52 protein-coding genes, 1 rRNA gene and 1 pseudogene are annotated in these 50,107 nt (G+C 54.4%); 43 read left to right on the forward strand and 11 right to left on the reverse strand.

The window, feature by feature from the left end:
• Positions 1–96 precede the first annotated feature (96 nt).
• The 6 genes and pseudogenes from rrf (at position 97) to nrdG (ending at position 5,961) form a co-directional block, all read left to right on the forward strand.
• Positions 97–213, forward strand: a 5S ribosomal RNA gene (gene rrf, locus OCV66_RS11485).
• Positions 214–342: 129 nt separating this feature from the next.
• Positions 343–1,875 carry a DUF1538 domain-containing protein gene (locus tag OCV66_RS11490; RefSeq protein ID WP_107631858.1) on the forward strand — a complete coding sequence of 511 codons (1,533 nt, stop codon included), beginning with the start codon at positions 343–345 and terminating at the stop codon, positions 1,873–1,875.
• On the forward strand, positions 1,868–2,566 hold the full coding sequence (locus OCV66_RS11495) for a P-II family nitrogen regulator (RefSeq protein ID WP_147574308.1): 699 nt from the start codon (positions 1,868–1,870) through the stop codon (positions 2,564–2,566). Before OCV66_RS11490 ends, OCV66_RS11495 begins: the two co-directional genes overlap by 8 nt.
• Before the next feature lie 348 nt (positions 2,567–2,914).
• Complete coding sequence (locus tag OCV66_RS11500; RefSeq protein WP_054327059.1) at positions 2,915–5,248, forward strand: anaerobic ribonucleoside triphosphate reductase; 2,334 nt, start codon at positions 2,915–2,917, stop codon at positions 5,246–5,248.
• 60 nt (positions 5,249–5,308) lie between these two features.
• Positions 5,309–5,452 (forward strand): annotated as a pseudogene (nrdD, locus tag OCV66_RS11505) (anaerobic ribonucleoside-triphosphate reductase); the annotation flags it as partial.
• Positions 5,452–5,961 (forward strand): anaerobic ribonucleoside-triphosphate reductase activating protein, encoded by a 510-nt coding sequence (gene nrdG / locus OCV66_RS11510; RefSeq protein WP_054327061.1) that lies wholly within the window; start codon positions 5,452–5,454, stop codon positions 5,959–5,961. The pseudogene nrdD and the gene nrdG, both read left to right, overlap by 1 nt.
• A gap of 41 nt (positions 5,962–6,002) precedes the next feature.
• Here nrdG and OCV66_RS11515 read toward each other — a convergent pair whose 3' ends face one another.
• From OCV66_RS11515 to tsaE, 4 genes are read right to left on the reverse strand one after another with little or no spacing between them, the layout of a single operon-like run.
• Positions 6,003–6,575 carry a GNAT family N-acetyltransferase gene (locus OCV66_RS11515; RefSeq protein ID WP_054327062.1) on the reverse strand — a complete coding sequence of 191 codons (573 nt, stop codon included), beginning with the start codon at positions 6,573–6,575 and terminating at the stop codon, positions 6,003–6,005.
• Positions 6,576–6,631: 56 nt separating this feature from the next.
• On the reverse strand, positions 6,632–7,261 hold the full coding sequence (gene upp, locus OCV66_RS11520) for a uracil phosphoribosyltransferase (RefSeq protein WP_147574309.1): 630 nt from the start codon (positions 7,259–7,261) through the stop codon (positions 6,632–6,634).
• Between the two features lie 26 nt (positions 7,262–7,287).
• Positions 7,288–7,989 carry a tRNA (adenosine(37)-N6)-threonylcarbamoyltransferase complex dimerization subunit type 1 TsaB gene (gene tsaB / locus OCV66_RS11525; protein ID WP_054327063.1) on the reverse strand — a complete coding sequence of 234 codons (702 nt, stop codon included), beginning with the start codon at positions 7,987–7,989 and terminating at the stop codon, positions 7,288–7,290.
• A complete protein-coding gene (gene tsaE, locus OCV66_RS11530; RefSeq protein ID WP_054327064.1) occupies positions 7,986–8,411 on the reverse strand; it encodes a tRNA (adenosine(37)-N6)-threonylcarbamoyltransferase complex ATPase subunit type 1 TsaE in 426 nt (141 codons plus the stop codon). The genes tsaB and tsaE overlap by 4 nt, the downstream gene beginning before the upstream one ends.
• Positions 8,412–8,573: 162 nt before the next feature.
• Here tsaE and OCV66_RS11535 point away from each other — a divergent pair, with 162 nt between their 5' ends.
• Positions 8,574–9,107, forward strand: a complete 534-nt coding sequence (locus tag OCV66_RS11535) for a zinc ribbon domain-containing protein (RefSeq protein WP_054327065.1) — start codon at positions 8,574–8,576, stop codon at positions 9,105–9,107.
• A gap of 4 nt (positions 9,108–9,111) precedes the next feature.
• On the opposite strand, the gene abc-f is transcribed toward OCV66_RS11535, so the two are convergent.
• Positions 9,112–10,587 carry a ribosomal protection-like ABC-F family protein gene (abc-f, locus tag OCV66_RS11540; RefSeq protein WP_147574310.1) on the reverse strand — a complete coding sequence of 492 codons (1,476 nt, stop codon included), beginning with the start codon at positions 10,585–10,587 and terminating at the stop codon, positions 9,112–9,114.
• Positions 10,588–10,864: 277 nt separating this feature from the next.
• Entirely contained in the window at positions 10,865–11,707 is an 843-nt protein-coding gene (locus OCV66_RS11545) for an aldo/keto reductase (RefSeq protein WP_307718894.1), read from the reverse strand.
• A gap of 169 nt (positions 11,708–11,876) precedes the next feature.
• Here OCV66_RS11545 and OCV66_RS11550 point away from each other — a divergent pair, with 169 nt between their 5' ends.
• The gene (locus OCV66_RS11550) at positions 11,877–12,395 is read left to right on the forward strand and encodes a sigma-70 family RNA polymerase sigma factor (RefSeq protein WP_242977945.1); all 519 of its coding nucleotides are present in this window, start codon (positions 11,877–11,879) and stop codon (positions 12,393–12,395) included.
• A 109-nt stretch (positions 12,396–12,504) separates the two neighbouring features.
• Positions 12,505–13,359 carry a hypothetical protein gene (locus tag OCV66_RS11555; RefSeq protein ID WP_262564533.1) on the forward strand — a complete coding sequence of 285 codons (855 nt, stop codon included), beginning with the start codon at positions 12,505–12,507 and terminating at the stop codon, positions 13,357–13,359.
• Between the two features lie 43 nt (positions 13,360–13,402).
• On the opposite strand, the gene OCV66_RS11560 is transcribed toward OCV66_RS11555, so the two are convergent.
• Both OCV66_RS11560 and OCV66_RS11565 read right to left on the reverse strand, forming a co-directional pair.
• Positions 13,403–14,335, reverse strand: coding sequence for an AEC family transporter (locus OCV66_RS11560; RefSeq protein ID WP_054327074.1), 933 nt, complete (start codon positions 14,333–14,335; stop codon positions 13,403–13,405).
• Positions 14,336–14,407: 72 nt separating this feature from the next.
• On the reverse strand, positions 14,408–16,078 hold the full coding sequence (locus OCV66_RS11565) for a formate--tetrahydrofolate ligase (RefSeq protein ID WP_147574312.1): 1,671 nt from the start codon (positions 16,076–16,078) through the stop codon (positions 14,408–14,410).
• Positions 16,079–16,246: 168 nt separating this feature from the next.
• On the opposite strand from OCV66_RS11565, the gene OCV66_RS11570 reads away from it, so the two are divergent.
• Together OCV66_RS11570 and OCV66_RS11575 are read left to right on the forward strand one after the other, a co-directional pair.
• A complete protein-coding gene (locus OCV66_RS11570) occupies positions 16,247–17,377 on the forward strand; it encodes an FtsW/RodA/SpoVE family cell cycle protein (protein ID WP_054327076.1) in 1,131 nt (376 codons plus the stop codon).
• 53 nt (positions 17,378–17,430) lie between these two features.
• Positions 17,431–18,006: an HDIG domain-containing metalloprotein gene (locus OCV66_RS11575; protein ID WP_054327077.1), complete on the forward strand. Its 576-nt coding sequence runs from the start codon at positions 17,431–17,433 to the stop codon at positions 18,004–18,006.
• A gap of 145 nt (positions 18,007–18,151) precedes the next feature.
• On the opposite strand, the gene OCV66_RS11580 is transcribed toward OCV66_RS11575, so the two are convergent.
• Positions 18,152–19,111: a hypothetical protein gene (locus OCV66_RS11580; protein WP_147574313.1), complete on the reverse strand. Its 960-nt coding sequence runs from the start codon at positions 19,109–19,111 to the stop codon at positions 18,152–18,154.
• A 261-nt stretch (positions 19,112–19,372) separates the two neighbouring features.
• On the opposite strand from OCV66_RS11580, the gene OCV66_RS11585 reads away from it, so the two are divergent.
• The 32 genes from OCV66_RS11585 to OCV66_RS11740 all read left to right on the forward strand — a co-directional run bounded on the left by OCV66_RS11585 (position 19,373) and on the right by OCV66_RS11740 (position 47,934).
• Entirely contained in the window at positions 19,373–21,631 is a 2,259-nt protein-coding gene (locus OCV66_RS11585; RefSeq protein ID WP_082397023.1) for an S-layer homology domain-containing protein, read from the forward strand.
• A 621-nt stretch (positions 21,632–22,252) separates the two neighbouring features.
• Positions 22,253–22,633: a flagellar basal body rod protein FlgB gene (gene flgB / locus OCV66_RS11590; protein ID WP_054327080.1), complete on the forward strand. Its 381-nt coding sequence runs from the start codon at positions 22,253–22,255 to the stop codon at positions 22,631–22,633.
• Positions 22,634–22,648: 15 nt separating this feature from the next.
• Entirely contained in the window at positions 22,649–23,116 is a 468-nt protein-coding gene (gene flgC / locus OCV66_RS11595) for a flagellar basal body rod protein FlgC (RefSeq protein WP_054327081.1), read from the forward strand.
• A gap of 18 nt (positions 23,117–23,134) precedes the next feature.
• Positions 23,135–23,446 carry a flagellar hook-basal body complex protein FliE gene (locus OCV66_RS11600; protein WP_082397025.1) on the forward strand — a complete coding sequence of 104 codons (312 nt, stop codon included), beginning with the start codon at positions 23,135–23,137 and terminating at the stop codon, positions 23,444–23,446.
• Positions 23,447–23,500: 54 nt separating this feature from the next.
• Entirely contained in the window at positions 23,501–25,111 is a 1,611-nt protein-coding gene (fliF, locus tag OCV66_RS11605; protein WP_054327082.1) for a flagellar basal-body MS-ring/collar protein FliF, read from the forward strand.
• Positions 25,104–26,111, forward strand: a complete 1,008-nt coding sequence (gene fliG, locus OCV66_RS11610; RefSeq protein WP_054327083.1) for a flagellar motor switch protein FliG — start codon at positions 25,104–25,106, stop codon at positions 26,109–26,111. The genes fliF and fliG overlap by 8 nt, the downstream gene beginning before the upstream one ends.
• Positions 26,104–26,955 (forward strand): FliH/SctL family protein, encoded by an 852-nt coding sequence (locus OCV66_RS11615; RefSeq protein WP_054327084.1) that lies wholly within the window; start codon positions 26,104–26,106, stop codon positions 26,953–26,955. The genes fliG and OCV66_RS11615 overlap by 8 nt, the downstream gene beginning before the upstream one ends.
• Before the next feature lie 31 nt (positions 26,956–26,986).
• Positions 26,987–28,288, forward strand: a complete 1,302-nt coding sequence (gene fliI, locus OCV66_RS11620) for a flagellar protein export ATPase FliI (RefSeq protein ID WP_107631872.1) — start codon at positions 26,987–26,989, stop codon at positions 28,286–28,288.
• A 25-nt stretch (positions 28,289–28,313) separates the two neighbouring features.
• Complete coding sequence (fliJ, locus tag OCV66_RS11625; protein ID WP_054327085.1) at positions 28,314–28,766, forward strand: flagellar export protein FliJ; 453 nt, start codon at positions 28,314–28,316, stop codon at positions 28,764–28,766.
• A 30-nt stretch (positions 28,767–28,796) separates the two neighbouring features.
• The gene (locus tag OCV66_RS11630) at positions 28,797–29,912 is read left to right on the forward strand and encodes a flagellar hook-length control protein FliK (RefSeq protein WP_147574314.1); all 1,116 of its coding nucleotides are present in this window, start codon (positions 28,797–28,799) and stop codon (positions 29,910–29,912) included.
• Between the two features lie 20 nt (positions 29,913–29,932).
• Positions 29,933–30,511, forward strand: a complete 579-nt coding sequence (locus OCV66_RS11635; protein ID WP_107631874.1) for a flagellar hook capping FlgD N-terminal domain-containing protein — start codon at positions 29,933–29,935, stop codon at positions 30,509–30,511.
• The gene (locus OCV66_RS11640; protein WP_054327088.1) at positions 30,508–30,891 is read left to right on the forward strand and encodes a TIGR02530 family flagellar biosynthesis protein; all 384 of its coding nucleotides are present in this window, start codon (positions 30,508–30,510) and stop codon (positions 30,889–30,891) included. Before OCV66_RS11635 ends, OCV66_RS11640 begins: the two co-directional genes overlap by 4 nt.
• Positions 30,892–30,991: 100 nt before the next feature.
• Entirely contained in the window at positions 30,992–32,149 is a 1,158-nt protein-coding gene (locus OCV66_RS11645; RefSeq protein WP_082397028.1) for a flagellar hook-basal body complex protein, read from the forward strand.
• Between the two features lie 85 nt (positions 32,150–32,234).
• Positions 32,235–32,465, forward strand: a complete 231-nt coding sequence (locus tag OCV66_RS11650) for a flagellar FlbD family protein (RefSeq protein WP_054327090.1) — start codon at positions 32,235–32,237, stop codon at positions 32,463–32,465.
• Between the two features lie 57 nt (positions 32,466–32,522).
• Positions 32,523–33,362 carry a motility protein A gene (locus OCV66_RS11655; RefSeq protein WP_147574315.1) on the forward strand — a complete coding sequence of 280 codons (840 nt, stop codon included), beginning with the start codon at positions 32,523–32,525 and terminating at the stop codon, positions 33,360–33,362.
• Between the two features lie 34 nt (positions 33,363–33,396).
• Complete coding sequence (locus OCV66_RS11660) at positions 33,397–34,146, forward strand: OmpA/MotB family protein (protein WP_107631876.1); 750 nt, start codon at positions 33,397–33,399, stop codon at positions 34,144–34,146.
• A 33-nt stretch (positions 34,147–34,179) separates the two neighbouring features.
• On the forward strand, positions 34,180–35,211 hold the full coding sequence (locus OCV66_RS11665; RefSeq protein WP_054327093.1) for a flagellar motor switch protein FliM: 1,032 nt from the start codon (positions 34,180–34,182) through the stop codon (positions 35,209–35,211).
• 2 nt (positions 35,212–35,213) lie between these two features.
• Complete coding sequence (gene fliY / locus OCV66_RS11670) at positions 35,214–36,455, forward strand: flagellar motor switch phosphatase FliY (RefSeq protein WP_054327094.1); 1,242 nt, start codon at positions 35,214–35,216, stop codon at positions 36,453–36,455.
• 24 nt (positions 36,456–36,479) lie between these two features.
• A complete protein-coding gene (locus OCV66_RS11675) occupies positions 36,480–36,845 on the forward strand; it encodes a response regulator (protein WP_054327095.1) in 366 nt (121 codons plus the stop codon).
• 1 nt (position 36,846) lies between these two features.
• Positions 36,847–37,221, forward strand: a complete 375-nt coding sequence (gene fliO / locus OCV66_RS11680; protein ID WP_054327096.1) for a flagellar biosynthetic protein FliO — start codon at positions 36,847–36,849, stop codon at positions 37,219–37,221.
• Between the two features lie 5 nt (positions 37,222–37,226).
• On the forward strand, positions 37,227–37,892 hold the full coding sequence (gene fliP, locus OCV66_RS11685; RefSeq protein WP_054327097.1) for a flagellar type III secretion system pore protein FliP: 666 nt from the start codon (positions 37,227–37,229) through the stop codon (positions 37,890–37,892).
• Positions 37,893–37,916: 24 nt separating this feature from the next.
• On the forward strand, positions 37,917–38,177 hold the full coding sequence (gene fliQ, locus OCV66_RS11690) for a flagellar biosynthesis protein FliQ (RefSeq protein ID WP_054327098.1): 261 nt from the start codon (positions 37,917–37,919) through the stop codon (positions 38,175–38,177).
• 19 nt (positions 38,178–38,196) lie between these two features.
• Positions 38,197–38,967: a flagellar biosynthetic protein FliR gene (locus tag OCV66_RS11695; RefSeq protein WP_107631879.1), complete on the forward strand. Its 771-nt coding sequence runs from the start codon at positions 38,197–38,199 to the stop codon at positions 38,965–38,967.
• A gap of 28 nt (positions 38,968–38,995) precedes the next feature.
• Entirely contained in the window at positions 38,996–40,066 is a 1,071-nt protein-coding gene (flhB, locus tag OCV66_RS11700; protein ID WP_147574316.1) for a flagellar biosynthesis protein FlhB, read from the forward strand.
• 26 nt (positions 40,067–40,092) lie between these two features.
• On the forward strand, positions 40,093–42,165 hold the full coding sequence (flhA, locus tag OCV66_RS11705) for a flagellar biosynthesis protein FlhA (protein WP_054327099.1): 2,073 nt from the start codon (positions 40,093–40,095) through the stop codon (positions 42,163–42,165).
• Positions 42,166–42,208: 43 nt separating this feature from the next.
• Complete coding sequence (locus OCV66_RS11710; protein WP_054327100.1) at positions 42,209–42,991, forward strand: sigma-70 family RNA polymerase sigma factor; 783 nt, start codon at positions 42,209–42,211, stop codon at positions 42,989–42,991.
• A gap of 17 nt (positions 42,992–43,008) precedes the next feature.
• On the forward strand, positions 43,009–43,764 hold the full coding sequence (locus OCV66_RS11715) for a flagellar hook-basal body protein (RefSeq protein ID WP_054327101.1): 756 nt from the start codon (positions 43,009–43,011) through the stop codon (positions 43,762–43,764).
• 24 nt (positions 43,765–43,788) lie between these two features.
• On the forward strand, positions 43,789–44,505 hold the full coding sequence (locus OCV66_RS11720; protein ID WP_054327102.1) for a flagellar hook-basal body complex protein: 717 nt from the start codon (positions 43,789–43,791) through the stop codon (positions 44,503–44,505).
• Between the two features lie 15 nt (positions 44,506–44,520).
• Entirely contained in the window at positions 44,521–45,144 is a 624-nt protein-coding gene (locus tag OCV66_RS11725) for a chemotaxis protein CheC (protein WP_174887850.1), read from the forward strand.
• A complete protein-coding gene (locus tag OCV66_RS11730; RefSeq protein ID WP_054327103.1) occupies positions 45,141–45,620 on the forward strand; it encodes a chemotaxis protein CheD in 480 nt (159 codons plus the stop codon). The genes OCV66_RS11725 and OCV66_RS11730 overlap by 4 nt, the downstream gene beginning before the upstream one ends.
• A gap of 28 nt (positions 45,621–45,648) precedes the next feature.
• Complete coding sequence (locus OCV66_RS11735) at positions 45,649–46,581, forward strand: chemotaxis protein (protein WP_107631883.1); 933 nt, start codon at positions 45,649–45,651, stop codon at positions 46,579–46,581.
• A gap of 24 nt (positions 46,582–46,605) precedes the next feature.
• Complete coding sequence (locus OCV66_RS11740; RefSeq protein ID WP_082397030.1) at positions 46,606–47,934, forward strand: EAL and HDOD domain-containing protein; 1,329 nt, start codon at positions 46,606–46,608, stop codon at positions 47,932–47,934.
• A 71-nt stretch (positions 47,935–48,005) separates the two neighbouring features.
• Here the strand turns inward: OCV66_RS11740 and OCV66_RS11745 are convergent, their stop codons facing one another.
• Both OCV66_RS11745 and OCV66_RS11750 read right to left on the reverse strand, forming a co-directional pair.
• Positions 48,006–48,188, reverse strand: a complete 183-nt coding sequence (locus tag OCV66_RS11745) for a YjfB family protein (RefSeq protein ID WP_054327104.1) — start codon at positions 48,186–48,188, stop codon at positions 48,006–48,008.
• Positions 48,189–48,295: 107 nt separating this feature from the next.
• Positions 48,296–49,780 (reverse strand): flagellin N-terminal helical domain-containing protein, encoded by a 1,485-nt coding sequence (locus OCV66_RS11750; RefSeq protein WP_147574436.1) that lies wholly within the window; start codon positions 49,778–49,780, stop codon positions 48,296–48,298.
• Positions 49,781–50,107: the final 327 nt, after the last annotated feature.

Raw genomic sequence — 50,107 nt, forward strand, 5'->3', positions numbered from 1 at the left:
TAGGCCGAGGGCTTGACCTCATATTAGAGGCAATCTCAGATTTTACTCTTTGTTTGCCATAGTTATTGTTCAGTTTTCAAGGTGTAATCTTGAACAGTGCGTGTTAATGGTGACGAGGGTACACCTGTTCCCATTCCGAACACAGTAGTTAAGCTCGTTTACGGTGACAATACTTGGCTGGCGACGGCCCGGGAAGATAACTCAACGCGCACATAAAAACGCCAATCCGTTAAGGGTTGGCGTTTTGTTTTTGTTAAGATTGGCTCTGACCGCTGGTACAGAACGCATTTTTCTGGTATGATAATATTAAGATTGTATTAAGATGGTGCTGGAGGAATGTGAATGAACAAAATCCTGAAAGAAAAATTGATGGAGTCGCTGTCTTCGGTACTCCCAATTACAGTGATCGTTTTACTGCTTAGCGTTACAGTGGCGCCTATGCCTGTCGGAACGTTGACTCTCTTTTTGACAGGTGCGGTGCTTTTGATTATTGGAATGGCCTTTTTTTCGCTCGGTACGGATGTCTCTATGACGCCTATGGGCGAAGGTATCGGCGCGCAGCTGCCGAAAACGAAAAATCTGGCGATTGTTATCGGTATTACGCTGCTGATTGGTATTTTGATCACGATTGCAGAGCCGGACCTGCAGGTTTTGGCGGAGCAGGTACCATCCATCCCTAATGCCATGCTGATCTGGACAGTAGCGGCTGGCGTCGGCCTGTTCTTCGTGATTGCCATGCTGCGTACCCTGTTCAAGATCCGACTGGCGAATCTGTTGATTATGTTTTACATCGGCGTTTTCGTGCTTTCTATTTTTGTCCCCAACGAATTCGTTTCGGTGGCGTTCGATTCGGGCGGCGTGACGACCGGCCCGATTACGGTTCCGTTCATCATGGCGCTCGGCATCGGCCTGGCCTCCATCCGTGGTGACCGTGACGCGCAGGACGACAGCTTCGGTTTGGTTGCGCTGTGCAGCATTGGGCCGATTCTGGCCGTGCTACTACTGGGGATTTTCTATCGCGGCGGCGATCCCAGCTATACGCCGGTCACAGTGCCGGAGGTGCAGGACACGCAGCAGGTAGCGCTGGTATTCCTGCACGATCTGCCGGAGTATATTAAAGAGGTATGCTCCGCGCTTTTCCCGATTATCATTTTCTGCGCGATATTCCAGCTTGTTTTCCGGCGTTTCCGCCGGCTGCAGCTACAGAAAATCGGCGTCGGCTTTATTTATACTTTTGTTGGGCTGGCACTGTTTCTGACTGGTGTAAACGTCGGTTTTATGCCGGCCGGCCATTTCCTGGGACAACAGCTCGCCGGCGGGGGACATAGTTGGCTGCTGGTGCCGCTTGGCATGCTGATCGGCTATTTTCTAGTCACGGCCGAACCCGCAGTACATGTTCTGAACAAACAGGTAGAGATGATTACAAACGGCGCGGTATCCCAGCGCGCTATGATGCTGAGCCTTTCCATCGGCGTGGCGTGCTCGGTAGGCATGTCCATGCTGCGTGTGCTGACAGGGCTGTCGATTTACTGGATTTTGGTGCCGGGTTATACGGTCGCACTGGGGCTGACCTTTCTGGTACCCAAAATATTCACCGGTATCGCGTTCGACTCCGGCGGCGTGGCCTCCGGACCGATGACGACGACCTTTCTGCTGCCGTTTGCAATGGGCGCCTGTGAGGCGATGGGTGGCAATGTATTGACCGATGCGTTTGGAATTGTGGCGATGGTTGCAATGACCCCCTTGCTTACGATACAAATTCTTGGTATTCTATATAGGAAGAAGCAACGCCTTACCGAAGCGGAGGAGGAACTGCCCGCCGCAGAGGATGAGGATGAAATCATCGTATTACAGGAGGACACGCCGCATGAGTGAGTATCAGCCTCAGATGACGGTACACAGCGCAGTCGAGCTTGTTGTAGCGGTGGTCGATACGGCGCAGGCTGAGAGCGTGTTGCGTGTTTATCGGGAAAATCGCGCGCTGGTCAGCTTTGAGTGCATGGCGCGGGGGACTGCGCGCACGGAAATGCTTGACCTGCTCGGCCTGGGCGAAACATCGAAAGCGATCGTGATGTGTCTTGCTGGGCATCAACTGGCGCAGCATCTGCTGGAACGGCTCGGCTATGAGCTGAAAATGCGTTACCCAGGCCGCGGCATCGCCTTTTCGGTGCCGGTCACAGGAATCGGTGTGCGTTGGCACAAGCTGCTGACACAGGCAGAACAAACGGAGGTGTTGGATATGGACAGAGCGGAAAAGAAGGACGGCTTTGACGTGGTCGCGGTCGTCATGGAGCAGGGGTATACCAATCTGGTCATGGATGTCGCGCGGAAAGCGGGCGCCCGCGGCGGTACGGTGATCTCCGCCCGCGGTATCGCGGAGGATGAGGTTAAGCAGTTTTTCGGCATCGAGATACAGGCGGAAAAGGAGATTGTTTTCCTCGTGGTCAAGAGCGAGGAGAAGCAGGAGATCATGACCGCTATTATGAAAGCGGTCGGCATGAAAACCAAAAGCCACGGCATTGTCCTGTCGCTTCCGGTATCCAACGCGATCGGTTTGGCGGATTAAACCGAACAGAGCGCCTGCACTATATATTGTGTGATATATGGTGCGGGCGTTTTTGCGTCTTCCGGTAGCTTTCCACACTGCGGACACAGCTTTATCCACAGGAGGCAGGCTGTCCACAGGGGATTATTCACATGGTCCACAGGGGGAAAAAGAAAAGATTAGAAAATGCAACAAGAAAAAATGCGGATTTCTTGTGATTCTGCCAAAAAGCCGAAATGGGCTTGACATTGTATAGGGATAGGGGTAAAATATCAAATACAGGCACAATATATGGTGCAGAAAAATGAAAAACACTACGAAATTTAGTGAGCGCCGCAAACGGCGGCGAAAAGGAAAGGGACAGCGAATATGATCCAGCAGATCATCAAAAGGGACGGCCGCCGTGCGCCCTTTGAAATTGATAAGATTGCAAGCGCGATCTTCGGCGCGGCGCAGGCGTCGGGCGGCCAGGACTACGAAATGGCGCGCGATCTGGCCGGACAGGTGGAAAAAGCGCTGGAAGCCGCTGCTGGAGACGAGATCCCTACCGTTGAGCAGATACAAGATACGGTAGAGAAGGTGCTGATTAAAAACGGACATGCCCGCACGGCAAAAAAGTATATCCTCTACCGGAATGAGCGCACACGCGTGCGCGAGATGAACACCAAACTGATGAAAGTGTACGAGGATCTGACTTTCCAATCCTCGCTCGAAAACGATGTCAAGCGCGAAAACGCCAACATCGACGGCGATACCGCGATGGGTACTATGCTCAAGTATGGTTCAGAGGGCGCCAAACAGTTCTATGAGATGTTTATTCTCGACCCTGCGCATGCCAAGGCGCACCGCGAAGGCGATATCCATATTCACGACCTGGATTTTCTGACGCTGACAACAACCTGTTGCCAGATCGACCTATTGCAGTTGTTCTCCGGCGGTTTTTCGACGGGGCATGGATTCTTGCGCGAGCCGAACGATATCCGTTCATATTCCGCGCTGGCCTGTATCGCCATTCAGTCCAACCAGAATGACCAGCATGGCGGACAGTCCGTTCCCAACTTCGACTACTCGATGGCGCCGGGGGTGAAGAAGACCTTCCGCAAGCTGTTCCGCGACAATCTGGCGAAAGCGCTGGAAGTATATGGCGCAGATGAGAACAATGAGGTGGATGCCGCGGCGCTGACCGAACGGCTCGAACGCCAGACCGGCAAATGGGCCTGTCTGGCGGGGAGGAACGGCTATGACGAGGCCCTGACCGCCGCGCTGGGGGAGAACCTTGGCACGGAGGCGGCGGCCAAATGCGTGCGCTTCGCCCGCAAATACGCAGATAAGGAAACCCGTAAGGCCACCTATCAGGCCATGGAGGCGTTGGTACATAACCTCAATACCATGCATTCCCGCGCGGGCGCGCAGATCCCGTTTTCCTCGCTCAATTACGGCACGGATACCTCGCCCGAGGGGCGTCTGGCGACAGAGCAGCTTCTGCTGGCGACCGAGGCGGGACTGGGCAACGGCGAAACGCCGATCTTCCCGATCCATATCTTCAAGGTCAAGGAAGGGATCAATTACAACGAAACCGACCCAAACTACGACCTGTTCAAGTTGGCCTGCCGCGTGTCGGCCAAGCGAATGTTCCCGAACTTCTCGTTCCTGGACGCACCGTTCAACCGCAAATATTACAAGCCCGGCCATCCGGAAACCGAATGCGCTTACATGGGCTGCCGTACCCGCGTGATCGCCAACCGGTATGACCCCACGCGCGAGATTGTCACCGGCCGCGGCAACCTGTCGTTCACGTCGATCAACCTGCCGCGTATCGCGATCCGCAGCCACGGCGATATCGACTGGTTCTTTGAGGATCTCGACCGGAAGATCGATCTGGTATTCGATCAGCTGCTGGCCCGCTTCCGGATACAGGCGGCGAAAAAGGTGCGCAATTATCCGTTCCTCATGGGCGAGGGCGTATGGATCGACTCAGATAAGCTCGGACCGGATGATACGGTGGGCGAGGTGCTCAAGCACGGTACCCTGACGCTTGGCTTCATCGGCTTGGCGGAAACGCTCAAGGCACTGATCGGCAAGCATCACGGGGAAAGCGACGAAGCGCAGAACCTGGGTCTGGAGATCGTCAGCCACATGCGCGAGCGGGTGGATAAGGCGGGCGAAAAATACGGCCTGAACTTCTCCCTGATTGCGACGCCGGCAGAGGGGCTGTCCGGCCGCTTCGTCAAGATCGACCGCCAGAAGTACGGAAAGATCGAGGGCGTGACCGATCGGGATTACTATACGAATTCGTTCCATGTACCGGTATATTATCCGATCTCGGCGTTTGAAAAGATTGTGCGAGAGGCGCCCTACCACGAACTGACCAATGGCGGCCACATCAGCTATATCGAGCTGGACGGCGACCCGACGCAGAATTTGGAGGCGTTTGAGGCGGTAGTCCGCGCGATGAAAGAGGCGGGTATCGGCTATGGCGCCATCAACCATCCGATCGACCGCGACCCTGTGTGCGGCTATACCGGCATCATCGGTGAAACCTGCCCGCGTTGCGGCCGGCATGAGGGCGAGGGCGTGCCGCTTTCCAAGCTGCAGAAGCTCGGCCTTTACAAGAATTTGAACAGTATGACGCTCGGCTACCACGGCGATCCTGCGGAGGAAGCCGACCGTCAGCCCAATACATTGAAAATCGTCAAGGATTGAGAAAGGAAGCGTACGATTATGGAAGAAAAGGTAATGCAGGAGCAGTTGATCGGCGAGGGTGTCGGCTTTGAGCGTATCCGCCGCATCACGGGCTATCTGGTCGGCACGCTCGATCGGTTCAATAACGCCAAGCGCGCGGAGGAGCATGACCGCGTAAAGCACACAGTAGCGTGCTGCTCGCTGGAAGAGGAGCATACGGCGTAATGGAAGGGTCCATACGCATTGCGGGTACGGTCGGGGAGTCGATTGTCGACGGCCCCGGCTTCCGCTATACTCTGTTCACGCAGGGTTGCCCACATCACTGCCCGGGCTGCCACAATCCGCAGACGCACGATTTTGCGGGCGGCAGGGATATGGAGCTAGAAGCCCTGCTGCGCGATATGTGCAAAAACCCGCTGGTAAAGGGCGTGACCTTTTCCGGAGGCGAACCGTTTTGTCAGCCCGAGCCACTGTACCGGCTGGCGGTTGAGCTGAAGAAGAAGGGGAAGCACCTGATGGCGTATTCCGGCTATACGTTCGAAGAGCTTCTGGGGCTGCCCGATCCCTCTGTGAAAAAGCTGCTTTCCCAGCTTGACCTGCTGGTAGACGGGCGGTTTATCGAGGCTGAACGCAATATCGAGCTGCGGTTCCGCGGCAGCGAAAACCAGCGCGTGCTGGATGTCCCCCGGTCGCTTGCAGAGCAAGCGCCGGTCTGGGCGGAGCAATACCGTTAATGAAGAAAACCCGCCTGAAAAGGCGGGTTTTGGTTTGACTTTCAGGCATCGGCGCTGTCCTCAGCCGTTGCTTGTCCCTGCGTCAGCGGCTGGTCGAGCGCACAGACGATATGCGGCATGTCCTTGCCGCGGTAATGCTTGCTGATCTGCTCGACGGCCTGCATCCCGCATTGGGCGGCGACACGCAGAGAGGGCAGGTTGTTGGGGCGGATGGTCGCGACCACACGCACCGCGCCGAGCACGCCGAACGCATAGCGGATGCAGGCACGGGCGCATTCCACGCCGTAGCCCTGCCCCCACAGCTCGCGCCGGACGATATAGCCGATCCCGATCTCAGCCCGCTCTTGGAGCTGCTCGACCAGAGGGCCGGCAAGCGCGACAAGCGCGCCGGTCTGCCGGCTTAGCGCAGCAAAATAACCGCAGCCGTCCTCTCGGTAACGGTGCAGCATGTCGGCGATCCAGTCGCAGACCTCCTCATAGGAAAACGCATGCTCCCAAGCATACATGGTCTGCACATCCTGCAGGATCGGGGCGACAAGGCCAAAATCATCCGCGCGCAGCCGCCGGAAGCGCAGGCGGTCGGACTCGATCTCATAATGCTGAATTTCTTCCATTTGAAAAGCTCCCATGAAAATGGTGCGGCGTTAGCCGCACCATCTTTTTGTTTTTTTTACTTGGTGCCGAAGATCCGGTCGCCCGCGTCCCCCAGGCCGGGTACGATATAGCCGTGGTCGTTGAGCTTGTCGTCGATGGCGGCAACAAAGATCTCGACGTCCGGATGCGCCTTCTGAACAGTTTCGACGCCTTCCGGCGCGGCGATCAGGTTCATCAGCTTGATGTGCTTAACGCCGCGGCGCTTGAGCCCGTCGATCGCGGCGACCGCGGAGCCGCCAGTGGCGAGCATGGGGTCGAGCAGGAGTACGTCGCGCTCCTCGATATCGTTCGGGAGCTTGCAGTAGTACTCGATCGGCTGCAGCGTCTCCGGATTACGGTACAGGCCGATGTGTCCGACCTTGGCAGCCGGAATCATCTCCAGCATACCCTCCACCATGCCGAGGCCGGCACGCAGGATGGGGACCAGCGCGATCTTCTTGCCGGAGATCACCTGTACGCGCGCCTCGGAAACCGGCGTTTCGATTGTGATTTCCTTGAGCGGCAGGTCGCGGGTGGCCTCATAGCACATCAGCATCGCGATCTCACGGGCCGCCTCGCGGAACTCCTTAACGCCGGTGGTCTTGTCCCGCATCAGGCTGAGCTTATGCTTGATCAGCGGATGATCCATTTCGTGAACGGTTGCCATAATCGTTGTCTCCTTTATTCTGAAATTCATTGTTGCCCGGAAAGCCGTTTGAGACGCTCCCGTTCGGCCTGCGGGCGGCGCAGGTAAAAGACATCAAGCGCCTGCGGCGGGCAGGTCTGGCCTGCTTTCAAAAGGGGCAGGGCGGCGGCCGCCACGCCGAAGCCTGTGGGGTACCGCAATTCGGGCGGCGCAAGACGCAGGCCGGGACATCGTTCCTTAAGGGTATTATAACATAGATCGGCCCCGTCTCCAACCAGAAAATACGGCGCTCCGCCGATTTCTTCGCCCAGATCGGCCAGCCGCAGCGCACGGTCGCTGCACAGACGGCGCGGCGCGCCGTTTTCGACCGTGAACAGGGCGTTGTATACCTGTCCGGCGCGGGCATCCATCACGCAGCAGAGCGGGCCACCCAGCACCCGCGCGCCCCAGGCCATCGCTTCCAGCGTGGATACGCCGACGCAGGGCTTGCCCGCGCCGAGCGCAAGCCCTTTGACCGTCGCCACGCCAATGCGTACGCCGGTGAACGAGCCGGGGCCGTGTGCAACCGCGATGGCGTCGATCTCGTCCAAGGATACACCGCAGTTGGCGAGCAGGTCCTCCGCCATGGGCAGCAGCGTGCGCGAGTGCGTCAGGCCGCAATTTTGGAAAGACTGTGCGACCAGCCGCTCATCCTCAATGAGCGCGACGGACGCGCTGACCGCTGAGGATTCGAATGCAAGTATCTTCAAGCGGATACCTCCCCAATCGTGACCGCTCGGTCGTTTTCAGCATTTCCGTACGAAATATGCACGGTTTTATAGGAATCCGGCAAAATATCGGCCGCGTTTTCGCTCCATTCGATCAGCACAATGCGATCCCCGCCCAAATATTCGTCAAAGCCGATCTCGATCAGCGCCTCGCTGTCTAGGATGCGGTACAGGTCGAAATGCGCCACACGCCCGGCGGGCGTGTCATATTCGTTGGCGATCGCAAAGGTCGGGCTGGTCACACGGCCCTTGTATCCCAGACCGCGCAGCACGCCGCGCGTGAACGCGGTCTTTCCCGCGCCCAAGTCGCCGGAAAACGCGACCACGTCGCCTAGGCGCAGCGACCGCGCATATTCCGCGCCGAGGGCTTCGGTCTCCTCGGGGGAGTGGGTGATATATTCCATCAAAACACCTTTTCTATACATTCTCTAACTATCATACCACGGCGGGACGCAAATGGCAAGGCGCAGGCCGGCGCGGCGCTTTGCCGGAATTTTATGCGCACCGCACTGCGGATTTAACACAGGGGTGCTATACTGGAAGCGAAAACAGGGGAGGGGAACGGCATGAGCTTCAAAAAGGCAGAAATCGCAGGAGTTAGCCTGCTCGCGGCGGCGTTGGCGGTGCTTCTGTATACCGCGGTTCGGCACGACTGGCCCGCATGGGAAACGCCGTGGACGATCGGGGGCGCCCTTCTGCTGGCGGTCGCGGGTACGGCGGTGCTGCTCGCCGGCTACCGCTGCCCGTACTGCGGCAAGGGGCTGAAGTTCGGCGCGCGATACTGCACGCATTGCGGCTCCTCGCTCGAGGACTGCGGCCGCATCCGGCGGGACCATGCGTCGCCCGCATCGGCAAAGCTGGCACGCGGCCATGTGTGGGCGGCACGCCTGCGCTGGGCGCTTTCCGTGTCGGTGTTTCTCGCGCTGGCGTGCAGCCCTTATGCTGCCTGGGAGCGGCCGGCGCTGGCCGTGCTGATCGGCAGCTATCTGCTGGCCGAAGTCGGCATCGCGTGCCTATGGATGAGATGCCCGCACTGCGGGAAGCCCCTGAACGGCGGGGAGGAACACTGCCCCCGCTGCGGGGGGCGGCTGGAGAGGTAAACGGTCACAGCCGCACGGTTTCGGTGGCGATCTTTTCGCAGAATGCGCGGTCGTGCTCGACGAACAGCAGTGTGGGCTGGTACGCGAGCAGGAGCTGCTCGATCTGCATGCGGGAAAATACGTCGATATAGTTGAGCGGCTCGTCCCACAGATACAGGTGCGCCTGCTCGCAGAGACTGCGGGCAAGCAGCACCTTTTTCTTTTGCCCGGCGCTGTAATCCGCCATATCCTTTTCAAACTGCACGCGGGCAAAGTCCAGCTTGCGCAGGATGGAGAGGAACAACGTGCGGTCCACGCTGCAGGCATCGGCATAGCCAGTCAGGCTGCCGGAGAGGAAGGACGCGTCCTGCGGCACATAGGACACGGTCAGCCCGCTGCCCAGCCGCACTGTGCCGGTGTGCGGGATATCCTGACCGGCGATCAGCTTGAGCAGGCTGGATTTGCCGCTGCCGTTTCGTCCGGTGAGTGCGATGCGCGCGCCGCGCGTCACCGCAAGGCGCACGTCCGCGACGACCGGCGCGCCGCCGTACTGCACGGCCACGTCGGTCAGCTCGGCAAGCGCCTGCGCGCGGTAGGAGAGCGGGTGGAGCTTTAAATCGTCCACGCGCTCGACGTTGTGCAGCAGCCCCGCCTTTTGCTCCACCGCATCCAGCCGCCGCGCTTCCAGCGACTTGGCGCGTTGCATCATCTTGGCTGCCTTGTGGCCGATATAGCCCCGATCGGGACGCAGGCCGCTGTTGCGCGCGTGCTTTTCGGACTCGGTCCGATCCGACCAGCGGGCGGCGCGCTTGGCCGCTTCATCCAGCCGCCGGATATCCGCGCGTAAGCGCTCGTTTTCAGCCAGCTCAAAAGCGTCTATTTGTTCTTTATTGGAGAACCAGGACGAAAAATTGCCTTTTTGCAGCGAAATATCCGATTTATTGATCGAAAGGATGTGATCGACACAGCCATCCAAAAACGCGCGGTCATGCGAGACGAGCAGGAAGCCGCGCTTGCTTTTCAGGTAATCCGCCACCAGCGCGCGGGCTTCCGTGTCCAGATGGTTGGTCGGCTCGTCGATCAGCAGGAAGCGGTTTTCGCGCGCAAACAGCAACGCGAGCAACAACCGCATCTGCTCGCCGCCGGACAGCGAGCGGAACGGCCGGTACAGGATCTCGTCCGAAAGCGCCAGCCGGTACAGCTCGCGCGCGAGCCGCCAGTATTCGTAGTCCGGCTGCACGTCCTCGACCACACCGATTGCGTCCTTGCACGGGTCGGGGATGGGAAAAGGGAAATAGTCGCACGGCACGGTGGAGCGGACCGCGCCGCCGCAGGGCAGCGCGCCTTGGAGCAGCCGCAGCAGCGTCGTTTTGCCGCGCCCGTTGCGGCCGACCAGACCGAGCCGCCAGTCGGTGTCCAGCCGGAGGGAAACGTTCTCAAAGATAGCGTCATAGCTGCCCTCATAGGCAAAGGTCAGATTGGAAATTTCGATGACAGACATAAAAATGCACCTCCTACGCATGAAAAACGGTGCAGGACGACGCAGACCGCTTCCCACGCGCAAAAAGGCGCAGAAAAAGGCGGCAAAGACAAAATAAGCGCTCCTGCAAGCGGGTGCGGCAAACCAAAGCGGTCTGCCAGCCCAATGAATCCTGCAAGAAGAGCTTATTTCATCCTTCCACCTCAAATCATTTATTAACGGGGTCAGTATACCGCATTCCGCGCGGCTTGTCAAGCAAAAATGCCAGCCGGCCGCTTGCGCGGCCGGCTGCGCCCGTTCAGGGCTGCTGCTTGGGAAAGTCCGGATGCAGGCCGGACCAGCCGAACTGCGGCAGGGTGAGGATGCGATCCATATCCGCGTCCGATATCGTAAAATCGAAAATGTCGAGATTGGCCGCCATACGTTCCGGCGCGGAGGACTTGGGCAGCGGCAGCACGCCGCGCTGTAGGGCAAAGCGGAGGCAGAGCTGCGCGACGGACTTCCCGTATCCGGCCGCCAGCTCGCGCAGGAACGGATCGTCCAGCACGCGCGTGCGGCCGAGCGGACTCCACGCCTCCGGCAGAATGCCGTGCGCCTTGCAGAATTCGACGTTCCAGGTCTGCGGGTAGCCCGGATGGAATTCGATCTGATTGACCATGGGCGCGACCTCCGCGGTTTCCATCAGGCTGCGCAGGTGGTGGGGCAGGAAGTTGCTCACGCCGATCGCGCGAACGCGGCCCGCATGGTATAACTCCTCCAGGGCGCGCCAGGTGCCGCGGTCAAGCTCGGCCCACTCCGCGGAGAGGTCGTCCGGACGCGGCCAGTGGATCAGGTATAGGTCGAGGTAGTCTGTGCCGAGCTTTTCCAGAGAACGCTCGAATGCGTCGAGCGCCTGCCGGTAGCCCAGCTCGGTCTTCCACAGCTTGGAGGTTAGAAAAAGCATGCCGCGCGCCGCGCCGCATTGTTGGAGGGCGCGCCCCAGCTCGGCCTCGTTGCCATAAAAAGAAGCGGTGTCAAAATGGCGGTAGCCCGCGCGCAGAGCATTTTCGACGACTGCGGCGCTGTCGCAGTCCGCAAGATAAGTGCCATATCCAACGGCGGGAATAGACACACCGTTGGATAACGTAAAGTTTTCCATCATTTACACATCCTTGTCAGCAGAGGGTGGGTATGCTACATTGTAACAGGTTCAGTATATCATATCCTGTGGCGGAAAAAAAGATTTTTACACTTTGGAAAGAAGCAGGAGAAAATGCATGCAATATTTTTTTCACTGCAGGGGTCTAATAGGCAGAAAGGAGGAGGGAACGATGAGGGAAATCACAGCCCCGCCCTCTATGAGGGAGGCATTCGACCTTGACCATGCTATGGTGGCTTATGGCACCGACCTGTTGCGCCTGTGTACCCTGTACCTTGGCGACCGCACGCTGGCTGAGGATGCAGTGCAGGACACTTTTTTCCGCGCGTGGCGGTCAGGCGGCTTTCGCGGCGAGAGCGGTGAAAAAACGTGGCTGACGCGCATTGCGATCAATGTGTGCAAAAGCTATCTCCTGTCGCCATGGCACAAGCGCCGCGCGGACGGCGAAGCGCTTGCCGCCCTGCTGGCCGATGCGTCTGACGGGGCGGATGACACGCTGATTCGTGCGGTGCTGTCGCTCGCACCCAAATACCGAGCAGTCGTCCTGCTGCACTATTATGAGGGCTACAAGGCGCGTGAGATCGCACAGCTTCTGCATGTGCGGACGAACACCGTAGTTAGCCGGCTCAAACGGGCCAGGGAACAGCTTAAACCCATGCTGAAGGAGTGGTATTATGAGGAAAATATTTAGAGAAGAATGCAATTCCGCCTTGCAAAACGTAACATTTGACAACCGTCAACAGAAGGCGGTGCGCATGCGCGTAGAACGGTGCCATAAGCCGCGGCGCAGAATGAGAGGGATGGTAGCGGTTGCAGTTGCGGCGGCGCTGACGTTTTCCGGGGCATTTGCAGTACAGGCTGTACGGGATAACATCCGGAATACCATGGCAAGTTGGGAGGATACGCATACGGGAACCGCGCTGGGGCTCAGTCAGTCGGACGCAGGCCTTACAGTTACGCTGGATGAAATATACGGGGACACATGGTATGTCTACCTTAAGGGGACGGTAGCCAGTGAAACAGAAAAGACGATGCGGGTGGATAACTGGACGAACCGTTCGGGAACGCAGTATGCCGATGCGGGTTTTTGTGACTGGGAGTTTACCATACCCGACCAGAAAACGCAGCTATCACATGGCAGCAATATAAGTTTCCTTAGCGTTAACGGGCAGGAGGATGCTCCGTTGGAGTTCCTGATTCGGCTGAGCGCAACGGATTTTGCGCTGACAGGCGAGGCGTCTGCTTTGTTTAACGGCTTTTGGTATGAGGCGGATGGCGAACTGCAAGAGTTGGACGGATGCTGGGAGTTTACTTTCCCAGTGGATCGCAACGATGATGGGGAGACATTGCTGGTCGGTAAATCCATTCAGACGGATGCTGGTACGGTGACCTTGGACTGCCTGCAATTTTCCGCGCTTGATATATCGGCTGAGTGGAGCGGCGCAAATGAAGCGCTGTTCGGCTGGGATCAGAGCAATACATATCTGCTGCTGAAATCAGGGGAACGAATCGGATGCCAATCGGCAGGTATTGAGGATGAGAATGGAGAAAAGACCCGAATGGAATTTGCACCATTTAATAATGGCCTCGGTCACATCTCTGCTGACGATGTGCAGGCAGTGGTGTTCGCCGGGCAGGAAATACCGGTTACATAACATAAAAGCCGCCCCATTCGGGCGGCTTTTTCCTGCCATATCCTCATATCAGCGCGTCGTATACGCCAATCATCACCGGCATAGTCACGATGGAAAGCAGCGTTGTCAGTACATACAGTGCGCTGGAATACGCGGCGTTGCGGTCGTAGAGCTGCGCGAGCGAGGTCACGGTCGCACAGGCGGGGGTGATACAGGCGAGATAGACGATCATCAGAATATTCTTTCCGTCCGCAATCCAGCCGGCCGCGCCGGCAGCCCGCAGCAGCAGCACGGTCACAAGCGGGAAGGCCAGCAGGCGGAGCAGCACGGGCAGATAATTGCGCGGCGTGGTGAACAGGCGCCGCAGCGGTGTGTCCGCGATGACCATGCCGGCCAGCAGCATGCCCAGCGGCCCGAACATATCGCCCAGCGTACCCAACGTGTCGTTGATAAGGGCGGGCAGCGGCACGCGCAGCAGGAACAACGCACAGCCAGCCACAATCGCGATAATATTGACGTTCAGGAAAAGCTTGCGCCATTCCATGCCGCGCGTGCCGCAGAGCAGGCTGCGGCAGTGCGTCCAGATCAGCACCTGCTGCACCACGATGAACGCGCAGGAATAAATGACGTATTCCGGACCGAGCAGCGCGTTCACAAGCGGGATGACCAGGATACCCGCGTTGGTGTAGATAACGGCGGTGCGTTCGATCACATCCAGATGCAGCGGACCGGCAAGCAGGCGGGTGAGCAACAGAAACAGGATGTGCGCCGCGATCGAAATGGCGAAGGAGAAGATAAGCCCGGCCATGACCTGCGGCGTGTATTCGACCTGGAAAGCGTTGATGATGACGCAGGGCGTGAGCAGGTATACCATGACGACCGATAGGCTGCGGCTGTCCTCCGGACGGAGCAGCTTTGCCCTTACGATGATGTAGCCCATCAGCAGGATGATGAACAGCTGGACGATCTCCCGCATCAGGATCAGGCTGATTTGCATGGGCGTTTTCCCTCCTTGTTGGGTTGGGGCAAGGCAAAGGCCGCCCCCAGGCGACCTTTGCGTCAGGAAGCGTTAGAACAGGCCGGTGATCCTGCCTTCCCGATCCACGTCGATATTTTCCGCAGCCGGTACCCTGGGCAGGCCGGGCATGGTCATGATCGCGCCGGTCTCGACGACGACAAAGCCCGCGCCTGCGGCCAGGCGCGCCGTGCGCACGTTGACCACAAATTCGGTTGGCCGGCCGAGCAGCGCCGGATCGTCGGACAGCGAATACTGCGTTTTCGCCACGCATACCGGCAGATGGCCGTAGCCCATTTCGGTGATGTTCGCCAGCTCCTTGTGCGCCGCCGGGGCGATGGTCACGCCCAGCGCGCCGTAGATCTCCTTGGCGATTCTGCGGATCTTATCCTCGAGCGGGAGGCTGTCCTCGTAGAGCATATGGAAGTCCGCTTTGCCCTCGTCCAGCACGGCGAGCACCTCGTTTGCAAGCGCCTTGCCGCCCTCGCCGCCCTTGGTGAACACCTCGGAGAGAGCCACGCGCACGCCGCGCTTTGCACAGTGCGCGCGGATGAAAGCGACCTCCTCCTCGGTATCGGTCGGGAACGAATTAATGGCCACAACCACCGGCACGCCGAACTTCTGCATGTTGTCCAGGTGCGCGTCCAGATTGCAGACGCCGCGTTCGAGCGCGGCCAGGTCGGGCGCGTTCAGCTCGGCCTTGGATACGCCGCCGTTGTATTTAAGCGCGCGCACGGTCGCTACGAGGACGATGCAGTCGGGCGAGAGGCCAGCCTTGCGGCACTTGATGTCCAAGAATTTTTCCGCGCCAAGGTCCGCGCCGAAGCCGGCCTCGGTGATGGCGATGTCCGCGAGCTTTAAGGCGAGCTTGGTCGCCTGCACGCTGTTGCAGCCGTGCGCGATATTGGCGAACGGACCGCCGTGCATCAGGCAGGGGGTGCCTTCGAGCGTCTGCACCAGGTTGGGCTTGATCGCGTCCTTCATCAGCGCGGTCATCGCGCCTTCCGCATGCAGGTCACGCGCGAAGATTGGCTTGCCTGCGTAGGAATAGGCGACCAGAATGTCACCGAAGCGCTTTTTCAGGTCGTCCAAGTCGGAGGCTAGGCACAGGATCGCCATGATCTCGGAGGCGACCGTGATCATAAAATGGTCTTCGCGCGGCACGCCGTTCATTTTACCGCCCAGGCCGATCGTAATATTGCGTAGGCTGCGGTCGTTCATGTCCATCACGCGGGTGAAGATCACGCGACGCGGGTCGATGCCGAGCGCGTTGCCCTGCTGCATGTGGTTGTCCAGCATGGCGCAGAGAAGGTTGTTCGCGGCGGTGATAGCGTGCATATCGCCAGTAAAATGCAGGTTGATGTCCTCCATCGGCACAACCTGCGCATAGCCGCCGCCGGCCGCGCCGCCCTTGATGCCGAATACAGGACCGAGGGATGGCTCGCGTAGCGCGATCACCGCATTCTTGCCAAGCTTGGCCATCGCTTGACCGAGGCCGACGGTCGTGGTGGTCTTACCCTCGCCCGCGGGGGTGGGGTTGATGGCGGTGACGAGCACCAGCTTGCCGTTTTCATGGCCCTCCAGCTTGGTCCACACGTCTGTGGACAGCTTGGCCTTGTACTTGCCGTACAGCTCCAGGTCGTCCGCATCCAGCCCGGCAGCCGCGGCGACTTCCGCGATCGGGCGCATCTGGCAGCTCTGCGCGATTTCGATATCGGATAACATAACATTTCCTCCCGTATAATTTACACAGTGTCAATATTATAACAATGTTCTGCACAGTTTTCCAGCGGTAGACGCGAAAAATTTGCTGAATTTGCGACTCGCAAACGGCGCTGCATTGTGGTATGATATAAAACAGGCGCAAATCCCATATAGAAAAGGAGGGGCGGCGTGGACGTTTTCAAAACCGTCAGACATTACCTGAAAAATACCGACCTTTATCTGCTTGTCCTCGCGCTTCTGTGCTCGGCGTATGGCATGGTGCTGATTTATTCGGCAACGCTCAATCCCGTGAGCGGGCTGGATGGCAGCACGCGCAACCTGTTCGTGCAGGCGGCGGCGATTATCATCGGCCTGGGCGCGTTTGTCGTGATGAGCCTGATTGACCTGGAAACCATGAGCGGCTGGTGGAAGATATTCGTGCTGCTCAATATCGGCCTGCAGATGCTGCTGTTCACCCCACTTGGGCAGGAGGTCAACGGCCAGCGCGCGTGGCTCAACCTGGGCGTGACCAGCCTGCAGCCGGGCGAGCTGGGCAAGCTGATTTTTATTTTTACGCTTGCTGCGCACATTTCCGAAATACGCGAGCACATCAGCGAATGGCGCGGCCTGTTCGTGATCGGCCTGCACACGCTCATCATGATGGGCGCGGTGGTCGTTGCCTCGGGCGATACTGGCATGGCGATCCAGTATTTTATGATCGCGCTGATTATGCTGTTTGCCGCGGGTCTGTCGATGAAGTGGATCGCCGTGGGCGCGGGGCTCGGGCTGGTCAGCATACCGTTCCTGTGGAATTTTGTCCTGGTGGGCTACCAGATCACGCGCATCCTGGTGCTGTTCGACCCGTCGATCGATCCGGATATCTCGCGCCAGGCGACCTACGGCAAGATCGCGATCGGCTCGGGGCAGCTCAGCGGGCAGGGCCTGACCAACGGCACGATGACGCAGATGCAGATTGTATCGGAAAACCAGACCGACTATATTTTTTCTGTCGCGGGCGAGGAGCTGGGCTTTATCGGCTGCATGCTCATCATCGGCCTGCTGACGCTGCTGATCCTGCGGCTGTTTTATGTTTCGTACCGCGCGTCAACGACGTTTTCGTCGCTGCTCGCCGTGGGGGTGTCGGGCATGTTCCTGTTCCAGACGTTTATGAATATCTTCATGAACGTCGGCCTGCTGCCTGTCATGGGATTGACGCTGCCGTTCTTCTCTTACGGCGGCACGTCGATCGTCACCATGTACGCAGCGCTGGGCATTGCCGCGGGCGTGCGTATGAGGGAAAAGCCGTCGTGGCTGCAGTAGCGCGCGGCCGGACGGAAAACGAAAACAGAAAAACGCGGAAAGGATGTTAGGCAATGGAAAGACAACAGGCATGGGAGCTTTTGTGCAGATATAACAGGGAACCGTTCCATCTGCGCCACGCGCTGACGGTCGAGGCCGTTATGCGGTATTTCGCGGAGCAGCGGGGCGAGGACGCGGATTTTTGGGGCGTAGCCGGTCTGCTGCATGATATTGATTTTGAACAATGGCCGGAGCAGCACTGCGTCAAGGCGCCCGAGCTGCTGCGCGAGGGCGGGGCGGACGAGGCGACTGTCCATGCGGTGTGCAGCCACGGCTGGGGGCTTTGCTCGGATGTGGAGCCGACGCACGAAATGGAAAAGCTGCTGTTTGCCTCGGATGAGCTGACCGGACTGATCGGCGCGGCCGCGCTCATGCGGCCCTCCAAAAGCGTGCAGGACATGGAGCTGAAAAGCCTGAAGAAAAAATATAAGGATAAAAAATTCGCTGCCGGCTGTTCGCGCGAGGTGATCGCGCGGGGGGCGGAGCTGTGCGGGCTTACACTGGACGAGCTGCTGCAGCTGACGCTGGACGCGATGCGGGTAAGCGAGGATGTGGTTAACGCACAAATGGAAAGCTTGCATAATAAATAACTTAAGAGCAACCGTTAGACAGGCTTTTATAACACAGGATATTATTGCAAAAAGGCGCTATCCAAGCTGGATAGCGCCTTTTTGCATATGGGAGGGGAGCGGTAGGGAGCGAATGCCCAAAAACGCCCTTCAATGAGTATGTGGCTTATTCAGTGGGTTCCCTATCCGAAGAGGCGGCCTGGGAAGTATGCCCTCCGGACAGCGTGATTTTCTCCACCTGATTCGGTTCGGTGCCGGTTTGACGGTACAGAGTAGACCCGTCGGAGGAGATAAAGTAGGTTTCGACAAGGGAATTCGTACCTGCCGCGTTTTTTTGATATACATAAATTGTCAGGCATGCAGTATGGTCCACCTCTACAAAGCCGGGACCGGGCTTCAGGCTGTATTCGGACATGGAAGAACCTGGCAGGCCGATTTCTTCGGGGGAGACGGTGTTCAGCAGGTCTTTCGCGGTGGAAAAGGAGAGGGCAGAGCCGGCTGTGAGCAGGGAGTTGCCGAAGTCCTGCCCGGCTACATGGTCGAGCGTAACCAGACAACTGGTCGGCGTCCAGTCAATGCGGACGCGGAATAGCAGTTCAGGGTCATGCGGGAGCGATGCATAGGACGTTGCTTCGCCGTCGCCAGTATTTTCCCCTTCGCTGTTTGCAGACGTAGCGCCGTCCATGACCGCCTGACGGGTGAGCAGAATGGAGCCGACAGGCTGGGTATAGACACTGTCGTCCGGCTTTTCCTCAGGCTGTAGGGCGATGGCCTCGCCAGTCAGAAGATCGACATAGGAGCGCACGACAGGACCGGTCTGATATTCAGTGAATTGCTGATAGTCGTAAGCGATGTAGGGGGAGGTCGCGTCGGCCTCGTTGCCCGCACTGTCTGTACGCTCTGCGTTGCCGTCGTCAGTACCTGCGTCATCACCCGCTGTGCTTTCGGGAGAAAGCACAGCGGTCAGGCGCCCGCCGGACTGTTCCGTCATCACCTGCTCCAGCGCGGGAATCGTATCCTCGCCGAAGCTGTAAGTGGATATGGTTTCGGAAGCAGAGCTGTCGCCGCTGCAAGCGGACAGCAGGCAAAATAGACAAACGGAAAAAGATATGAAAAAGCGTTTCATTATCCTGAGATCCCTTCTTTCATCAAAAATATCTGTATATATGATACCGTTCTGCCTGTGACAAAGGCAACGGAAATTGCGCACAAAACAAAGCGGGAACAGAGATTAAAATGAGCGAAAACGATGAAAAGCAAAAAGGCGTGAAATCATGGTTATTTTTCTGATGGATATGTCCGATAAATAATAAAAAGGTATTTACACGGCAGCGAAGACGCCAGCGAAAGCGGTGCCCGGCCGTGCGCAGGAAAGGACGCGGTGCGTATGAATGGGAAATGGACACAGGGATTGGCCGGTCTGCTGGCGGCAGTACTGCTTATGCCAACGCCCGCTGCTCTTGCGGCGGAGATTGGGAGTGTTGAAGATTCTCCAACAGGATCTGCATCTAATGCTGCAACGGTAGATATTGCAAACGGAAGCGGCAGCAAGGTCCAATTTGAGCCGAATGGTGAAGTGGAGCTGACTGACGGAAAAAGCGCCTCCTTTACCCTCGTAACGGAGGAGGGGTACCGGCTGGAAAATATAACCATAGAAATTAAACCAGAGGCAGGATCAACGGTTTCGCTTACATTGGAGCAGGATATGCTGAGCGGAGCGGATGTGAATAGTGGGATATCGGCGCAGGTGGATCAGTGGCCGAGCTATTCCAATACATGCAGGCTGACGGTTACAGCGGGGCAGCTGACAGCGGACGCGGATATCAGCATATCTGCCTACGCGCCCGTCACAGAGTATGATGCGGAAATTGACGAACCAGAAGATGGGAAAACAGGCGGGAGCGGTACATATGGAAACGGCGAAAGGACGACACTTTCTGTTACGCCGGATCAGGGGTATCAGCTGAAAAGCCTGTACCTGTCCTATACCGTAAATGGAAAAACGGAGACGAACACGGTGTCCTCTTCAGGTGATTGGAATGGGTTGAAAATTGCTTGGAGTGCCGCCGATCAGACGACGGTCAGTGGCCCGCTGTATGGCGATCTGAGGATCACGCCATCCATAGAAAAAATACCGGTTACGCACAAGGTACGCATTTATATGGATGACGGGCTGGAGCTTGACCGCCCCGGCAGTGAAACGACCACTGTGGATGAGGGGGATTCCCTTTCAGTTCGGGTTTCAACGGAGGAAGGCTACCTGATCGACCAGATGCTGGTGCAGGTTGGGAAAACCTATGCAACATGGACGCCGGAGCAGTCTTACTTCATGGTGAATTACGACCGCATTTCCGTGCGGGAATCAGATGACAGCGTATCCTTTGTGCTTCCGGAAATCACAGATGATGTCACGATTGAATTTGCCTCCACATACGATGAAAACAATATTCCCATCAAGCTGGAGGAGGGTTCCCGCATCAATATTGATTCAGATGTGGGGGATACGGTAGCCCGTGGTGAGGACGCCGCTTTTACGATCAGCACCACGTCGGATAGGTATTCCGTAAAGAGAATTACCGTTCGGATTGGGGAAAGCAAGGCTTCCGCCGATCCGGATGATGAGACAATCCGTGTAGGCAACCGTAATTATGAGATTCAGGACAACGGCAACGGGGAATATACGCTTTATATCGATAATATCAGGGAGCCTGTCACGGTAGGGGCGACCTCGAATAGCTCAAGCACGGTGTCCCGCCCCTCGCTTACGATCAACAGCTCCAGCAATATGAAGATTACCAAAAGCGTTTCCGGTAGCCGGATCGATGCGGGAGACAGCGTACGGTTTTACTTTACGCCCAATAAGAATTACCAGATCGATGAGATTACAGTGAAAATCGGGGGCAGTAGCCGCACTGTGGGGGCGGATAAGGCATACATCCGCGTCGGCGGGGAGAGCTATCAGATGAGCCGCAATGCGGACGGCGTAGTGACGCTGTATCTGGATGACATAGAAGAAAATGTTACGGTTTCTGGACGGGCTTATTATTCAAGGGATTCGGTAAAGCCAACGGGAACGGTAAAGCTCAATACTTCAAGCAGGATCGCGTTCCTCAACGGCTATGCCGACGGCACCTTTCGGCCGGAAGCCAATATGACACGGGCAGAGGCTGTCGTCATGCTGTACCGATTGTCCGATGTTGAGAACGTTTCCAACACAGGGGATATATTTATCGATGTACCCTACAACATGTGGTGCGCAGGTGAAATCAATGCCTTTGCAAATGCGGGTATTATTGATGTAACAAGCTACTTCCATCCGAACCAGTATATTACGCGGGCAGAGTTTGTAGAGATGCTTTACCGGCTGATGGGATCGCCGAGTTATTCGCGCGGTACGCTGCGGTTCAGCGATGTGACAGGTGCTACGAACGAGGATGCGATCTATTATGCGGTGTCCCGCGGGTGGGTCAATGGGTATGCGGATGGGACGTTCCGTCCGTTTAGCTATATCGCGCGAAGCGAAGTAGCGGCGCTGATGACGCGCCTGCTGAACAGGACCTCCGGCGGCAGTGGAGTGTCTTACAAAGATGTGCCATATACCTATTGGGCATACCGCTATATTCAATTAGCATCTTCTTATATATAAATTTTTGTTAAATTACATATGAGCATAGGACGCTGGAGAGCAGATGTCCGCATGCTTGGGGATAGTGGGCGCGGCTTTAGGCCGCGCCCACTAAAGCTTAGAGGCAGCGGCGTCTCTGTGAGGACAGCCGCGACAAGGAAACGGGAGGAGAGCCTTTATCAGGAAAGTGATGTTCATATAAATAAACGAATTTTATATTATGTATTGATGGAGAGACGCTGCAATAAAAAACGATTATGTAATGTCATTCCATAAAAATAACGCATGATTACGAGCACGTACATAGGAGCGGTTGAAATTATAGGAATTATTGGGAAAAGTATTATAAAAAATTGACTATTTAAACAAAAAAAGAAATAAGTGTGGAAAATAAGGCTGTAATGGTGAATTATTAGTACAAATAAGTGGTTTTTTTTTTTTTTTTCGGTGATAAAAGGGGTGGAGAGCATCTGAGTGATACGGATTTGTTGAAAATGTCTATAGATGTTGAAAACAAATATCGATTATTGTCGAAAAAACGTTGACCCTAATCAGGAGAAGATGTAAAATATAACAGAATGATTATTTCGTATATAATTCGGAAGAACTTGTAGGGTTCGACAGTTTGGAGATGAGGGAAAAATGGATGCGCTTACCAGTAATTCACTGTTGATGATGGAACGTTCCATGGATTTTCTGTGGACAAAGCAAACCGCGATCTTAGATAATTTGGCGAATGTTGAAACACCGAATTACAAAACCAAATATGTGACCTTTGAAGAAACGCTGCGTAGCCGTCTGCAAGCCGCTGTACCGTCGGGCGGCGGCTTGCGCGAGGCTATAGAGGGTGCAAGACCGGTTATTCATGTCGCGGAAAATGAAACGGCGCGCATGGATGGAAACGGTGTGGATGCAACGGAGCAGGGGATTGAGCTGGCGCGCAACGCGCTGCAGTTGCAGCATGTAATGAGCGCGGTTTCTGATGATCTCTCTTTGCTGCGCACTGCAATCCGCGGACAATAACAGGAGGGTAGCGGAATGGCTTTTCTCAGTTCAATGAACATTACGGGTTCGTCGTTGACCGCCCAGCAGCTGCGTTTGGATGTTATTTCGGAAAATGTAGCCAATATCAACACCACAAGAGTCGAAGGTGGAAACGGACCATACCGCAGAAAGCTGGTGGTCATGGAAGCGGAAAACGGAAGGGACTCGTTCCGCAATGTTTTGGCACAGGCCGCAGGAGGTGTACCGGCGGCTGCCGGCGGGCTGTCCCAGCAGGGGGGCGTGCGGGTGACGCAGATTATTGAAGACACAAGCCCGTTTAAGCTGTCGTATGATCCCACGCATCCGGATGCGAACGCGCAGGGATATGTTGAGCTGCCCAATATTGATCTGGTCAAGGAGATCAGCGATGCGATGGCAGCGACACAGGCATTTTCGGCAAATGTTACGGCATTTAATACGCTGAAAACAGTTGCGTCGCGCGCGCTGGAAATCGGTAAGTAAACAGGAGGGAGCGTAAGGATGGCAGTGATTTCCAATATACATCCCTTATGGGATGCCTTGCCCATTTCCGTGGGGAAAGAAGAGCGGGAGTACTCCGAACGGACGGCGCTTCCGGTTTTTGAGCAGATTTTCCAGGAAGCAATCGATAATGTAAGGCAGACCGATCAGGAAAAGAACAAAGCGGAGTATCTGATGGCGACAGGGCAACTGGATAACCCTGCTATTCGGACGATCGCAAGCACAAAGGCACAAATGTCGGTGGAGCTGCTGGTACAGCTTCGCAACAAAGCGCTCGATGCGTACAGTGAACTGTCCCGCATGAGCATATAACAGCTGTGGATACACAGCCGGAAGTATCGGTAGTTGGGGAACAGGGCGGAAGTAATGGTAAAAGAAAAACTGCAAAACAACCTCAACAAAGTGAAAAGCTTTTTTGAAGGAGAAAATAAAAAGAAAAGGATCGTTACTGCGGCAATTATTATTGTGGCGGTAATCATCGTATCTGTTATCGCTGCCGTGGTGCTGAACAATCGCCCTTACGAAACACTGTTTACAGGACTGACAACCGATGAGGCATCAGCTATTGTGGGAAAGCTGGAAGAGTACGGCGCTGCGGATTATAAGATCGAGGGAGATACGATTAAAGTGCCCGCAGCCCAGGAGCCGGACCTGAAAGCAAAGCTGCTGCTGGACGGCTATCCAAAATCAGGCTTCGGTTATGACACCTATTTCAACAATATCAGTATGATGGCAAGCGACTCGGATAGGGACACGGTGCGCAACTATGAACTGCAGGACCGGATGGCAGCGGTTATCCGCTGCTTTGAAGGCGTTAAGGACGCGGTGGTCAATATCTCCGAGGGCTCGGATCAGCGCTATGTTCTTGACAGTGAAAACGCGACGCCTGCGACCGCTGCTGTTTTTGTAACGATGCAGGATGGCGGCGCATTGCCGGAAAACTATGTTGATGCAATCGGAAACCTTGTTGCGCGCAGCGTAAAGGGGCTGGAGTTCGGCAGTATTACGGTTACGGATTCGGTCGGCAACAGCTATATGCCGGGCGCAGAAAACAGCACGACCTCCTCGGCGTCCGACCTGAAGCTGCGGCTGGAAAATCAGGTAAATAACCGTGTGCGCGGGGAAGTAATGCAGGCGCTGACGCCGATTTACGGGCCGGACAACGTGCGGGTCAGCGTGACCAGCACGGTGGATGTCAGCCGGCGTGTACAGGAGAATACGGTTTATTCCTCTCCGGAGGGGGCGCCTGAAGGCGAGGGGATCATTGGACAGCGGGAATATGACCAGGAGCTGACGCGGGGAAATGAAAATACCGCGGGCGGTGTAGTCGGTACGCAGTCCAATGCGGACATTGAAACTTACATGGAATCGCAGGACGCGGTCAATGGAGATGAAACCTGGATCAAAAACGCAGGAACCGAGGACTACAAGGTGAACTCCTCTACCGAGCAGAGCGAGCAGAATTCAGGGGTTGTTACCGATGTGATGATTGCGGTAACCATCAATCAGAATGCGGCGGGTAATGTTGCGGCGGCACAATTGACCAGCCATATCGCCCGCGCGGCAGGCATTGCACCTGAGGTACAGGCAGATAAGATTAATGTGCTGATCGCGCCGTTCTACACGGATACGCCGACTAATACAGACAGCTTGCCGATTGGCGGGCTGCAGCTGCCCAAATGGGCAATATATGCGATCGCGGGCGCGGTGGGGCTTCTGCTCATGCTGGTGATACTGTTGCTTATCATACAGCGCCGCCGCAAAAAGGCAAAAGCGGCTCTGGAAGAGCTGGAGCAGCAGGCGGCGCTTGCTGCTGCGGAACGCGCAGAGCGTGAGAAACGGGAAAACCTGCTGGATATCCAAAACGAAAAGAGCATGGAGCTGAAGCAGGATATCCGAAAGTTTACAGAGGAAAATCCAGAGATCGCAGCGCAGATGATACGGGTTTGGTTAAAAGGGGACGGTGTAAATGGCTGATCAGGAATTGACTCCGCAGCAAAGGGCCGCCACAGTGATCGTTGCGCTGGGGACAGATAAGGCATCGCGTATTTATCAATATATGGGACCGGATGAACTGGAGCAGCTGACGCTCGAGGTCGCCAAGCTGGGGCATGTCCCGACAGAACGCACGGAGCAGGTGCTGGAAGAATTTTACCAGATGTGCCTGACCAATAAGGCGGTTACAGAGGGCGGGATGGAGTATGCACGGTCGGTGCTGCAAAAAGCCTTTGGCGATCAGGCGGCCGATCAGCTGCTCAGTAAGGTGACGAAGGCGTTGACTAACCGTGCGTTCTCTTTCCTGGATAAAACAGACGCGAAAACGCTTCTTTCCACGCTACAGCATGAACGTGCGCAGACGATTGCGCTGGTGCTGTCCTATGTGGATCCGGATAAGGCTGCAGCAGTCATTGAGGAACTGCCGGCAAACAAAAAGCTGCGTGTTGTGGAGAATATCGCCCGCATGGAGAGCGCTTCGCCTGGCGCGGTAAAAATGCTGGAAGAAGAGCTGAAGAAGAAGTTTGCCAATATTATCGTTGCGGAAAAGGTACAGGTCGGCGGACTCGACCAGATTGCCGCTATTATGAACAATTTGGAGCGTTCCAGCGAAAAAGCAGTTTTCGATGGATTGGAAAAGCGGAACGGCAAACTGGCGGAAGAAATCCGCAAACGCATGTTCGTTTTCGAGGATATCGTCAAGATGGACGATCGTTCGGTGCAGCGTTTTGTGCGCGATTGCGATACACGGGATATCGTGCTGGCGCTCAAGGGGGCAAACAGGGAGGTGGCAGAAAAGCTGTTTGCCAACATGTCGTCGCGTATGCGGCAGAATATCGAGGAGGATCTCGAAATCACAACCAATGTGCGTATCCGCGACGTGGAAGAAGCGCAACAGCGTATTGTTGGTATTATTCGTGATTTGGAGGAACGGAATGAAATCATTATCCTGAAGGGTGGAAAGGATGAGATCATTGCCTAATATCCTCAAATATTTTATGAAGCCTCATGCGGAGGACTATCAGCTTCCAGATACCGAACAGATGGCAGATACGCTGGAGGAAATGGTCCGGCTGAAGGAAAGCGTCCCCTATGAGGGGGAGCCCCCGTCGCAGTCCGCCGAGCAGGACGAGGCGACGCAGCGCAGCGACATGGAACCGGAGGAAGTGCAGGAAAGCGTGCCACCGGTGCGCTCCCTGTCCTTTGCCCGTGCGGAAGCAGATGCATTGCTGCGGGACGCGCATACGCAGGCCGATGAGATTATCGCGGCGGCAAAGCAGGCAGCCGAGACTGAGGTGGCAAAGATACATCAGCAGGCGGCCGAAAAAGGATACAGCCAAGGCTATGCGGATGGTGCGGAAAAGGGACGGAAAGAGGCCGCCGCAGCAACAGAGGCCGCAGCGCAGCAGTCTGTCCAGGAAATGCAGCGCTTTTTGCAGCAGGCGGCTCAGATTCGGGATGATTCTATCGACCGGCTGCAGGAGGAGCTGTTGCAGGTTGCGATTACAGTCGCAGAAAAAGTAATCCATGTCAGTCTGCAAAGCAGCGAGGAAATTATCCGGAGGATGATTGTAGCGGCGACTGATAAGCTGAAACGGCGCGAGTGGGTGCAGATCTATGTGGCGGACTGTGATGTAAAAGGAGCCGCGCAGGCGGATCCGGCGCTGGCGTCTGCGCTGTCCGGTCTTTCAGGACATGTGAAGATCGTGCCGATGCACGATGCGGAGCCCGGGACCTGTATTGTCGAAATGCCGGATGAAATCATCGATGCGAGCGCATCAACACAACTGGATAATATCCGCGCAATCGTGCGGGAGAACGCATAGCCGGTATCGGCGGGAATAAGGAAGAAAAGCAATGCTTGAACGGGTCATCCAACAGATCAGAGACAGCGATACGCTGAGCCGTACTGGGAAAATAGAAAATATTATTGGCATGTCCATTGAGGCTTCCGGTGGGCGGGGGGCGATGGGAGACATATGCCGTATCTATTCTGCGGAGTCCAACAGCCAGGTGCTGGCTGAGGTGGTAGGCTTTAAAAACGAGCATATGCTGCTGATGCCTTACCAGAATATGAGTGGACTCGCCCCCGGAAGCTTTGTGCGCAATACAGGGCGGCGGCTTCGTCTGCGGGTGGGGGACTTCCTGCGCGGACGTATCATTAATGCCATGGGGCAGCCGATAGACGGAGGGACGGCTTTCCCAGAGGGGGAAAGCTACTATGTTGACAGTCCCTATATTAACCCGTTGACAAGACCGCCGATCCGCGAGCGGATCGAGTTTGGTATCCGTGCGATCGATGCGACGCTGACGATTGGGAAGGGACAGCGCATCGGTATTTTTGCAGGCTCCGGTGTGGGAAAATCAACGCTGATGGGTATGATTGCAAAAAATGTGAAAGCGGATATTAACGTGATTGCTCTGGTGGGCGAGCGCGGGCGAGAGGTGCTGGAATTTGTTCAGAAAGATCTGGGGGAAGAGGGGATGCGGCGCTCGATCCTTGTTGTTGCAACCTCGGACCAGCCGGCGATGCTCCGCATGAAATGCCCTTCTGTGGCAACTGCAATCGCGGAATATTTCCGTGACAAAGGGCTGGATGTCCTCCTGATGATGGATTCCCTGACGCGCTTTGCAATGGCGCAGCGCGAAATCGGACTGGCCGTGGGAGAACCACCGGTAGCGCGTGGTTACACACCGTCCATTTATGCGGAGTTACCCAAGCTGTTGGAGCGGAGCGGAAATTTTGAAAAAGGTTCGATCACCGGTGTGTATACGGTGCTTGTGGAAGGCGACGATACGAACGAGCCGATCGCAGATACAGTGCGCGGTATTTTGGATGGGCATATCGTCCTCTCGCGCAAGCTGGCAAACGCGAACCATTATCCGGCAATCGACGTATCGGCCAGTATTTCCCGCTTGATGGTTGAAATCGCACCGCAGGAGCATATCAGACTGGCGAGTGAACTGAGAAATATATTGAGCATTTATGAAAAAAATGAGGATTTGCTTGCAATTGGTGCTTACAAAGCAGGAACGAATCCCAAGCTTGACAATGCCATCGCTAAAATAAGCAAGATAAACGCATTCCTGATGCAGGGGATCAACGAATCCTTTACCTATGAGCAAAGCCTGCAGCAAATGCGGAAAATTCTCCAGTAAAGCGATGAAAAGACGGGGAGCTGCGATGAAAAAGTTTCATTTTTCAATGGAAATGGTGCTGCGTTATCAGGAGCAGCGGCTGGATGCGCTGCGTGCCGAGCATGCGGCTGCTATCGCAAGGACCAGAGAGCAGGAGACGGTTGTGGACCGCCTTACCCAAAGCTTCCGTTCTGTAAACGAGGAATATCGTGTCCGCAAGGCGCATGGAATGACTGTTGCGGATGCGATGGGCTATGACCTTATGCTACGGACACAGGAAAAGGAAATACAGGCTGCGGCAAAGGCTCTGGAAGAACTGCGCAGGGTAGAAGATCAGAAGCGGGAAGCGGTGATTGCAGCCAAAAGAGATAAGGCGACGATTGAAAAGCTGAAAGAAAAAAAGCTGGACGCCTATCATAAGCAGGAGCAGAAAAACGAGGAGCAGATGATTGATGAATTTGTGTCGGCTGCACGCGTTGTTTCCAGAATGGCGCATTGACAGCGGTGCGGTGAAAGGAGGTGAGGAAGAATGAATACGGAACAGATCGCGTTGCTCAAATCACTGTTGCAGTATTCTGCAAAGGGCAACGTAAGCACGGACGATCCGCCTAAAAACGATTTTCAGGATCTGCTTGCACGGAAAAAGAACGACGCCGCAGCCCCGCAGGAAATTGATGGGGAGATAGAGGTGCCGCAGGGCAGCGGAGAGCCACCAGAAAAATTGCAGGAGGCGAATGGGACCGAAGAAGCCGCGGCGGCGCAGCAGTTGATGGCGGCGCTGGCGGTGCAGCAGTTTATTGTGCCAGCGGCAATTGAAGAGCAGCCGGCTGGCGGCGGTGTTCCTGTGGTAGCAAACCTGCCGCAGCCAACAGTCGATCCAATGGTGACGGCAAAGGGGACGGGTGTGCAACAAGCGGCATCGGAAGTGCAGAACGTGCTGCAGCAGCCGGTAGAGGAAATCGCATCAGAGATACCCAGACAGGTACGGCAGCCAGAAGAAAGAGGGCAGACCGTCCAAACAGGTCAGTCGGTCATAAAGCAGAGCGAGCCTACGGTGTATCTTTCGACGGCTGTAAAGACAGATGGAGAAAATACGCCCGGGCAGAGTACTACTGAAGACGCACAAAAGCCGGTACAGGTTACCGTCGCACAGGCGGAACAGCCTGTGTTCCAGAATGTGGAAAATGTGCCGGTGAAGGTAGCGGACGCTGCACAAGCCGTGGATACGGCGTCGGCTGATATGGATGCCCGTATAGCGGATACCGTGCGTGCGGAACTGAAAAACACAGGCGATAAGGTGGAAATACAGCTCAAACCAGAGCACCTTGGAAAGATTACGATTGAGCTGACGCAGACCGCAGGAGGCATTGGTTTGTTGATCCATGCGGACAATGCAAAGACTGCATCCCTGCTTGCACAGCATGCGGGCAACCTGGGAGCACTGTTGGAGGACCGAACTGGACAGCATGTTCAGATACAGGTGCCACAGCAGGAGCATCAGCAGCCGCAGTATGATGGGCATAACCGGCAGCAGCAGGAACGGCACCAGAACCATCGGGCGCAGGAGCCGGCAATCAGCCAGGAAGAGCAGGACAGCTTTTTAGGCCAGCTCCGTCTGGGACTGTACCAGATGGAAAACGTATGACAAAAAGGAAGTGATACAGAATGAGCGATTTATTTGCCCCCACCGTGGCGCGGGCCTATGTGCCGGATACGCAGAGCTCCGGCTCAAAAAAGACGAAAGCAGCAAGCGATAATTCCGGTTATCTGGATAACGGAAGTTCAGATAATCTCGCCCTGACAATGGAAGACTTTCTGCAGCTGATGATCGTACAGTTTCAGAATCAGGATATTGAAAACCCTGCTTCAACAAGCGATATGATGAACCAGCTGATGCAGATGTCCACAATTCAGGCAATGGCCACTGTTACGGATGCGGCCACAATGTCCTATTCAGCCTCGCTGGTTGGAAAGACTGTGACTGTGGGCGAATATGTGAATGGCAAGCTGAACGAGGTCGTTGGAACCGTGACGGGAAGCGCACGCGAAAACGGCGAGCAGGTGATTTTCGTGGATGGCAAGAAGTATAAGCTGAACTCGATCATGGCAGTCGGGGAACTGCCGCCGGTAGATGAAGAGCCACCGGTGGAGGAAAAACCGGGCGACGGAACCGAGGAAAAACCGCCGGTGGAAGAAAAGCCTGAGACCGATCCGGACAGCGGTGCGGATGAAAAACGCCTATGATTGAACGTCTGAATGGTACGTTCCCAGCAGCGGGAACGGAGCGGCGTCAGACAGCACCAGAGACCGGTACGTTCGGTGACCTGCTGCGGCATCGCCTGGAAAGCATTGGCGTCGAAGCACAGGAGGGCGGTGTGGCGCTGTCCAAGCATGCACAGCAGCGTGCAGAGGAGCGCGGCATTGAAATAACGGGTGACCTGATGGCGCGGCTGAACGATTCGGTTGGACGCGCACAGGCGAAGGGCGCAAAAAATATCCTGGTGTTTGATGCGACACGGGCGTTTATCGTGAATGTACCGCAAAGCCGTGTGATCACAGCGATCTCACAGGAAGAAATGAAAGACAATGTATTTACCAATATTGACGGCGCTGTTCTTTTGTAAAGGATAAAGAAAGCAGGACCCCACAGGGGGAGGCTTTGGAAGCTCGTCCGTTTGACGGCTTCCGGCAGCGCGATGCTTGGAAGGAGCAATATCGTATCTTATGACAGGTTCTATGTATGCTGCGATTGCGGGCCTGCAGACCCACATGCAGAAGATGAATGTAATCGGAAACAACATTGCCAACGCCAATACATATGGCTTTAAGCCGGGCGTGACCTCTTTTACGGAATCCATGTACACTTCGAGCAAGGCAAGTACAGCGGGCGGCGCGCAGTACGGCGGCACCAACGCCGCGCAGATTGGCTATGGCTCCAAAATTGGCTCGATCGATCTGAACTTTGCACAGGGTACCTATGCGGCGACCGGTACAAACTCCCACCTGTATCTGGATGGCAACGGATTCTTTCTGGTAGGGCCAAAGCCGTCGAATATACAGGGAATCAATGACGACGGTACTACGGAAGAGATCACAGGCTATTACGAACCCGATCCCGATAACCTGACCCTGACCCGCGTGGGCAATTTCTGGCTGGACGGCGACGGGTATCTGGTGACTCCGGATGGCAACTGTGTATACGGCTTCATGCCGCAGGGTACAGATCAGATTACCGAAGGGGCGGGCAGCAATATCATGACGGATGCAGAGGGCAATGTCGTGTGGAACACCTGCCTGCAGCCGATCCGCCTGCCGCTCGCAGCACCCAAAGGAGACGGTACGGGTATTAAGGAGAACGGCGCGATGTATCCGGTCCTGGATGACCAGGGAGCAACAAACCAACTGGAATATCCCCAGAATGGTGGTGAGGATGTCAATATTAATAAGACGGTACCAGCGAGTGCGGTTAACCTGAGTGTTGGTCAAAACGGCGTAATCACTGCCGTTATTGACGGCGGCGATCCGATTACAGTCGGCGTCATCGCGGTAGGGAGTGTTATCAACCCGAACGGCCTGACCAAGCTTAGCAACGGCTATTACCAGGGTGGTAATAACGCGGGTGATATGACGGTCGGCACTTGCACCGGTGTTTTAGGCGATGCCTATCTGAACAATATGCCTGCCGATACGGCGACGTCGGATCTGGCGATCGGCAAGGGCGGCACGACCAAGATTATTGCAGGCGGCCTGGAATCGTCCAAGACCGACATTGCAGTTGAATTTGCCGACCTGATCACTGCACAGCGCGGTTTTCAGGCGAACACAAAAATCATTACTGTGACCGATGAAATGCTTTCCGATCTGGTAAGCATGAAGCGGTAAGGCAGGACGATAAGCAAAGGCTGGCAGGGCGGGCGCGTAAATTGCGCGCCCCGCACCCTGCATTGTATGGGAAAGGGGTAGTACAATGATCCGCTTGACAAAGCTGAACAGGGAACCATTCCTGTTGAACCATATGCAGATTGAAACCATTGAACTTATTCCGGAAACCAAAATCATTATGATGAACCATGACTATTACATCGTGCGGGAAACACCGGAGCGTGTCGTTGCCCTGATTGAGGAGTATACGGCCAAGGTGCGGGATATTTATCGGGAAATCACGATCTCTGATAAGCAAAACAGGGACTGGAAATAGATTGAAAGAAATATAGAAAAAATATAGAAAAACCCGGACAGGGGGACTGGCAGCAAAATGAATCTAACATTTATCATAGGCATTGTGTTTGGCTTTTTCATGATTGTCTATGGCATTATCATGGGCGACACCCCGACTGCGACTGACTTCACTCAGCTGGAACAATTTGTAGATATTCCCAGTATTTTAATTGTAGTTGGCGGCACGCTGGCAACGGTTATCGCGGGCAATCCCATGAAGACTCTGGTAAAGTTCCCCAAGCATTTGAGCATCATACTGAACCAGAAAAAGTTCAATCCGGCAGGCATTATTGATGAAGTGGTTGAATTTGCTCAGATCGCACGAAAAAATGGATTGCTGGCATTGGAAGAGCCGGCGAGTCAGCTGGAAGACCCGTTCTTTAAGAAAAGCATCATGCTGATTGTGGACGGTAACGACTCGGAAAAAGTGCGTGAGATGCTGACAAGTGACATCGACCAACTGAGTGCGCGGCATGACGACGTTGCTTCCATGTATGAAAAAGGATCCGCTGCGGCGCCGGCATTCGGTATGATCGGCACCCTGATTGGTCTGGTCAAGATGCTGGCTGGTATGGGAGAATCAAGCACGGGAGCAAGCGATATTGGACCGGCTATGGCCACGGCGTTGATTACTACGTTTTACGGCTGTATTTTGGCGCATCTGGTGTTCAACCCGATAGCGAACAACCTTCGTACACGAGATGAAGAGGAATGCCTGTGCCGCCAGCTGGTCGTAGAAGGCGTTATGGCGATCCAGTCTGGCGAAAACCCGAAATTTATCAGGGAAAAGCTGGAAGGTTACCTGGAGCAGCAAGCGACTGGCGGAGAAGCTGGGGAATCAGGGAAAAAGAAGAAGGGCTCCAGAAAAGAAAAATAATGATCTGCCTGCGGTATAGGAGGGGCGATACGGCATGAAACGAAAAAAGGGCGGTGGCGGTGGCGCAAACTGGATGGATACCTATGGCGATATGGTAACCCTGCTGCTTTGCTTTTTCATTATGCTGTACAGCATGTCGACAATTAATGAAGAGAAATGGCAGCAGTTTGTGCAGAGCTTCCAGCGGCAGCCTTCTTCGGAGGCTGTGGGAATGGGAGGACAGGATAAGGTAGAAACGACTGAACAGGATGTGCAGGAGGCTCTCACACAGATTGCGGCGGCACTGAATGAATACAGCGCAGAGAATAACCTGCAGCAGCAGATGACCGTCACCCAGGGGGCAGATTATGTGTTCATTACCTTCCAGAATGCGGTTTTCTTTGCGGGCGACAGTTGGGAGCTGCTTGACAGCGGAAAAAGGATGCTGGACGAGGTTGCCAAGGCAATACAACCGCAGAGCAAACTGATTGACGAACTGCGTGTGATGGGACATACCTCACAGGGTTCCCCTGATAAGGCAAACGACCCGACGGTGGACCGTTTCCTGGCCTCGAACCGTGCGGCGACAGTAACCGTATATCTGCAAAACAAAAACGTAGTTGATGCGGATAAGCTGGTGAGTGTGGGCTATGGGCAGTGGCGGCCGATCGATGGCTTTGACACCGAGGAAGAGCGGGCGCACAACCGGCGTGTGGAACTGATGGTCACGGGACTGGATCCCGGCAGCGCCGAAAACAGTGTGGAGAAATATTTCACCATGCGCGAGGGCGCGTTGGAGGAGTAATAACAGTACGCAGGTAAAAGGATTTGTTATAACATGTCTGAAGTTTTATCACAAAGCCAAATAGATATGCTCCTCAACGCGGCGAGAAATGGCAATATTGACGCGGGAGTGGGGAATACCGCACAGTCTGAAGAAAAGCGGTATCCGAAATATGACTTCTACAGCCCTAAGAAGTTTACACGCGACAGGCTCAAGATGGTGAGTAGTGTTTTTGAAAGCTATGTCAGGGTGTTGTCCTCCCGATTGAACGCAATGCTGCATCTGGCATGCGACCTTGAGGTCGAGTCCGTCGAGGAACAGCGGTACTACGAGTTTTCCAATGCCTTGAGCGAACGGGATGTGCTGGTGCTGGTGCAGGATACGCTGGAGGATACGGGGGAAAAGGAGCCGATCCTGCTCCATATCACGACAGGCATCATGGTGAGTATGATTGACCGCCTGCTGGGGGGAAGCGGCGACGTAGAGGGCGAGATCGGATCGGATTATGAGTATACGGATATAGAGCTGAGGCTGTACACAGACCTTATGCGGAGCATGGTGGACTGTTTGGACAGCGCTTGGAAAAATTATATTGATATCGGATTCCGGTTTAACCGCGTCGAGGTCAATCCGACGCTGGTTCAGTTGATCGGGCTGGATGAGGCCGTTGTTATCATTGGTATAACAGTAAAGACGGCTGTCAGCAGCGGACGCTTCAGTATATGCCTGCCAGGCACCATGCTGAGCGACGTGTTCAGCCAAATGAATCGGGAAACCAGCAGCATGCGCCAGCCCAATAAGCATGACAGCGATGAAATTATGGATTACCTGCGCGCCTCGGAGCTTCCCATTATTGCGGAACTGCAGCACACAACGCTGAGATTGTCAGATATTTACCATCTGCATGTTGGCGATGTGATAGATTTGGGACAGCCGAAGGATTCAAAGGTATTCCTGAATATAGGGGATAAGCGTTGGTTCGACGGCACCATGGGAGTGTTTCAGAAAAATAAAGCGGTTCGGATCGATAAGACCTATGTGCTGTCTGAAATGGGGCGCTTAGAAGATGAAGGAGAGAGGCAGTAAGAATGGCATCGAGTTTGTTTAGCCCAATGGCGATGGATGCAATTGGAGAGATTTTCAACATCAGTTTGGGCTCTTCTGCAACGGCTGTTTCCAATATGCTGGCGCGGCGTGTGGACATCACAACGCCCAAGGTATCGCTTGTATCCGCCGAAAATTTCACGCTTGGCGACCTACAGCCCGCAATCGGTGTAAAGATCGATTACATAGCCGGACTGACCGGAAGCAACATCATGCTGCTCAAACGGAGCGATGTGCGGGCGATCGCGGATATCCTGCTGGGAACGGAAACCAAAGACGAGGACTTCCAGATCAATGAGCTGAACATGAGTGCGATTTGTGAGGTCATGAATCAGATGATGGGGGCTGCATCCACCGCAATGTCTGATTTTCTCAATCGCATGGTGAATATCTCAACGCCGCAGGCGTTTGAGATACAGAGCTTGGATGAATTTGTGCGGGAATATTTCCCGTCAGGTGGAACGATGGTTGTCGTCCGCTTCCAGCTTAGCATTGAAAATGCAGTCGAAAGTGAATTTATGAGCGCGCTTAGCATGGATCTGGCGCGTGAACTGCTGGAGGGCTTTAACATTTCCGGTGCCGATGTCGGCCTGCCGGAGGAGCCGTCGCCACAGGCGGCGGCATCCCCAGCTCCATCGCCTGTGGCAGAGCAGGCAAGCGTCGGCGCGGCGTTGAGCCAGGATGAGATTGAAAAGCTGCTGGCACAGAATATGCCTTCCGCGGAAGTGTCGGCAGAGACACCGCAGCAGGCAGCCGTACAGTCGCCACAGGAAGCGGCACCTGCTCGTGCAGCTGAGATGCCGCAGCCTCAGATGCAGATGCCATATCCCCCGTATGGGATGCAGATGCCATACCCGCCCATGTATTACATGCCTCAGCCGCCGGCGGAGCCGAAAACAATCAAAACAAGCAGCCCTGTCATGCCGGAGCTGGACAGCAGGACGGCGCAGCTAACGCAAGAGCAGGAGGGCAATCTGGATTTGCTGATGTCCGTACCGGTGGACGTGTCAGTCGAAATCGGAAGGACGCGCCGGCGGGTAAAGGATATTTTGAATTATACAAAGGGCTCTCTTGTGGTGCTGGACCGATTGGCAGGGGATCGGGCGGATCTGTATGTCAATGGAAAATGCATTGCCAAAGGTGATATTGTGGTAGTTGACGATAACTTTGGCATCCGTATTGCCGAGATTATTGAACCGTTGGAACTGGAAGACCTAAGCAAGTAATTATAAAAAAGGATGGTTTTTACAATGGCGAAGATTTTACTGGTGGATGATGCGGCTTTTATGCGCATGATGGTCAAAAATACGCTGAATGAGAACGGCTATACCGACCTGTATGAGGCAAGTGACGGCGCGGAAGCAGTTACGAAATATGCAGAGCTGAAGCCCGATCTGGTGATTATGGATATTACCATGCCGAACATGGACGGTTTGGAAGCCCTGAAAGCGATTCGTAAAGCGGATCCAAACGCCTCGGTAGTGATGTGTTCTGCAATGGGGCAGGAGGCAATGGTAATCGAGGCGATCAAGTCAGGCGCCAAGGATTTCATCGTAAAACCCTTTAAGCCGGACCGTATTATTAAAACCGTAAGCTCGATCGTGGGCCAGGCCTGATATGCCGCCCTTGCTTTCACTGGCAGGGATGCTGCTGTGTACAGCGGTTATATTGTTCCTAGCCTACTGGGTAACGCGGAAAATTGGGCTGAGCAGCGGCGTGGGGAATGCGGGCGTGGGCAGCCGGATGCGTGTTTTGGACAGGCTGCCAATAGGGACCGGCCAGTCCCTGCTGGTTGTTCAGCTTGGTGAGCAGTGCTTTGTTCTGGGAGTATCCAAGGAGCACATCAGCCTGATTGCCGAGTTGACGGAGGAGCAGGCGCAGTTATGGAAGAAATCGGCTGCGGTGCATAAGGCTGACACCGCTCCGGCGGCTTTTTTTGAGACGCTTTCCCGCAGGCTGCATGGAAGAGACGATCAGGATAAGGGGGGATAAGGGGCATGCCCGAAGGACTGATCAATGTAAATGGAGATAACGTCCAGACGCTGGAGGTATTGTTCCTTACCACAGTCATCGCGTTGCTTCCGTCCATCCTGGTTATGATGACCTCCTTTACCCGGATCATCATTTCTCTGTCTTTCCTGCGCAGTGCGATAGGGACACAGCAGAACCCGCCCAATATGGTGCTGATTGGGATTGCGCTGTTTTTAACACTGTTCATCATGAATCCGGTTTTAACGGAGATACAGCAAAACGCATATGAACCATATCGGCAACAGGCAATCACGCAGGAGCAGGCGATTGAACGCGCGGAGGTCCCGCTGAAGCGGTTCATGCTGCGGCAGACCGAGCAGTCCTCGCTGAATATGTTTTGTGATCTGGCACAGGTGGATGCGCCTGCGTCCGAGGAGGAGGCGATGGCGCTGTCCATGCGGGTGGTCGTTCCCTCCTATATGACGAGCGAGCTCAAGCGAGCGTTTGAGATCGGCTTCTTTCTGTATATCCCCTTTATGCTGATCGATATTGTGGTTTCTTCCACATTGATGAGCATGGGTATGATTATGCTCCCGCCGGCGATGATCTCCATGCCGTTCAAGCTGCTGTTGTTTGTCACGGTGGATGGATGGCAGCTGTTGTTTTCCACGCTGGCGCAGGGCTTCCGATAGCGGTTGAGAAAGGCGGGTGCCATAGTGGATCAAAATCAGGTGATGGATATTCTGCGGCAGGGGATGTGGGTTGCAGTCAAGATCGGCGGGCCAATGCTGATTGCAAGTATGGCGGTCGGCATACTGGTTGCTATTTTTCAGGCGGCGACACAGATCCATGAGCAGACGCTCTCGTTTGTACCAAAGCTGCTCCTGATCGCAGTATTCTGTATGGTGGGCGGTGGATGGATGCTGAATACCATGCAGGACTTTACAAGAATGATTTTTACACAAATGCTGGGATAGGCGCACAGGGAGCAAAAAGATGATAGATGAAGCGGGGCTGACATTGTTCCTGTATATCCTGATGCGGATGACAGGCTTTGTTGTTTTTAATCCGCTCTGGGGACGGATGAATGTGCCGGCTATGGTCAAGGCCGGAGTGAGCCTTGTTATGGCGGTCTTTGTCGGTGCGTTTGCCGTACAGAATGCTGTGGCTGTGCCGGCAACGGCAATAGAGCTTGCGCTGCGGCTTTTATTGGAGCTTGCGCTGGGTTATCTGGTTGCAGTGGTCATGCATTGCTTCTTTTATGTGCCGCTTCTGGCGGGACATATGATTGATGCGCAAATGGGGATGAATATGTCCGAAAACTACGATCCTGCTATGGGGACCAATGTATCCCTTACCTCTACCTTGCTGAATATCATGCTTGTCCTGCTTTTTTTCTCTGCGGGAGGGCATATCACACTACTGCGCATTTTACTCGATTCAGGCCGTATTATTCCATTTGGATCGGCTGTATTAGGGGAGCAGGCGGTTTCCAGCCTTCTGGAGCTGTTCGCTTCCTGTACAGTGCTGGCACTTAAGCTCAGCCTGCCTGTTTTGGCTGCAGAGCTTATCGGGCAGCTGGGAATGGGTATTCTGATGAAGGTAATACCGCAGATCAATGTATTTGCTATCAACTTTGAATTAAAGATCCTGCTGGGGTTGCTGTTGGTGACATTGCTCATGCCGCTGATGGGGGAATTCCTTTTGGGCATGGAAAAGCAAATGCTGGTGGCAATCGAGCAGATGATAAAAACGACAATATTATAGTATTGCAGCCGGAAAGGGGGGAGCGGGCATGGCGGCTGGAGAAAAGACCGAAAAAGCGACACCAAAACGGCGCCGTGACGAACGAAAAAAGGGTAATGTTTTGATGAGCCGCGACGTGGTCGCAGTGGCAACCCTGTTTGCCAGTTATGTGACGCTTCGCATTGGCTTGCCTTTGATGGCAGAGGCTATGGCCGCGCTGGTACGCTTTTGCATCGGGCTGGTGGGAAGCCTGCCGACCGGCGGCGCGAGCGCCATAGGGACTGAACTGAAGGCACAGTCTATGATGGCGTTGGCGCGGTCCGTCGCGCTCCCTCTTCTTATCACTATATTGGCAGCGGTTGCCGCAACATTTGCACAGACAAGGCTTCTGGTGTCATTTGAGGCGCTCCGGCCCAAGTTCAGCAGACTGAATCCTTTGCAGGGGATCAAACGGCTTTTTTCACTGAAAAGCATTATAGAGGCATTCAAAGGCGTGCTGAAAATAGCGATACTGCTGTTTTTGATCTACCGGTTTGTGGAGGGAGCGCTTTTAAAGTTTGCCCAGTATATGAATATGGATCTGGCAAGATCGATTCAGTCCATGCTGGAATTGGGGCTTGGCCTGTTGCTGGAGGTGGCGGCAGCGTTTCTGGTGATTTCCTTTTTTGATTACCTGTACCAATGGTGGGAATTTGAGCGACAGCTCAAAATGTCCAAACAGGAGATTAAAGAGGAATACAAGCAGATGGAAGGCGACCCGCAGATTAAAGGGAAAATTAAAGAGCTGCAGCGAAGAATGGCGCGTTCGCGCATGATGCAGGCTGTGCCGGGCGCGGATGTGGTCATACGAAATCCGACGCACTTTGCGGTCGCATTGCGTTATCGCGCCGGACAGGATGCAGCTCCGGTTGTGGTCGCCAAGGGGCAGGATGCGTTGGCCCTGCGTATTGTAGCCGTAGCGGAGCAAAGCGGCGTTGCGGTGGTCGAAAACAAGCCGTTGGCGCGGGCGCTGTATGCGTCGGCCGAGGTTGGGCAGATGATACCGGCAGAGCAATATGGTCCGGTGGCAGATGTGCTGGTTTATATCTACAAGCTGAATCATAAAAAACCGGTTGGTTAAAGATATAGGGAAGTAACGGTGAAACGATGAAACGAATTTTTGACAATGTCATATCTGTGTTCGTGGTGGTCATCGTGCTTTTTCTTCTGATTCCGCTGCCGCCATTCCTGCTGGACGTATTTTTTATTCTGAATATTTCATTGTCGCTGATCATCCTGCTGATCACGATGAATATTAAGGAGCCGCTGGAATTTTCAATTTTTCCGTCGCTTCTGCTGATCACGACGCTGTTCCGTCTGGGACTGAATGTTTCCTCAACGCGCCTGATCCTGTCTGAGCAGGGGGAAGCAGGGCAGGTAATCAAGGTCTTTGGCGAATTCGTTATTCAGGGCAACGTGGTTATCGGCGTCATCATATTTCTGATCATTGTATTGATGCAGTTTATCGTAATCACAAAGGGAGCGGAGCGCGTGGCAGAAGTCGCAGCGCGTTTTACGCTGGACGCCATGCCTGGAAAGCAGATGGCGATTGATGCAGATTTGTCCTCCGGTATCATAAACGAACAGGATGCCAGACGCCAGAGAGCGAAAATCCAGCGGGAAGCAGACTTCTATGGTGCAATGGACGGCGCGACCAAAATCGTAAAAGGTGATGCGATCATGTCGATCATCATCACCTCGATCAACTTTATCGCGGGCTCAATCATTGGCATTGTACAGTCTGGCATGGAACTGAGCGATGTTCTCAGCATTTACTCGATTGCAACGATTGGCGACGGCTTGGTATCGCAGCTGCCGGCGCTGATGATTTCCACAGCTACCGGCATGATCGTAACACGTTCGGTTGCGGATGGAAGCCTGAACAACGATGTAATCCGTCAGTTTCTGGCGCAGCCGCGCGCGCTTTCGATTGCGGGGCTGATACTTGCCATATTTGCGGTCCTTCCCGGTACGCCGCATGTTCAGCTCATATTGATCTCGGCTGCTCTGTTTCTGGTCAGCCGGCGGGTAACCAGCCAGATGGAGGCGCTGGAACGGCAGCAGCAGGAACTGCCGGCGGCACAGGAAGCTGCAAAACGCGAGGCGGAAGCACAGCAATCCGAGATGGATTATTATAAAGATATTAATAATGTGTACTCGCTGATCAATATCGAGCCGATCGAAATGGAATTTGGATATAGTCTGATCCCGCTGGTTGATGAATCGAGCGGGGGCAAGCTGATCAGCCGTATCGTTATTTTCCGGCGCCAGTATGCACAGGATATGGGCTTTGTCGTGCCGTCTATCCGCTTGCGTGATGTGGCGATGCTGGGGACCAACCAGTATGTCATCAAGATTAAAGGGGAGGAAGTGGCGCGCGGAGAGATCCTGACAGATTATTATCTTGCGTTGGAGCCGCCGAATCCCGCAGGGGAAATCGACGGGATTGAAACCATAGAACCCTCCTATGGGATCCCCTCTCGCTGGATTCTGCCCGAAAATAAAGAAATGGCGGAGATCTATGGCTATACAGTGATCGACCCGCTTTCGGTTATGCTGACACATTTGTCGGAAACGATTAAAAAGCATACCTATGAAATCCTGAACCGTGCGGAAACCATACAGCTTGTGGATAACATGAAGAGAATCGCCCCCCAGTTGGTGGAAGAGGCGTTCCCCAACGTTATCTCCTATGCAATGCTGGAGAAGATTCTGAAAAACCTGTTAAAAGAAGGGATACCGATTAAGGATATGGTGACCATCGTCGAAACGGTTGTTGACGCGGTAGCGATTACTAGGGATACGGATTTGATTACCGAAAGCGTGCGTGCCCAGTTGAAGCGGACGATTACCCACCGGTTCTGCGAGGATGGAAAGCTGAACGTAATTACACTGGATGCAGAAGTGGAGAAGAAGATCGTGGCAAGCCTGACGAAAAATGAACAGGGCGTTTATCTTGCCATCGGCCCCGAACTGATGCAAAAGCTTTTGTCACAGCTGGGGGAATATGTAAAAAAGTTTGCCGAGCTTTCGCAGAAGCCGATTCTGCTGACCAGCCATATCATCCGGATATATTTGAGCAGGCTGCTGGAACAGTTTTATCCGGATATAACAGTGCTTTCCTTTAATGAGATTATTACAAACGTGCAGATTCAGTCGCTGGGAAACGTTACGCTTTGATCTGGCATAGCCCGGAAGATGAGAGAGGACGGGAAGAGGCGTTTTGGAAGAACAGAAGCAGTGGGCAGAGCTGTCGAACGAGGCGCTGCTCGAAGAGTATAAGCAGTCCGGTGATAAGGAACTGAAAAAGGTTCTGGTGATGCGGTATGCCTGTCTTGTAAAAAATGTGGCACTAAAGCTGCGTGGGGTTTATGCCAGCTTCGCACAGGTCGATGATATTATTAACGAGGGGATCATCCTTTTAATGAATGCTCTGGATAAATTTGATCTGAGCCAAAATGTAAAGTTTGAAACCTTTATATGCAAACGCCTGCGCGGCATGATTATTGATGTTGCGCGGAAGCAGGACTGGATCCCCCGGTCCGTGCGCCGACATATGCGGGAGATCGATGAGGCCAATGGGCAACTATATACTCGACTGGGCAGGGCGCCAACAGATCAGGAGGTGGCAGGGCATCTTGGTATCAGCGTGGAGCGCTACCAAGCAGAGCTTGCCAAGACTGCTTTGTGCAATGTGCTTTCCCTGGACATGATGCTGGATGAAAACGATTCCGACACATTGGTGAAAAAGCTGCCGCAGAGTGACGCGGACGCCCAGCCGGAGGAGCGTTATCAGAAGAAGGAGATGCAGAAAGTTTTGCGTGACAGTATTGCAGGGCTGCGGGAAAATGAGCAGGTTGTTCTGTCACTGTATTATCAGAAGATGTTGCAGATGAAAGAGATAGCAAAGGTGCTTGGCGTAAGCGAGCCACGTGTTTCTCAGATCCATTCCAATGCGATCCGGAAGCTCCGAGCCGCAATGACAGCCTATATATATGATACATAACGAGGGAGGAATACGCAGTGTATAAAGGATTTTACGATCTGACCTCGGCCATGCTCACGCAGACGAGGAACCTGGATGTGATCGGCAATAACATGAGCAATACTGCCACCACAGGCTATAAAGCAGATCGCTATGCGGACACGACCTTTGATGAGGTTATGCGCAGCCGAGTGGGGAACAAGCAGAAAGCCCCGCAGGCATTGGGTACAACGACGAGTTATATCACAGCGCTCGATGAGGTATATACCGATCACTCCCAAGGTGGGCTGGAGCAGACGGGGCTTCCGTTCGATTTTGCCATAGAAGGGGAAGGATATTTTGCCGTTCAAAGTGCGTCGGGGCGGGTATATACGAGAAACGGATCGTTTATGCTGGACGATCAAGGTTATCTCTACCTTGCTGGACAAGGGCGCGTACTGGGACAAAACGGACAGCCTATCTATCTGGGGACGGATCATATCACTGCCTTAACTGATGGTACGATCATGGGGCCGGACGGGCGTGTGCTGGGAGCCTTGGGCGTATTTGCATTTGCCGATCCAGCGCAGACGCTGGAAAAGACGGGGGAGGGGATGTTCACTGCCAATATCCAGCCGCAGGCAGCAGGCAACCGGATAATCCACCATAAAATGATTGAGCGCTCCAATATTGACCTGGTACAGCAGATGACCGAGATGATGACCTGCCAACGTGCCTTGCAGAGTTCATCGCAGTTAAGCAAAATGTATGATCAGCTTATGACGAAGACTTCGACCGAACTTGGGCGAGTTTAAAAAATCGAAAGGGAGCCTTAAAGCATGAATCAGTCCTTTTATGCCGCTTCTGTTGCAGTATCGCAGCAACAGAAACGGCTGAACGTAACAGCCAATAATCTGGCAAACGTCAATAATGCCGGCTTTAAAGCGGAAAAAGCGCAGTTTTCCGACCTGCTTTACCGGAACTGGACGGGACCCGATAATGCAGCCCTGCCGCGTGGGTCGGGCAGCCGCATGATCCAGACGGCGACGGATTTTTCTCAGGGCGCCATGATGACGCGGGAGTCCGGCCAAAACTATGGCATAGAGGGACTCGGCTTTTTTGCCCTGCTGAATCCACAGAGCAATGAAATATGCTATACGCGCTCTGGCGCTTTCCACTGGGGAAGTGTCCAGCGCGGAGAGCAGGCGGTGTTCTACCTGTGCGACAGCGACGGGTATTATGTGCTTGATCAAAACAGGCAGCCGATTGAGTTGACCAATGGTACGGAAGCGGCGTATCCCGTTGGTGTATTTGATTTTGCCAATACGGATGGGATGCAGCATTTGGGCTCTAACAAGTTGCTTCCAGTTGCAAAGAACGGCGCGCCGCTTCCAGCAACAGGCAAGGCGATGAAAGGCGTATTGGAAGCATCTAATACAGACATTGCAACGGAGTTCGGTAAGGTGATCGAGGCGCAACGGTCTTTTTCCTATGCGCTGAAGATGCTGCAGACACAGGATGAAGTGGAGTCAACAATCAACGGCTTAAGGACCTGATAGGAGAGCAAGTACGTGAATTTACGAAAATATGAGGAAATGAATTCACAGCAGATCGATGCACTGCGTGAAGTAGGCAGTATAGGGACGGGAAATGCTGCGACAGCTTTATCCGCATTGTTGGGCTGCGAGGTGCGCATCCCTCTGCCAGAGGTTCAGGTGCTGGAGTTCAACGACGCTGTAGAAAAGCTGGGTGGCTTTGAAACCGTTTCTGCAGGCATCATCTCCAGCCTGAGTGGAGAAATCAATGGGTTGATGCTGGCGCTGGTGCAGCTGGATGCAATCAACCTGATCCTGAAGCACATTATGGGAAAGCAGATCGTCAGTTATGACGACCTGACAGAGCTGGAGGATTCAGCGGTTATCGAGGTCGGGAACATACTGATCTCCTCTTTTGTCAATGCGCTGTCCGGACTGTCCGGCGTCAAGATCGTGCCATCGGTACCCCAGCTGACGATCGATATGCAGGGAGCGATCATTACCGTACCAATGGCGGCTTACGGCAACCAGTCGGATTACATTATGCTGATCGGGGGCAGCTTTCTGGTAGAGGGGAAGGAGCTTCCCTGCCGGCTGCTCCTTGCGCCGGATGTACGTTCGCTGAATTATCTTCTGCACAGGTTGGGAATTGACGGATGAATAAGCTGACAGTCGGCATTGCCGATATGAAAATGGCACGCGATGAGGGCGTTTTAATTACCTATGCATTAGGCTCCTGCATAGGCATTTGTCTCTATGACCCATTTATCAGGCTGGGGGCGCTGGTGCATGTCATGCTGCCGCTCAATATGGAAGCGAACCGTACCTCGCCGTTGAAGTATGCGGATACTGGGATACGCCTGACGATCAGTAAGATGGAACAAAGAGGCGCGCGGCGCTCGCGCCTGGTAGCAAAGATCGCGGGCGGGGCGAAAATGTTTGACGTAGCAGGGAACGGGAGCCTGGGCAGCATCGGGCAGAGGAACATCGACAGCGTGCATCAGGTGCTGCAGCAGGAGCGGGTTCGGCTGTTGCGAGAGGATGTCGGCGGACGAAGTGCGCGCACGTTGTTATTTGATGTTGCTACCGGAGAGGGCTGCATCAAGGTCGTCGGTAAGGCGGAGAAAATACTTTGACATAACAGCGATCGAAGGAGTGGGAATTATGCAGGAAAACAAGCGCGGCAATATCTTACTGGAATCGGGAACCAACGAAATTGAAATCATGCAGTTTACGGTCGATGATAACCTGTATGGCATTAATGTCGCAAAGGTGCGTGAGATTATGATGAGCGTGCCGGTAAAAGCAATGCCGCATGCCCATCCCGCGGTGGAGGGAATATTCAAGCCGCGCGATGTTGTGCTGACCGTGGTGGATCTTCCATTCTATCTCACAGGGCAGCATTCCAAGCCAAACCCCAAGGATTTGTTTATCGTTACCAATTTCAATAAAATGTATATTGCATTCCGCGTGCATACAGTGGTGGGGATCAGCCGCATTTCGTGGACAGATATTCAGAAGCCGGACAAAACGGTTTCCGGCGGCGAGGAAGGCGTGGCCACAGGCATTGCCCAGTGCGAAGGGCAACTGGTGACTGTGCTTGATTTTGAACGAATCGTTGCGGAAATAGCGCCAGAAACCACAATACAGATATCTGAAATCGAAAAAAAAGGGGCGCGTGCGCAGCGTAGCTGTCCGGTGCTGGTGGCGGAGGACTCGATCCTGCTGTCGCGTATGATACAGGATTCACTCGAAAAGGCAGGATATACAAACCTGCACATGTTCGCAAATGGGCAGGAGCTGTGGGATTATATCGAACCGCTGGCAGAGGAGCCAGCGAACTTGGAAAGGCATGCTGCACTGGTTATCACCGATATTGAAATGCCCAGTATGGATGGACACAGGCTGACCAAGCTGATCAAATCTGACCCGGTGCTGCGCGAGATACCGGTTATTATTTTCTCATCGCTGGTGACTGAGGAAATGCGTGTGAAGGGAAAGGAACTTGGTGCGGACGAGCAGCTATCCAAGCCTGAGATTGGACACCTGGTGGATGTGATGGACGGCTTGCTGGATAAAAAGAAGCAGGCAAGGTAAAAGCGGCCAAAGGGGGCAGATTTCATGGTAAAAAATAAATATATTGTCCGGCAGGCAATCAAGGACGCGGACAGCCATGTGCTGGGATATGAGATTATGTATTCCAACGGAAATGAGGCATACGGAGGGGATACGGGAGAGGATGCGGCGGCTGCGGAAGCAATTTACGACTTCCTGATGCAGAACTCTGAAAAAGCCCTTAAGGATTCCTGTACATTTATGACCTTCACCAGTTCCTTGCTGGCGCGCCGCACACCGCATCTGTTTAAGAACGACTCGCTCATCATTCAAATCGATGACAGTGTAATCATCCATCCTTTTGCCATGCATTTGGTACAGCAGTATGCAAAAGAGGGATACCAGATTGCAGTCAACGATTTTCAGTTTATGCCGCGCTATCTGGGCATGTTGGAATATATCTCCTATATTAAACTCAATATGCAGACAACAGGAGGCAACTCGGCGGAAAATGTCATGCGTGTGGCGCACAGTATGAATAAGCGTGTGATCGCCACGGGCGTGGATGACCAGCAGAAGTTTGACCAGGCCAGAGAACTGGGCGTTTATGGCATGCAGGGAGCATTTGTGGCAGATAAGTTGGCGAATAAGGTGCATCAAAGCGGCTACCTGCGCAGTAATTTCTTTCGTCTGGTTGTTGCGGTTACACGTGAGGAGCCCGATGTACAGGAAATTGAGCAGATCATTTCCATGGATGTTACACTGACTTACAGCCTGCTCAAAATTGCCAACTCGGCTTATTTTGCGCGCCGTACACAGACGACCTCCGTCCAGCAGGCGATTATGACACTTGGATTAAACCAGATTAAGCGCTGGGTATACCTGCTCAGCGCGGGCGACCAGAGCGCGCAGGAGCTGGAGGATTCCGAGGAGTTTATCAAACGGTCGTTTATGCGAGCAAGCTTTGCAGGCGAGCTGCACCGCTATATGAAGCAGAAGCCCTTGACCCGTTCAGAGGCATACCTGCTTGGTATGTTCTCTACGCTGGGCTACCTGATCGATGCGCCGATGGAGGATATCCTTTCGGATATCCCGATGGTGGACGAACTACGGAATGCATTGCTCAGACATGAAGGGACTGCGGGCAAGCTGCTTGAACTGATCATAAGCTATGAGAAGGCAGATTGGAAGCAGATTACGGAAAACGCGGAAGCGCTGGGAATACCGGCAAACCTGCTCACGACCATTTATTTCGACTGTATGGAGGAAGTGAACCGGATGTGGGAGCAGATGCTCCACCCGGCTATGAGCGAAGAGGAGGCCGCCGATGCGCAAGCGGCGCTCACGGCGCAGCCTGACAATGAAAAAGAGTCTCTGCCAAGAGAGGAGAACTAAAAAAGGAGCCATATGGCTCCTTTTTTATGAAAATATCAGGGGAGGTACGGCGCCGTACCTCCCCATTGGCATTATGCACAGGTATTGATATGCTCTCCCACGCCCGGCTGGGCGGGAAGCATCTGCAGAAGCTCCTGCGCGGCAAGCTCCGCGGAGTCCATCGACTTTTTGGCAATCGAGATCGATACGCTCTGCTGTAGCTGTGCCGCATGCATGGAAACCGAAAGACCAGCGATATCGCTCATCATACTCATTTGCGGTTACCTCCTCTTTGCGGGTCCATAAATGCAGGAAAGCACGCGGAAATGCGTGCCTTCCTGTGATGTGTAGGGATAATAAATATTGCAGTACAACAAAAACCTTACTGCAGGAGCTGCAGAACGCCCTGCGGCACCTGGTTGGCCTGCGCGAGCATTGCCTGCGCGGACTGCACCAGAATGTTGTTCTTGGTGTAAGCCATCATCTCGTCGGCCACGTCGGTGTCGCGGATGGTGGACTCGGCGTCCTGGATGTTCTCCGTCATGACGGACAGGTTATTCTGGGTGTGCTCCAGACGGTTCTGGGTCGCGCCCAGCGTACCACGGATGGACGATACGGTGTTGATTGCGTCCTTAATGGACTTGACCGCAGCCTGCGCGGCATCCTGCGTGGCAACGCTGATACCGCTAAGACCAAGTGCCTTAACATGGACGTCGCCAATCGTAACCGTCATCTGATTGTAGGAATCAGAAGTGTCGCCGATCTGCAGGGTAAGGCCAGCACCGCCAGTAGTGCTGCGGAATTCCAGCTTAGTAGCATTTTCCTTAACCTCAATGCCAGCGCTTTCCAATGCCTTGTTCAGGTTGGCGACGGTTGCAGTATCATCGGCACCTACGAGAACCGTGACAGCGCCTTCGGTAGTGGGCTTGGCAGAAGCGTCAGCTACTAATTCATAGGTAACGCCATTGATAGTAAGTGTATTACCCGCAGCCAAGTCGCCAGTAGTAGTTGCCTCAACATAACCATCAGCGCCCGCCGCATTGTTTACAGTTTGCTTGCCAGTAGTACCCTGCGCGGTGTCGGTATCAGTAACGCTGATAATCTTTGCGCCATCCTCACCTGCAACCTTGGAGGTGAAAGTGATTTTGCCAGCACCGTCAACAGCAACATCAAACACGCTGGAGATTTCACTATTTTCAGACAGCGCTTTCTGCATATTCTTTCCAGCGCCTGCCGCACCACCGGTCTTATCTCCCGTGTACTTTACATCTACCTTGTGGGCTGTGCCATTGGCATCGATGAACTCTACCGTCATGGTATATTCGGTGCTGTCAGCAGTCGAAGCCTTCGCGGTAAAGTCAGAGGTAGCAGAGGTAGCGGCAACTTCCGTGACAGAAGTGGCACCGCCAAGGTTAATGGAGCTGATGTCAACCTTAGATTCAGCCAGCGAGCCGTCCAGCAGCTTGATGCCATTGAAGTTCGCGGAATCCGCGATACGGTCGATTTCTTCCTTCAGGCGGTCGACTTCCTGCTGCAGGTTATCGCGGTCAACCTCGTTGTCATAGGTGCCGTTCGCAGACTGGGTGGCCAGCTCGACCATACGGTTGAGCATGTCCTGCACTTCCTGCATCGCACCCTCACCGGTCTTTACCAGCGAGATACCGTCCTTTACGTTCTTCTGCGCAGTTTCCAGACCAGTGATCTGTGCGCGCATCTTCTCGGAAATCGCAAGGCCGGCCGCGTCGTCGCCCGCGCGGTTGATCTTGTAGCCCGAGGACAGCTTTTCAAGGTTCTTGGATAGTGCCGAGGTATTGTTGTTGTAGTTGCGGTAGGCGTTCATCGCCATGATGTTATGCTGAATACGCATAATGTTTGTTCCTCCTTGAGCATTACAGGGAAAATCCATTTTCCCCAACAAATTTAATTTTCCTGCCGCGTCCCGTGAGCTCGAACAGGACAGGGCAGAAGTAGTGCCGCGGCGGGCGGCGCCGCCCGTAAGCCGGACCAGGGGATTTATGTACCACCTCAATGGCTGCCGCTATTGGCTTACATATAAATTATCGGCGGTGTATCACATAAAATAAGGGAAAAATAAAAAAATATGGGGTGCTTATATAAAAAAGAGCTTGCAAATAAAAAAAGTTGAACAACACCTTTTTTTAGATAAAAATCAGTCGATATAATAAACGAACCC

The organism is Agathobaculum ammoniilyticum (genome assembly GCF_025567315.1).
Taxonomy (GTDB): Bacteria; Bacillota; Clostridia; order Oscillospirales; family Butyricicoccaceae; genus Agathobaculum; species Agathobaculum ammoniilyticum.

Excerpts from the sequence above, each read along its gene's own strand:
- OCV66_RS11535 (WP_054327065.1), top strand. The coding sequence starts at position 8,574 with ATGAGCTTCAAAAAGGCAGAAATCGCAGGAGTTAGCCTGCTCGCGGCG.
- OCV66_RS11735 (WP_107631883.1), top strand. The coding sequence starts at position 45,649 with ATGCAGGAAAACAAGCGCGGCAATATCTTACTGGAATCGGGAACCAAC.
- OCV66_RS11635 (WP_107631874.1), top strand. The coding sequence starts at position 29,933 with ATGAGCGATTTATTTGCCCCCACCGTGGCGCGGGCCTATGTGCCGGAT.
- nrdG (WP_054327061.1), top strand. The coding sequence starts at position 5,452 with ATGGAAGGGTCCATACGCATTGCGGGTACGGTCGGGGAGTCGATTGTC.
- tsaE (WP_054327064.1), bottom strand. The coding sequence starts at position 8,411 with ATGGAATATATCACCCACTCCCCCGAGGAGACCGAAGCCCTCGGCGCG.
- OCV66_RS11745 (WP_054327104.1), bottom strand. The coding sequence starts at position 48,188 with ATGAGTATGATGAGCGATATCGCTGGTCTTTCGGTTTCCATGCATGCG.
- OCV66_RS11630 (WP_147574314.1), top strand. The coding sequence starts at position 28,797 with ATGAATACGGAACAGATCGCGTTGCTCAAATCACTGTTGCAGTATTCT.
- OCV66_RS11750 (WP_147574436.1), bottom strand. The coding sequence starts at position 49,780 with ATGCGTATTCAGCATAACATCATGGCGATGAACGCCTACCGCAACTAC.
- OCV66_RS11495 (WP_147574308.1), top strand. The coding sequence starts at position 1,868 with ATGAGTGAGTATCAGCCTCAGATGACGGTACACAGCGCAGTCGAGCTT.
- OCV66_RS11600 (WP_082397025.1), top strand. The coding sequence starts at position 23,135 with ATGGCAGTGATTTCCAATATACATCCCTTATGGGATGCCTTGCCCATT.
- OCV66_RS11580 (WP_147574313.1), bottom strand. The coding sequence starts at position 19,111 with ATGAAACGCTTTTTCATATCTTTTTCCGTTTGTCTATTTTGCCTGCTG.
- fliY (WP_054327094.1), top strand. The coding sequence starts at position 35,214 with ATGGCATCGAGTTTGTTTAGCCCAATGGCGATGGATGCAATTGGAGAG.
- fliG (WP_054327083.1), top strand. The coding sequence starts at position 25,104 with ATGGCTGATCAGGAATTGACTCCGCAGCAAAGGGCCGCCACAGTGATC.
- OCV66_RS11500 (WP_054327059.1), top strand. The coding sequence starts at position 2,915 with ATGATCCAGCAGATCATCAAAAGGGACGGCCGCCGTGCGCCCTTTGAA.
- OCV66_RS11695 (WP_107631879.1), top strand. The coding sequence starts at position 38,197 with ATGATAGATGAAGCGGGGCTGACATTGTTCCTGTATATCCTGATGCGG.
- OCV66_RS11560 (WP_054327074.1), bottom strand. The coding sequence starts at position 14,335 with ATGCAAATCAGCCTGATCCTGATGCGGGAGATCGTCCAGCTGTTCATC.
- OCV66_RS11490 (WP_107631858.1), top strand. The coding sequence starts at position 343 with ATGAACAAAATCCTGAAAGAAAAATTGATGGAGTCGCTGTCTTCGGTA.
- OCV66_RS11650 (WP_054327090.1), top strand. The coding sequence starts at position 32,235 with ATGATCCGCTTGACAAAGCTGAACAGGGAACCATTCCTGTTGAACCAT.
- OCV66_RS11575 (WP_054327077.1), top strand. The coding sequence starts at position 17,431 with ATGGAAAGACAACAGGCATGGGAGCTTTTGTGCAGATATAACAGGGAA.
- OCV66_RS11640 (WP_054327088.1), top strand. The coding sequence starts at position 30,508 with ATGATTGAACGTCTGAATGGTACGTTCCCAGCAGCGGGAACGGAGCGG.
- flgB (WP_054327080.1), top strand. The coding sequence starts at position 22,253 with ATGGATGCGCTTACCAGTAATTCACTGTTGATGATGGAACGTTCCATG.
- OCV66_RS11675 (WP_054327095.1), top strand. The coding sequence starts at position 36,480 with ATGGCGAAGATTTTACTGGTGGATGATGCGGCTTTTATGCGCATGATG.
- OCV66_RS11565 (WP_147574312.1), bottom strand. The coding sequence starts at position 16,078 with ATGTTATCCGATATCGAAATCGCGCAGAGCTGCCAGATGCGCCCGATC.
- fliJ (WP_054327085.1), top strand. The coding sequence starts at position 28,314 with ATGAAAAAGTTTCATTTTTCAATGGAAATGGTGCTGCGTTATCAGGAG.
- fliO (WP_054327096.1), top strand. The coding sequence starts at position 36,847 with ATGCCGCCCTTGCTTTCACTGGCAGGGATGCTGCTGTGTACAGCGGTT.
- OCV66_RS11585 (WP_082397023.1), top strand. The coding sequence starts at position 19,373 with ATGAATGGGAAATGGACACAGGGATTGGCCGGTCTGCTGGCGGCAGTA.
- fliI (WP_107631872.1), top strand. The coding sequence starts at position 26,987 with ATGCTTGAACGGGTCATCCAACAGATCAGAGACAGCGATACGCTGAGC.
- OCV66_RS11740 (WP_082397030.1), top strand. The coding sequence starts at position 46,606 with ATGGTAAAAAATAAATATATTGTCCGGCAGGCAATCAAGGACGCGGAC.
- OCV66_RS11665 (WP_054327093.1), top strand. The coding sequence starts at position 34,180 with ATGTCTGAAGTTTTATCACAAAGCCAAATAGATATGCTCCTCAACGCG.
- OCV66_RS11645 (WP_082397028.1), top strand. The coding sequence starts at position 30,992 with ATGACAGGTTCTATGTATGCTGCGATTGCGGGCCTGCAGACCCACATG.
- fliP (WP_054327097.1), top strand. The coding sequence starts at position 37,227 with ATGCCCGAAGGACTGATCAATGTAAATGGAGATAACGTCCAGACGCTG.
- flhB (WP_147574316.1), top strand. The coding sequence starts at position 38,996 with ATGGCGGCTGGAGAAAAGACCGAAAAAGCGACACCAAAACGGCGCCGT.
- OCV66_RS11660 (WP_107631876.1), top strand. The coding sequence starts at position 33,397 with ATGAAACGAAAAAAGGGCGGTGGCGGTGGCGCAAACTGGATGGATACC.
- OCV66_RS11545 (WP_307718894.1), bottom strand. The coding sequence starts at position 11,707 with ATGATGGAAAACTTTACGTTATCCAACGGTGTGTCTATTCCCGCCGTT.
- OCV66_RS11550 (WP_242977945.1), top strand. The coding sequence starts at position 11,877 with ATGAGGGAAATCACAGCCCCGCCCTCTATGAGGGAGGCATTCGACCTT.
- abc-f (WP_147574310.1), bottom strand. The coding sequence starts at position 10,587 with ATGTCTGTCATCGAAATTTCCAATCTGACCTTTGCCTATGAGGGCAGC.
- OCV66_RS11730 (WP_054327103.1), top strand. The coding sequence starts at position 45,141 with ATGAATAAGCTGACAGTCGGCATTGCCGATATGAAAATGGCACGCGAT.
- OCV66_RS11720 (WP_054327102.1), top strand. The coding sequence starts at position 43,789 with ATGAATCAGTCCTTTTATGCCGCTTCTGTTGCAGTATCGCAGCAACAG.
- OCV66_RS11655 (WP_147574315.1), top strand. The coding sequence starts at position 32,523 with ATGAATCTAACATTTATCATAGGCATTGTGTTTGGCTTTTTCATGATT.
- flhA (WP_054327099.1), top strand. The coding sequence starts at position 40,093 with ATGAAACGAATTTTTGACAATGTCATATCTGTGTTCGTGGTGGTCATC.
- fliF (WP_054327082.1), top strand. The coding sequence starts at position 23,501 with ATGGTAAAAGAAAAACTGCAAAACAACCTCAACAAAGTGAAAAGCTTT.
- flgC (WP_054327081.1), top strand. The coding sequence starts at position 22,649 with ATGGCTTTTCTCAGTTCAATGAACATTACGGGTTCGTCGTTGACCGCC.
- OCV66_RS11515 (WP_054327062.1), bottom strand. The coding sequence starts at position 6,575 with ATGGAAGAAATTCAGCATTATGAGATCGAGTCCGACCGCCTGCGCTTC.
- OCV66_RS11555 (WP_262564533.1), top strand. The coding sequence starts at position 12,505 with ATGGTAGCGGTTGCAGTTGCGGCGGCGCTGACGTTTTCCGGGGCATTT.
- upp (WP_147574309.1), bottom strand. The coding sequence starts at position 7,261 with ATGGCAACCGTTCACGAAATGGATCATCCGCTGATCAAGCATAAGCTC.